This window comes from Kitasatospora sp. NPDC057223, assembly GCF_042669755.1.
Classification (GTDB): domain Bacteria; phylum Actinomycetota; class Actinomycetes; order Streptomycetales; family Streptomycetaceae; genus Kitasatospora.
The window spans coordinates 1-55,189 of sequence record NZ_JBHUWW010000049.1; the positions used below are offsets into that span (position 1 = coordinate 1).

The window sequence follows — 55,189 nt, forward strand, 5'->3', positions numbered from 1 at the left end:
CAGGAGGCCACCCGAGCGATTCGGGTGGCCTCCCCACGGCCGTCGCCGTATCTCCGGCGGCCGGTGGTGACACGGCGGCAGACGCCGGGTCAGGGGCGCAGCCGCAGGCCGCGCGGGGTCGGGTGGAACCCGGCCTCCTCCAGTGCCGCGCCCAGCGGCGAGGTCAGGGCGGGCTCCCCGTTGGCGCGCTCCACCGTCACACTGCCGAGCGCACCGTCGCGGACGGCTCCGGCCAGTGCCCGGGCGGCCAGCTCGCGGGTGGCGGTGTCCTCGGGCCAGGCCAGCAGGGACTTCCCGCCGCGCTCCACGTACAGCGCCAGCTCGCCGTCCACCAGGACGACCAGGGCGCCGGCCTTGCGGCCGGGGCGGTGCGCGCCGGCCGCCCGCCGGCCGTCCTCCGGGGCGGCCGGGGCCTCCGGCCAGGGCAGGGCGGCGCCGTAGGCGTTGGCGGGGTCGGCGGCGGCCAGCACGAGCAGCTGCGGCGGCTCGCCGCCCGGGCTGCCGGGCCACTCGGTCGCGCGGGTGCGCTCCAGGCGGCTGCTGACGGCGCGCAACCGGTCGGCCGCGCCCTCCATGGCGAACTGCGCCCCGCCGAGCCCCTCCACGAAGTACCCGCGGCGGGCCCGGCCGCGCTCCTCCATCGCGGCGAGCACCCGGTACACCCCGGCGAAGCCGCCGGGGACGCGCTCGGCGGCCACCGTGCCGCGGGTCAGCAGGCCGTGCCGGTCGAGCAGGCTCTGCGCGCGGGCGGTCGCCCGGACGGTCGGGTCGGTGGCGAAGCCCGGTAGCAGCGACCACCGCCCGGCCACCGTCGGCGGCCCCGTCCGGACGCCGCCGGGGGCCACCCGGCCCAGCCCCCGCCCCGCGCCGCCGTACCGGCCGCGCGGTGTGCCGCGGGGCGCCCGGTGCGCGGTGGCGCCCGCCGTCCGGCCCGAGCCGAGCAGGGCGCGCAGCGGGGCGAGGGTGTCGTTGGTGACGTACCCGGCCCAGAGGAGGTCCCAGAGGGCCTCGACGATCCCGGCCTCCGGCACGGGGGCGGCGCCCGGCCCGTCCGGCCCCCCGGCCTGGACCCGCTCGGCCAGCTGACGGAAGAACAGGCCGTACCCGCCCGCCAGGGCCTCCAGCAGCGCGCTGTGCACGGGCGTCAGGGAGAGCGGGACGGGCTCGGGGCGCAGCAGGTGCGAGTTCTCGGCGAGATGCAGGCTCACCCAGCCGTCCTTGCCGGGCAGGGCGCCGGCGCCGGACCAGCTGATCTCGCCCGCCGCCGTCAGCTCGTCCAGCATCGCGGGGTGGTAGTCCGTCAGCCGGGCCGGCAGGACGAGCTTCTCCAGCGCGGAGGCGGGCAGCGCCGTGCCCTGCAACTGCTCGACCACCCGGACCAGGCCGTCCGGGCCGCGCAGGCGGTGTCCGGCCAGGTGCTGCCACTGCGGGAGGAAGGCGGCCAGTGCGCGCGGCGGCACCGCCTCGACCTCCTGGCGCAGCGCCGCCAGTGAACGCCGGCGCAGCCGGCGCAGCACCTCGGCGTCGCACCACTCCACGGTGGCGGTGTGGCCCTCCACCGGACGGAACTCGCCCTGGACGAGGCGGCCGGCGGCGGTCAGCCGCTGCAGGCAGCCGGTGACGACCGCCGACCCCAGGCCGAACCGGCCGGCCGCCTCGGGGGCGGTGAACGGCCCGTGGGTGCGGGCGTAGCGGGCCAGCAGGTCGCCCAGCGGGTCCTTCACCGGCTCGGTGAAGGCCTCGGGGACGCCGACCGGCAGCGGGGTGCCCAGCGCGTCCCGCAGGCGTCCGGAGTCCTCGATCGCGGCCCAGCGCGGCTCGCCGCCGATCCGGACCTGGACGGCCCGGCGGGACGCCTCCAGTTCGAGTGCCCAGAGCGGTTCGGCGCCCCTGGCCGCCAGCTCGGCCTCGCCCAGCGGGCCGAGCAGCCGCAGCGCGTCGGCGACTCCCTCGGCGTCCTTGATCCGGCGCTCGGGGGTGAGGCGCTGGAGCTCCGCCTCCAGTTCGGCGAGCACCGCTGGGTCCAGCAGTTCGCGCAGTTCGGCCTGGCCGAGCAGCTCCGACAGCAGCCGGGAGTCGAGTGCGAGGGCGGCCGCGCGGCGCTCGGCGAGCGGTGAGTCGCCCTCGTACAGGAACTGCGCGACGTAGCCGAACAGCAGTGAGCGGGCGAAGGGGGACGGCTCGGGGGTGGTGACCTCGACCAGGCGGACGGCGCGGGACTCCAGATCGCTCATCAGCTCGACCAGCCCGGGCACGTCGAAGACGTCCTGGAGGCACTCGCGGACGGCCTCCAGGACGATCGGGAAGGAACCGTACTCGGAGGCGACCTCCAGCAGCTGTGAGGCGCGCTGGCGCTGCTGCCAGAGCGGTGTGCGCCGGCCCGGGCTGCGCCGGGGGAGCAGCAGGGCGCGGCCGGCGCACTCGCGGAAGCGGGAGGCGAACAGGGCGGAGCCGCCGACCTGGTCGGTGACGAGCTGTTCGATCTCGCCGGAGTCGAACAGCGCGGCGTCGGCGCCCACCGGTGCCTCGTCCGCCCCGCTGCCCGGGTTCCCGGCGGCGGGGGCGGACGGGCCGGCCGGGGCGGCGAAGTCGAAGTCGGCGGAGAGCAGGTCGGCGTCCGGCAGGCGCAGCACGATGCCGTCGTCGGCGTGCATGACCTGTGGGTCCAGCCCGTGCTTCTCGCGCAGCCGGGCGCCGATGGCCAGCGCCCAGGGCGCGTGCACCTGGGCACCGAAGGGCGAGTGGATGACGATCCGCCAGTCGCCCAGCTCGTCGCGGAAGCGCTCGACCACGATGGTCCGGTCGTCGGGCAGGTGGCCGCAGGCGGCGCGCTGCTCGGCGAGGTAGCTGAGCAGGTTGCCGCAGGCCCAGTCGTCCAGGCCGGCCGCCCGGAGGCGCTCGGTGGCCCGCTCCGGGTCGAGCGTGCCCAGCTCCCGTACGAAGGCGCCGAGCGCCCGGCCGAGCTCCAGCGGGCGCCCGAGGGTGTCGCCCTTCCAGAACGGGAGCCGGCCGGGCACCCCGGGGGCGGGGGTGACCAGCACCTTGTCGTGGGTGATCTCCTGGATCCGCCAGGAGGTGGTGCCGAGGGTGAAGACGTCGCCGACCCGGGACTCGTAGACCATCTCCTCGTCCAGCTCGCCGACCCGGCCGCCGCCCTTCTTCCCCGTCTTCGAGTCGGATGCACTGGTGCCCGCGATGAAGACGCCGAACAGGCCGCGGTCGGGGATCGTGCCGCCGGAGGTGACGGCGAGCCGCTGGGCGCCGGGCCGGCCGGTGACCGTGCCGGCGACGCGGTCCCAGACCAGGCGCGGGCGCAGCTCGGCGAAGGCGTCCGAGGGGTAGCGCCCGGCGAGCATGTCGAGCACCGCCTCGAAGGCGGACTGCGGGAGGGCGGCGAACGGCGCGGCGCGGCGGACGAGGGCCAGCAGGTCGTCGACCGCCCAGGTGTCCAGCGCGGTGATCGCGACGAGCTGCTGGGCCAGCACGTCGAGCGGGTTGCGGGGGATCCGCAGCGCCTCGATCCGCCCGGCCCGCATCCGCTCGGTGACCACGGCGGACTGCACGAGGTCGCCCCGGTACTTGGGGAAGAACACGCCCCGGGAGACGGCGCCGACCTGGTGCCCGGCCCGGCCGACCCGTTGCAGGCCGGAGGCGACCGAGGGCGGGGACTCGACCTGCACGACCAGCTCGACGGCGCCCATGTCGATGCCGAGCTCCAGGCTGGAGGTGGCGACCACGGCGGGCAGCCGGCCGGCCTTCAGCTCCTCCTCCACCAGGGCGCGCTGCTCCTTGGACACCGAGCCGTGGTGCGCGCGGGCCAGCACCGCGGGGGCGCCCCGGGCGGCCCCGGAGCCGCCCATCAGCTCGGCCGGCGCATGCGCCTCGGTGAGCGCCGCGCCCTCGGCGCGTTCGAGGGCGATCTCGTTGAGGCGGTTGCAGAGCCGCTCGGCCAGCCGGCGGGAGTTGGCGAACACGATCGTCGAGCGGTGCGCCTGGACGAGGTCGACGATCCGCTCCTCGACGTGCGGCCAGATCGAGTTCTGCCGGGCCGGGTCGGCGCCGGACCCGGCGTCGGAGCCCGGGCCGGCCGGGGCGGCGGGCAGGTCGGCCAGGTCGGCGACGGGGACGACGACGGAGAGGTCGAAGCGTTTGGCCGAGGCGGGCTGGACGATCGCGGCGCCGCGCTGCGGGCTCACGTAGCGCGCGACCTCCTCCACCGGGCGGACGGTGGCGGAGAGGCCGATCCGGCGTGCGGGGCGCTCCAGCAGCTCGTCGAGCCGCTCCAGGCTGAGCGCGAGGTGGGCGCCGCGCTTCGTCCCGGCGACGGCGTGCACCTCGTCCAGGATCACGGTGTCGATGCCCCGCAGGGCGTCCCGGGCGGCCGAGGTGAGCAGCAGGAACAGTGACTCGGGGGTGGTGATCAGGATGTCCGGCGGGTGGGTGGCGAAGCGCCGCCGGTCGGCCGCGGGGGTGTCGCCCGAGCGGATGCCGACCTGGACGTCCGGCTCCGGCAGCCCGAGCCGGACGGAGGCCTGGCGCAGCCCGGCGAGCGGGGCCCGCAGGTTGCGCTCGACGTCGACCGCCAGCGCCTTGAGCGGCGAGATGTAGAGGACCCGGCAGCGGCGCCTGGGGTCGGCCGGGGGCGGGGTGCTGCTCAGGTGGTCGAGGGCGGAGAGGAACGCGGCGAGCGTCTTGCCCGAGCCGGTGGGGGCGACGACCAGGACGTCGGTGCCCTGCCGGATCGCGCGCCAGGCCTCGGTCTGTGCGTCGGTCGGGGCGGTGAAGGCACCGGTGAACCAGGCCCGGGTGGCCGGGGCGAAGCCGGCCATCGGGTCGGGCGCGGCAGCGTCGGTCGGGGCGGCGGGCTGCTGGTCGGGGGTGCGGGGCGCCATGCCCCCATGGTGCCGGGTGTCACTGACAACGGGCTGGTGCGGCGGGGCGGGCGAGGGGCGGCACCGGGCCGGTCCGCCCGGTCCGCCCGGGTGCCGTAGCCGAAAAGGACAAAAGTGATAATCGGCTTCTATCGTGATAAATCAGACCCATGACCCGGGCGGGGCCGAGGAGCGGAGACCGGCGAGATGGAGCAGGTCAGGCAGACCGGCGGCGGTTCGAGGTCGCGCAGGGGCCCGCTGCGGGTCCTGCTGGGCATGCTGCTGACCGCCCTCGTCCTCGGCGGCGCCGTCCCGTACGTCGCCGGCCCCGGCCGCTCCTATCTCAGCTACCTGGTGCTCGCCGACCGCACCGACGGCCAGGGCACGACCCTGGCCGCCGCCGAGTCCCGCGCGGCCGGCGGGGAGGTCGTGCAGGACTACCCGCAGATCGGCGCCGTCCTGGTGTACGCCACGGACGGCTTCGCCGACAGCGTCCGGCTCCGGCCCGGGATCGCCGCCGTCGGCGCCACCAGGACCGCCCCCGTCCCCGGCCCGCCCCGCCCGCTCGGCGGCGCCGGGGACTTCCTGGCCGGCACCGCCGCGGACCGGGTGAGCGCCGCCGACCGGGCCACCGGCGCCGGCCCGGCCCCGGGCACGAGCGCCGCCGAGAGCGGCGACGACTCCACCGCGACGGTGCCCGACCCCGGCGAGCAGGACGGCTGGAACATCGCGATGCTCGGCAGCGCCGCCCGCCCCGGCGCGGACACCTCCACCGCGCTGCTGCGCACCCCGACGGCCGACCGCGGTGTGCCCGACCCCGAGCAGCTGCGCAAGGTGATGGTGGCGGTGCTCGACTCCGGCGTCGACGACACCCACCCCGACCTGCGCAGCGCCGTCGACCCCAAGAGCTCCGCCTCCTGCGCCGACGGCCGCCCCGACGCGCGCTCCGGCGCCTGGCGTCCCGACCCGGGCGTCAACGAGAGCGGTCACGGCACCCATGTGGCCGGGATCGTCGGCGCCGCCCGCGACGGCCACGGCGTCATGGGGGTCGCCCCGGGCGTGCGGATCGGCGCCGTCCGGCTGCTCGGTCCGCTCGGCCAGTACTACGCCGAGAACATTGTCTGCGGGATGCTGTGGGCCGCCGACCACGGCGCCAAGGCGATCAACAACAGCTACTTCGCCGACCCCTGGAAGTACAACTGCCCCGACGAGCCGGACCAGGCCGCCGAGGTCATGGCGGTGGCCAGGGCGGTGGACTACGCCCGCGCGAAGGGCGCCGTGGTGGTCGCCTCGGCCGGCAACGACGGCCAGGACCTGGGCGCGGCCCGCACCGACGAGCGCAGCCCCAACGACCGGACCTCCGGGCCGGCCCTGAGCCGCCACCTGGGCGTCGAGTGCATCCGGCTCCCCGGCGAACTGACCGGCGTGGTGACCGTCACCTCGGTCGACCGCGACGGCCGGCCGTCCGGCTACACCAACTTCGGCCGCGGCCGGGTCTCGCTGGCCGCGCCCGGCGGCGACCCCGACGGCGGCGCCGAGAGCGCGATCGTCTCCGACTGGCCGGACGGGCAGTACACCGCGCTGGCCGGCACCTCGATGGCCGCCGCCCACGTGACCGGCGCCGTCGCCGTCGCGGCCGTCCTGCACCCCGACTGGGGCTCCGACCGGCTGGCCGCGCTGCTGGCCGGCACGGCGGCCGCCGCCTGCCCGCCGGTGGCCAGGGGATGCGGCGACCGGCAGTACTACGGCGCCGGCGTCGTCACCCTGCCGCACTGAGCGCCGGGGGCCGGTCCGGGATAATGGGCGCATGAGGCTGACCGAGTTCTGGCGACGGATGTACGAGCACTTCGGCGAGGTGTATGCGGAGTCCTTCGCGTCCGACCACCTGATGAGCGAGCTCGGCGGGCGGACGGTGCGCCAGGCGCTGGAGGCCGGCTGGGAGGCCAAGGACGTCTGGCGGGTGGTCTGCGAGACCCAGGGCGTGTCCGCGCTGCTGCGCTGACGCACCGGCGGCGGCGCGCTGACCGGCGGCGACCCACCGGGGCCGGGGCCGGGCGTTTGCCACCGGCGGCATGGGCGAGACTGTGCGAGTGGTAAGCAGCCCAGAATCCCAGAAATCGGACACCCCGCCCGAGGCGCCCGCGGCGCCCCCCGGCCCGGACGCCGGGCCGCCGCCACCCTCCCGGCCGGAGGGCCTGCGGGCCCTCGGCGGCCGGAGCGGCGCGATGCCGCGCTGGCTGCCCCGCGCGATGGTGCTCGCTCTGGTACTGCTGGGGCTCTTCAAACTGGCCGACTGGGCCTTCCACCAGCTGATCGACCTGTTCGTGATGCTGCTGGTCGCGTTCTTCCTCTCGCTCGCGCTGGAGCCCGCCGTCGACCGGATGGCGGCCCGCGGGATACGCCGCGGCCTCGGCACCTTCCTGGTGTTCGTCGCGGTGGCGGTGGCCATCGTGGGGTTCCTGACGGCGCTCGGGACGCTGCTGGTGGACCAGGTGGCGAAGATCGCCGGAGACCTGCCGCACCTGGTCGACGACCTGATCCACTGGATCAACCAGACGTTCCACCAGGATCTCTCGCTGGACGAACTGCGCAAGCGGCTCCTGAAGGACTCCGGGAGCATCGAGACGTACGCCCAGCAGGCCGCCGACAACATCTGGGGCGTCTCCAGCACCCTGATCGGCGGGCTCTTCCAGGCCTTCACGGTCGGCCTGTTCACCTTCTACTTCACCGCCGAGGGCCCGCGGGTGCGCCGCACCGTCTGCTCGCTGCTGCCGCCCGCCGTGCAGGGCGAGGTCCTGCGGGCCTGGGAGATCGCGCTCGCCAAGACCGGCGGCTACCTCTACTCCCGGGCCCTGCTCGCGATCGTCTCGGCGGCGGCGCACTGGATCATGTTCGCGGTGCTGGACCTGCCGTACGCGGCCGCGCTGGCGGTCTGGGTCGGGGTGATGTCGCAGTTCGTGCCGACCATCGGCACCTACCTCGCGGGCGCGCTGCCGGTGTTGGTCGCGCTGACGGTGCAGCCGGTGGACGCGCTCTGGGTGCTCGCGTTCGTGGTGGTCTACCAGCAGATCGAGAACTACCTGCTGCACCCGAGGATCACCGCGCGGACGGTGGACGTGCACCCCGCGGTGGCCTTCGGCTCGGTGATCGCCGGCGCCGCGCTGCTCGGCGCCGTGGGCGCGCTGATCGCCATCCCGGCGGCGGCCACCCTGCAGGGCTTCGTCGGGACGTACGTCCGCCGCTACGAGGTGGCGACGGACCCGCGGATCGACCGGGGCGAGCAGCGCCGGGCGGCCCGCTGGGAGCGGCGCCGGCAGACGGCGCGCCGGTTGCGGTCGATGGTGGGCGGCGGCGCCGACCGGGACGATTCCGCAGGCGGGGGGCCTGATGGCGGTGGCGGCAAGGGTTGACGGCGGTGGCGGCAGGGAGTAGGGCCTTGCGTTTCCGCTTGAATCGAACATATGTTCTTTGTACTGTCCGGCGGTGACTTCTCCACAGGTGGAGCCCGGTCGGGGCCGATTGTCAGTGGGACGCGCTAGCGTCGAGGACGATGAAGCGCACAGCACAGAACCCGAGGGTGGAAGCCATGGCAGGCACGGACCGCGAGAAGGCTCTTGAGAACGCCCTCGCCCAAATTGAGCGGCAGTTCGGCAAGGGATCGGTGATGCGCCTCGGCGACCAGTCCCGCGCCCCGATCGACGTGATCCCGACCGGATCCACGGCCCTGGACGTCGCGCTCGGCGTCGGCGGCCTGCCGCGCGGCCGGGTCGTCGAGATCTACGGCCCCGAGTCCTCCGGCAAGACCACGCTGACCCTGCACGTGGCGGCCCAGGCCCAGAAGCTCGGCGGCACGGTCGCCTTCGTGGACGCCGAGCACGCCCTCGACCCGGAGTACGCCAGGAAGCTCGGCGTCGACACCGACGCCCTGCTGGTCAGCCAGCCGGACACCGGCGAGCAGGCGCTGGAGATCACCGACATGCTGATCCGCTCCGGCGCCGTCGACCTGATCATCATCGACTCCGTCGCGGCGCTCGTCCCCCGCGCCGAGATCGAGGGCGAGATGGGTGACTCGCACGTCGGCCTGCAGGCCCGCCTGATGAGCCAGGCGCTGCGGAAGATCGCGGGTGCGCTGAACCAGTCGAACACCACGGCGATCTTCATCAACCAGCTGCGCGAGAAGATCGGCGTCATGTTCGGCTCGCCCGAGACCACCACCGGTGGCCGTGCGCTGAAGTTCTACGCCTCCGTGCGCCTGGACATCCGCCGGATCGAGACGCTGAAGGACGGCACCGACGCGGTCGGCAACCGCACCCGCGTCAAGGTCGTCAAGAACAAGGTGGCCGCGCCGTTCAAGCAGGCCGAGTTCGACATCCTCTACGGCCACGGCATCAGCTGGGAGGGCGGCCTGATCGACATGGGTGTCGAGAACGGCTTCATCCGCAAGGCCGGCGCCTGGTACACCTACGAGGGCGACCAGCTCGGCCAGGGCAAGGAGAACGCCCGCAACTTCCTGCGTGACAACCCGCAGCTCGCCGAGGAGATCGAGAAGAAGATCAAGGAGAAGCTCGGCATCGGCCCGAAGACCGAGACTCCGGCGGAGGGCGCCCCGGCCCCGGCTGCCGACGCCGCCGAGGGCACTGCCAAGCCGATCACCGCGACCGCCGCCAAGACGACCGCGGCCAAGAAGACGGCGGCGGCCGCCAAGGCCTGATCCGTCGATGCAAGGCAGCGAGGAGTACGAGCCCCGTCCCGGGGCCGGCGGCAGAGCGCCGGCCCCGGGGGAGGCGGGCCCGGCCGACGGCCGGGGCCCGGCCCACCGGTGCGCGAACGGCATCGGCGGCGCCGCGGCGCAGAGCCCGGAAGCCTTCCTCACCCCCGCCTCCGAGCTGCCCGGCGGGCGCCGCCGGCGCCGCTCGGCGCTGTGGGAGGAGAGCGGCGACCCGGCCTTCGCGGGCGGCGCGAGCGGTCCGGCGGCAGCGGAAGCCGCCGACGGGCCCGGCCGGCGCCGCGGCGGCCGGGAGCGCGGCCGCCGGCAGGCGGGCACCGAACGGCCCGGGCGCGGCAACCCGCCCCCGGAGGAGAGTGACCCGGCGGCGCGGGCCCGCGACATCTGCCTGCGGCTGCTCACCGGCACGGCCAAGACCCGCAAGCAGCTCGCCGACGCCCTGCGCAAGCGCGAGATCCCGGACGACGTGGCCGAACAGGTGCTGACCCGGCTGGAGGAGGTCGGGCTGATCGACGACGCGGCCTTCGCGGACGCCTGGGTCGAATCCCGGCACGCGGGCCGGGGGCTGGCCCGCCGCGCCCTGGCCCAGGAACTGCGGACCAGAGGCGTGGCCGGCGAGCTGGTCGAACAGGCGGTGGCCCAGGTCGACGCCGAGGACGAGAGCGTCTCGGCCCGCGCCCTGGTCGACCGCAAGCTGCGCGCGACCCGTGGGCTGGAGCGCCAGGCGAGGACGCGTCGGCTGGTCGGCATGCTGGCCCGCCGCGGCTACTCGGAGGGGCTGGCCTACCGGGTCGTCCGGGAGGCGCTGGCCGAGGAGTCCGGCGAGGGCGGCGAGCACGACGAGCCCGGTGGGTGGTGATGCCGCGTCAGGCGGATTCGAAGTCAACTCTCGATCGCATCTTGACCCTTTCGTAACCTGCGCCTAGCCTCGCAAGAGTGAGGGAGCACTTCGATCACGTCTCGGGCAGGCATGCACAGAATCGGTCGGAGTCGGCCGGGTGCGGTCTGCTCCACTTGCCGAATGCCCCGTAGTCGAGGCTGAGCGGGCCTCACCGGCCTGCGTCCCGGGCCCCGGCAGGCCCCTCACCACCGTGACAGCAGAGCGCGCCCTGCCAGCAGGGCGCGCAGGGACGGGGAGTGGGCCGGATGAAGATCGCGGTGGGTGCCGGATCGATCGCTTCCCTGGTGATGGCCGGTGTCCTGGTCGTCGTGCTGGCCCTGACCTGGCTGATGATCCGCCGGCTGCAGGCCGCCCAGCGCCGGGCGGCCCGGGAGAGCGCACAGGTCCGTGAGTGGGCCGAGCAGCAGACCTCGCACCTGCGCGGGGAGCTGGACCGGCGGGAGGAGCGGCTCGCCGAGGAACTCCGCAGGCTGCGCGAGCAGGAGAGCGAACTGAGCGGCCGGGCCGTCGAACTGGACCGGGCCCGTGGCGAGGTACGGGAGCTGGAGGCCGGGCGCCGGGCCGCGCTGGAGCGGGTCGCGGGGCTCAGCGTCGAGCACGCCCGGGCCGAGCTGGTGCGCGAGGCCGAGGCGGAGGCCAGGCACGAGGCCGCGCTGTCCGTCCGGGAGATCGAGCGGACGGCGAAGGCCGAGGCGGACGGGCGTGCCCGGGAGATCATCGCCGGGGCCGTCCAGCGCCTCGCCAGCGAGCAGACCGCGGAGACGGTGGTCTCGGTGTTCCGGCTGCCCGGCGAGGACATGAAGGGCCGGATCATCGGTCGTGAGGGCCGCAACATCCGGGCCTTCGAGGCCGTCACCGGCGTCAACCTGATCGTCGACGACACCCCCGAGTCGGTGCAGCTGTCCTGCTTCGACCCCGTCCGCCGGGAGACCGCCCGGCTGACCCTGGAGACACTCGTCGCGGACGGGCGGATCCACCCGGTGCGGATCGAGGAGGTCCACGAGCGCAGCCGGGCCGAGGTCGAGCGGCTCTGCGTACGGGCCGGGGAGGACGCCGTGCTGGCCGCCAAGGTCGGCGAGCTGGACCCGCAGCTCGTCCGGCTGCTCGGAACCCTGCGCTACCGGACGTCGTACGGCCAGAACGTGCTCGGGCACCTGGTGGAGTCCGCGCACATCGGCGGGATGATGGCGGCGGAACTGGGAGTGGACGCCACCCTGGTGCGCCGGGCCACCCTGCTGCACGACATCGGCAAGGCCCTCACCCACGAGGTCGAGGGCAGTCATGCGGCGATCGGCGCGGAGCTGGCCCGCCGGCACGGGGAGTCGGCGGAGGTCGTCCACGCGATCGAGGCGCACCACGGCGAGGTGGACCCGAAGACGGTGGAGGCCGTGCTGACCCAGGCCGCCGACGCCTGCTCGGGCGGGCGGCCCGGCGCGCGGCGCGAGTCGGTGGAGACCTACGTACGGCGGCTGGAGCGGCTGGAGGAGATCGCGGGGGCCCACGACGGGGTGTCGAAGGTCTACGCGATGCAGGCCGGGCGGGAGGTGCGGGTGATGGTGCAGCCGGACGTGGTGGACGACCTGCGGGCGCAGGTCATCGCCCGGGAGGTCGCGAAGCGGGTGGCGCAGGAGCTGACCTACCCGGGCCAGATACGGATCACGGTGGTGCGGGAGAGCCGGGTCACGGCGGTCGCGCGGTAGGGGTCGCCCGGCCGGGCCGTCAGGCGGCCGGCTCGGGGGCGCCGGCCAGTGGGGCGGGGCCGCCGCGCGCGTCGTTGGCCAGGGCCTGGAGGCCTTCGGCGTGGCAGCCCTGGGTCGTCCCGACGAGGTGGCCGTCCGGCCGGATCAGCAGGACGGTGTGCGGGGCGGCACCCGGGTAGTCCTCGGTGACCAGCACTTCGGCGGGCACCGGGAGGGCGGCGGCCACCTCGGCCAGCCGCGGCATCAGGCCGGCGCCGAGCCAGTGCTGGGCGGACCAGACGGCGGTGCCGGGGGCGACCAGCAGCAGCAGGAAGGTCGCGCCCAGGCGGGCGTGCAGCTGGTCGGCGGCGCCGTCCATGGCGAGGACGGGCAGATCGGGGACGAGGACGCCCGGCGCGGTCGCGGGCAGCAGTTCGGTCAGGGAGGTGCCGCGCCCGCCGCCGCGCTGGACGGGTACCCGGCCGGGCACACCGGAGGGCGCCGCCGGGTAGGCGGGGGCGCCGCCGAACCGGCCGGTGCCGAGCTGGCCGTCGGCGAGCAGCGGGGCGTGCTTGCGGAAGGAGCCGGTGAGCAGCGAGCGGCGGGTCTGCTGCCAGCCGCGCAGCGGGCGCAGCAGCGGCATGGTCTGGTCGACGGCGCGCAGCCGGGCGCCGACGGCGCCGCGGCGCTCCGCCTCGTACCCGTCGAGCAGGGAGCCGCCGGGCTGCCCGCTGCCCGCGGCGGGCGGCAGGTGCCAGGCGAGGGCGAGGCGCCAGGCCAGGTTGTCGGCGTCGCGCAGCCCGTCGGCGAGGTTCTGCATGCCGAGGGCGCCGTGCAGGTGGGCGGCGTCGCCGGCCAGGAAGCAGCGGCCGCTGCGGAAGCGGGCGGCGAGCCGCTGCTGGGCGGTGTGGTCGGCGGCGGCGAGCAGGTCGTAGCGGGGGAGTTCGCCGCACCAGCCGGTCAGGGTGGCCTGGACCCGGGAGAGCAGGGTGTCGCCGGTGACGATGCCGGGCCAGGTGGCGTGCGGGTCGACCGGTTCGGTGGGGGCGGGCCGGCCCGGGGGCAGCCGCCAGTCGAGCCGCCAGAGGCCGTCCGGCAGTGGTCGGGCGGAGGCTTCGCGGTCGCCGCGCCACGGCGGCTCGCGGTGCAGTCTGGCCTCGCCGGGGAAGGGCAGGTCGACCCGGACGGTGGCGACGGCGTGCCGGTCGACGGCCGGGCGGCCGGGAAAGCGGATCTTGAGCAGTTTGCGGACGGCGGAGCGGGCGCCGTCGCAGCCGACCAGGTGGCTGCCGCGCCACCAGGTCTCGGTGCCGTCCTGCGGGTTGCGGGTGCGGACGCTGACCCCGTCGTGGTCCTGTTCGAGTTCGACCACCCGGCTGAGCGGGGTGAGCCGGACGAGGGGCGTGCCGGTGAGGGCGTCCCGCAGGCCGCGCTGGAGGCGGTGCTGGGGCAGGTGCAGGGCGGGCGAGGCGGCGAGGCCGACCCGCAGCACCTCCTGGCGGCGGCGCCAGATGGCGAAGCTGTCCCACTGGGCGGCGTCGGAGGCGGCCCTGGTGTACCCGAGGCGGGCCAGGAAGGCGGCGGTGTCGCTGCCGAGGACGACGCTGCGGGGCCCTTCCGGGCACAGGCCGGTGCCCTCGTCCAGGACGATGGTGGGCACGTCGTGCCGGGCGAGCGCGAGGGCCAGGGCCAGGCCGACCGGCCCGGCCCCGACCACGATCACCGGGTCCACGGGGGTACCTCCGGCCCGGCCGGGCGGCGGCAGGCCGACGCTCGGGTCGAGGGGGCGTCATATGCCGCGAGGATGGTCCCGGGTGGTGTCACGAAGAGCAATGCAACAGATCACCTGCGTGTCCGTCAAGCAGCGGTCGGTGTGCGCCGGTTCGCGCCGCGTCGGCCGCGCGCCTCGATGCGCTGGGCCAGCGCGGTCAGCAGCAGGCACAGGGCGATGTAGATGGGGCTGATCACCAGGACCACGGGGATGTACGGGAAGCCCTCGGAGGTGGGGGACTGGGTGGCGATCGCCTTGCCGATGTACAGCAGCTCGCCGTAGGTGATGACGTAGCCGAGCGAGGTGTCCTTGAGGGTCACCACCATCTGCCCGATGATCGCCGGCAGCATCGACCGGACGGCCTGCGGCACCAGGATGAGCGTCATGACCTGGCTCTTGCGCAGCCCGATGGCGTAGGCGGCCTCGGCCTGCCCGCGCGGTACGGCGTTGACACCCGTACGGATGATCTCGGCCTGGACCGAGCCGTTGTACAGGGTGAGGCCGAGGACGACCGCCCACAGCGGGGTCTTCGTGAAGAAGGCGTAGTACAGCGCCACCATCAGGATCAGCAGCGGCATCGCGCGGAAGAACTGCACGAACGCGGTGGCCGCCCAGCGCAGCGGCCGGTGGTCGGAGAGCCGGCCGGCCGCCAGCAGGGCGCCGAGCACCAGGGAGAACAGCGCGGCCAGCGCGAACGCCTTGAGGGTGTTCAGGATGCCGTCGACGATCCGCTGCTGGACGTTGGTGTACTGGAACGGCTCCCACAGGGCCGAGGCGAACTGGTTGTTGCTCGCCAGGCTGTCGTACGCGTACCAGAGCAGTGCGGCGATGGCGAGCACGGACAGCACACCGAAGAGCCGGTAGCGGGCCTTCGCGCGCGGGCCGGGTGCGTCGTACAGGACGCCGGCCGATTCGGAACGGGTGAAGAGGGCGCTCATCGGGCCACCGCCAGTACGTTCTCCAGGGTGCGGAACAGCAGGTTCACGGCGGCGCTGATCGCCAGGTAGGCGAGAGCCACCCAGAAGAAGATCGCGAAGATCGAGTACCCGAGTTCCGACAGGGTCTGCTGGACGTGGAACAGTTCGTTGACGCTGAACGCACCCGCGATCGCCGAGTTCCTCGGCAGCGCGATGAACACACTGCTCAGCGGCGGCAGCACGGTACGGCCCGCCTGCGGCAGCACCACCAGCCGCAGGGTCTGGCCGAACGTCATGCCCAGACTGCGGGCCGCCTCGGCCTGCCCCAGCGGGACGGTGTTGATGCCGGAGCGCAGCACCTCGCAGACGAAGCTGCTGGTGTAGGTGGAGAGCGCGAGCACCGCGAAGGTGAGGTGGCCGAGGTGCACGCCGAGCGCCGGCAGACCGAACTCGACGGCGAAGAACAGCAGGGTGAGCGGGGTGTTCCGGAAGATCGTCACCCAGGTCGTGCCGAACGCGCGCAGCGCCGGAACGGGGGAGACCCGGAAGGCCGCCAGCAGGGTGCCCAGCAGCATGGCGAACACGGCGCTCAGCACGCTCAGTTCCACCGTCTGCAGGAAACCGTCGCGGAACAGCGCGAAGTTGCCGTCCTCGAACAGTATGCCCATCCGGCGGCCCTCCTCTCGGTCTAAGTGCCTGGCCCCGTAGGAGGGGTCAGGTGCGGATCAGTAGCGGACCAGCGCCGGGATCTCGGGCGCCGGGGAGCCGGACAGGCCGAGGGTGGCGTCGTACGCCTTCTTCCAGTCGCCGTTGTCCTGGTGCGCCTTGATGGCGTCGCTGATCGCGTCGCGCAGCACCTTGTCGTCCTTGTTCAGGCCGACGCCGTAGTTCTCCTTGGTGAACGGCTTGCCGACCACCTTGAGCTTGCCGGCGAACTTGGAGGCGAAGCCCTTGAGGATGGCGTCGTCGGTGGTGACCGCGTCGACCTCGCCGGAGAGCAGCTTCTCCACGCAGGCCGAGTACCCGTCGTACTGGGTGATCTTCGGGCCGTACTTCTCGATGTTCTTGATCGAGGTGGAGCCCGTCGCGGTGCAGACGTTCTTGTCCTTGGTGGTCTCCGGACCGGTGATCGCCGTGTTGTCCTTGCCCACCAGGAGGTCCTGGCCCGCGATGTAGTACGGGCCCGCGAAGGAGACCGACTTCTTGCGCTCGTCGTTGATGCTGTACGTGCCGACGTAGTAGTCGATCTTGCCGCTGGAGATGGCCGGCTCGCGCTGCGAGGAGACCAGCGTCTGCCACGTGATCTGGTCCGGCGAGAAGCCGAGGTCGGCGGCGACCATCTTGGCGATCTCGATGTCGAAGCCGTTGCGGGTGTTGGTCGAGAGGTCCTCGAAGCCGAGGAACGGCTGGTCGGCCTTGGCGCCGATGATCAGCTTGCCGCGGCTCTTGGCGTCCGCGAAGGTCTTCGAGCCGTCGAGCTTGACGTCCGTCTTGACCGGGTAGGTCGGCAGCTGCGGTGCGCCGGAGGCACCGGCGGCCTTGTCGCCGGGCGAACCGTCCTTGCCGCACGCGGCGGTGGTGGCGGTGAGCGCGACGGCACAGAGCGCGGCGGCGATGATGCGACGAGTCCTCATGAGGGTTGCTCTCCTCGGGGCAGGGCCACGGGTCAACCGGGCGCTGGTAGCTGGAAGTTCCGTGCGGGGGCGGGCGGGCACGCCCTCGGGCCGTCGGCCCCCGGCACACTGATACTGGATCAACTCCGCGGTCAGTGGTGCAGGATCTTCGAAAGGAAGTCCTTGGCGCGGTCGCTGCGCGGGGCGGTGAAGAAGGCCTCGGGGGTGTTCTCCTCGACGATCCGGCCGTCCGCCATGAACAGCACGCGGTTGGCCGCGGAGCGGGCGAAGCCCATCTCGTGGGTGACGACGACCATCGTCATGCCGTCGGCGGCGAGCTGGCGCATCACCTCCAGCACCTCGTTGATCATCTCGGGGTCGAGGGCCGAGGTCGGCTCGTCGAAGAGCATGACCTTGGGGTTCATCGCCAGGGCGCGGGCGATCGCCACCCGCTGTTGCTGCCCGCCGGAGAGCTGCGCCGGGTACTTGTCGGCCTGGGCGCCGACGCCCACCCGGTCGAGCAGTTCACGGGCGGTCGCCTCGGCCTGCGCGCGGGGCACCTTGCGCACCTTGACCTGGCCGAGAACCACGTTCTCCAGCACGGTCTTGTGCGCGAACAGGTTGAAGCTCTGGAACACCATGCCGACGTCGGCCCGGAGCCTGGCCAGTTCCTTGCCCTCGGCGGGCAGCGGGCGGCCGTCGATGCTGATGCTGCCGGAGTCGATGGTCTCCAGGCGGTTGATGGTGCGGCAGAGGGTGGACTTGCCCGACCCCGACGGGCCGATCAGGACCACGACCTCGCCCTGCGCGATCCGCAGGTTGACGTCCTGAAGGACGTGCAGCGCACCGAAGTGCTTGTTCACCTTGTCCAGCACCACCAGTGGGCTGCCGGGGGCGGTGATCGAGTCGGTGGCGGTGCTCTCGGTCATCGCGCCTTGCTCCCTCGTGTCGGCCCCGGGTGAACTCCCGTGGGCGGCAGTGCCGGTGGTGCGGCGTCCGGACCGGGTGTCGTCCCGGGACGCTTCGTCCGGTGATGCTACGTCCGCTGACGCCGCGTCGGTGCCGGAATGCCGTGCTGGTACGGGACGGTGGTGCCGGACGTCGGTTCGGGACCGGGGGCCGGAGCCGGCGGAGCCCGCAGCCCCCGGTGGGGCGACCCTAGGATCCGTGACGATGCCACGTCAGCCGATCTGAGCGGAACTTGAGGATCACGATCCGGCCACGTCCGACACCCCGCCGCGGCCGCCCGCCGGACCCGGGGCGCGCGGGCGGTGGCCGGGGGTGACCGAGCCTGGCGTCCGGCGGGCCACCTGGCCCATACTGCCCAGGACCGGGGTCCGCCCGGCGGGACCTGCGGGAAGGAGGAAGGATGCGACTGCTCCTCGTCGAGGACGACGAGCGCGTCGCCGCGGCACTCGTCGCGGTGCTGGGCCGGCACGGCTTCCAGGTCAGGCACGCCCGCAGCGGCCACGAGGCACTGGACGCGCTGGTGCCCGACGGCAACGAGCCGTACCGGGTGGTGCTGCTCGACCTCGGACTGCCCGACCGCGACGGCTTCGAGGTCTGCAGCCGGATCAGGGCCGGCAGCGGCGTGCCCGTGATCATGGTGACCGCCCGCGCCGACATCCGCTCCCGGATCCACGGCCTCAACCTGGGCGCCGACGACTACGTCACCAAGCCCTACGACATGGGCGAGCTGCTCGCCCGCATCCACGCGGTGGCGCGCCGCGGCGCGACCCCGGCCGCCGCGCCCGCCCCCGCGGCGGACGACAGCGTGCCCGCACCCAGGGGCCCGCTGGAGTCGCGCGGCATCCTGATCGACCGCGAGCGGCGCCGGGTCAGCGTGGACGGCCGCGACGTACCGCTCACCCGCAAGGAGTTCGACCTGCTGGCGCTGCTCGCGCAGAGCCCCGGCGTGGTCTACCGGCGGGAGCAGATCTTCAGCGAGGTCTGGCGCAGCGGCTGGGAGGGCAACGGCCGCACCCTGGAGGTGCACATCGGTTCGCTGCGCACCAAGCTCGCGCTGCCCGGCCTGGTGGAGGCCGTCCGGGGCGTGGGGTACCGGCTGATCCCCGAGTCGCCGCTGCCGCCGCCCCAGCCCCAGGAGCCCGCGGCGCCGGCCGCCGGGGCCCCGCCGGCCGGTCCGGAGCACTGACGGCCCGTGCGCACCCGCCTGCTGGGCATCCTGCTCTCCCTGATGGCCTGCGTGCTGGCCGCCCTCGGGCTGCCGCTGGCCGCCGCCGTCGCCGCGGCCGAGCAGAGCAGGGTGGTCGTCGACCGGCTCGACGACGCCGCCCGGTTCGCCCAGGACCTGCCCGACCCGGCCCCGGCCGCCGCCGAGACGGCGGCGCCCGCCGACAACAGCCGGCGCAAGGCACTGCGCGCGGAGGTCACCCGCTACCAGGAGCTCTACGGCGCCCGGATCGGCCTGTTCGCCCGCGACGGCAGCCCGATCGCGGTCGCGCCGGCCGACTGGACCGTGCCCACCGGCGGCTGGGGCGCGCAGGCGTTCCAGGAGGCACTGGACGGGCGGCGCAGCCACAACCCGCCGCAGGTCTGGCCGTGGACCCCGGACCGCACGCTCGCCATCGCGGCGCCGGTGGTCCGTGACGGCGACGTGGTCGCGGTGGTCCTCACCGAGTCCCCGACCGGCCCGCTGCGCTCCCGGGTGCTGCACCGCTGGCTGTTCATCGCGGCGGGCGAGGCGGTCGCGATGATCGTCGCCGTGCTGCTGGCGATGCGGCTCACCGAGTGGGTGCTGCGCCCGGTGCGCACCCTGGACCGGGCCACCCACGACATCGCCACCGGCCGGATGAACGCCCGGGTCGCCCCCGGCGGCGGCCCGCCCGAACTCCAGCGCCTGGCCGGCTCGTTCAACGAGATGGCCGACCACGTGGTGCTCGCCCTGGACCAGCAGAAGGCGTTCGTAGCGGACGCCTCGCACCAGCTGCGCAACCCGCTGGCGGCGCTGCTGCTGCGGGTCGAGCTGCTCGGCTTCGAACTGCCCGACGGGCACGAGGCGGAGCTCGGCGGGGTCCGTGAGGAGGGCGTCCGGCTGGCCCGGGTGCTGGACGACCTGCTGGGGCTGGCCACCGCCGAGCACGCCCGGCCCGAACCCGAACCGACCGACCTCGCGCCGCTGGTGCTGGCCCGGATGGACGCCTGGCGCCCGGTCGCCGACCAGCGCGGCATCGAGCTGGTCTGGGACGGCCCGCCGGCGGCTCCCGGGATGGCCGATCCGATCGGGTTCGGCAGCGCACTGGACGCGGTGCTGGACAACGCGCTGAAGTTCTCCCCGCCCGGCGGCCGGGTGCGGCTGCTGGTCGCCGTGCGCCGCGACGAGGTGGCGGTCACCGTCTTCGACGCGGGCCCGGGCCTGGACGAGGAGGAGCTCGACCGGGTCGGCGACCGGTTCTGGCGCAGCCCCCGCCACCAGAACGTGGACGGGTCGGGCCTCGGCCTGTCGATCGCCCGCACGCTGCTGCTGGCCGGCGGCGGCGAGCTCAGCTTCACGCCCGTCCGGCCGACCGGCCTGGCCGTGACGCTGGCCGTCCCGCGGCGGGCCGCGAAGTGACGGCGCGGGTCGGGAAACCTAGGGCGCGCCCTAGGGCTTGACCGAGCGGTAGTACCGCTTGGCGCCCTCGTGCAGCGGCAGCGGGTCGGTGTAGACGGCGGTGCGCAGGTCCACCAGCTGGGCGGCGTGCACCTTGGAGCCGATCCGGTCGCGGCTGTCTATCACCGCCGCGGTCATCCCCTGGACCAGGTCGATGTCCACGTCGTCCCGGGTGACCAGCAGGTTCGGCACGGCCACCGTCGCCACCGGTTCGTTCGGCGAGTTCGGGTAGGCGTTGGCCGGAATCGTCGCGGCCCGGTAGGCGTCGGTGCCGCCGCCCTCCGCCCGGTGCACGCCGTCCGCGAGGTCGCCGAGCGGCACGATCTTGATCGGGAACTGGGCGGACAGCTCGGCCAGTGCGCTCGTGGGCAGCCCGCCCGACCAGAAGAACGCGTCCAGCCCGCCCGTCCGCAGCTGGGTGGCGGCGTCGACGACCCCCAGCATCGCGGGCCGGATGTCGTGGTCCGGGTCCAGCCCGGCGGAGGACAGCAGCCGCCTGGTCACCAGGTTCACCCCGGACAGCGACTGGCCGACCCCGACCCGCAGGCCCTTGAGGTCGGCCGTCCGCTGCACCGTGGAGCCCGCCGGGACGACCAGCTGCAGGTAGTCGTCGTAGAGCCGGGCGATGGCCCGCAGCCGGTCCTTGCCCGGTCCGGTGTAGTCGGCGACGGAGTCCGCGGTGGCGATCGCGAAGTCGTCGCGCCCGGAGGTGACCCGCTCCAGGTTGTCGATCGAGCCCTGCGAGTTGTCCAGGTGCAGGCGCACCCCGGGCATCGCCCGGGCCACCTCCTCCTGCAGCAGCTGGCCGTACCGGTCGTACACGCCGCGCTGGACGCCGGTCGCGAAGCCCGTCGCCCCCGGCGGGTAGTCCGGGGTCCGCATCGAGGAGCCCCACCACCCGCCCAGCACGCCCGCCACCAGCACCGATGCCAGGACGGCCCGCCAGAGCCTGCTGCGGGCCGCCCTGCGGACGGCGGCGCCCAGACAGGCGGCGGGGGAGGCGGTCATGGGGGGATACTGCCAGCCCGGACCTGAGAAGGGGAGGGGAAGGCCGGTTGAAGGGACCGAGTTGTGACACCCGGCGCCGGCCCGTGCGGGGGCTGCCGTCGGGGCCGGCGCCGGGGCCCGGACGAGGCCGCCCGCCGTGCCCTTACCCTGGTCTGTGTGAGCGGTGACAGCGGATTGAAGAGCTACAAGGTCGTCACGTACGGCTGCCAGATGAACGTCCACGACTCCGAGCGCCTGTCCGGGCTGCTGGAGGACGCGGGCTACGTGAAGGCCGACCCGGCGGCCGGCGACCCCGACCTGGTGGTCTTCAACACCTGCGCGGTGCGCGAGAACGCCGACAACAAGCTGTACGGCAACCTCGGCCAGCTGGCCCCCGCGAAGACCCGCAACGAGGGCATGCAGATCGCCGTCGGCGGCTGCCTCGCCCAGAAGGACCGCGACACCATCGTGCGCAGGGCGCCCTGGGTCGACGTGGTCTTCGGCACCCACAACATCGGGCACCTGCCCGCGCTGCTGGAGCGCGCCCGCATCGAGCAGCAGGCCCAGGTGGAGATCCTGGAGTCGCTGGAGACCTTCCCCTCCACGCTGCCCACCCGCCGGGAGTCCGCGTACGCCGCGTGGGTCGCGATCTCGGTCGGCTGCAACAACACCTGCACCTTCTGCATCGTCCCCGCGCTGCGTGGCAAGGAGGAGGACCGCCGCCCCGGCGACGTCCTCGCCGAGATCGAGGCGCTGGTCGGCGAGGGCGTCATCGAGGTCACCCTGCTCGGCCAGAACGTCAACGCCTACGGGTCCGACCTGGGCGACCGCGAGGCGTTCTCCAAGCTGCTGCGCGCCGCCGGGCAGATCGAGGGCCTGGAGCGGATCCGCTTCACCTCGCCGCACCCGCGCGACTTCACCGACGACGTGATCGCGGCGATGGCCGAGACCCCGAACGTGATGCACCAGCTGCACATGCCGATGCAGTCCGGCTCCGACCGGGTGCTGAAGGCGATGCGCCGCTCGTACCGGCAGGACCGCTTCCTCGGCATCATCGACAAGGTGCGCGCCGCGATGCCGGACGCCGCCATCTCCACCGACATCATCGTGGGCTTCCCCGGCGAGACCGAGGAGGACTTCGAGCAGACCCTGCACGCCGTCCGCGAGGCCCGCTTCGCGAACGCCTTCACCTTCCAGTACTCCAAGCGCCCCGGCACGCCGGCGGCCGACATGGCCGACCAGGTGCCGAAGGCCGTCGTGCAGGACCGCTACAACCGGCTGATCGCCCTGCAGGAGGAGATCTCCTGGGAGGAGAACAAGAAGCAGGTCGGGCGGACGCTGGAGATCCTGGTCGCCGAGGGCGAGGGCAAGAAGGACGACCGCACCGCCCGGATCTCCGGCCGCGCGCCCGACAACCGGCTGGTGCACTTCGAGAAGCCCGCCGAGCCGGTACGGCCGGGCGACGTCGTCACCGTCCGGATCACCTACGCCGCCCCGCACCACCTGCTCGCCGAAGGGCCCACCCTGGCCGTGCGGCGCACCCGGGCCGGCGACGCCTGGGAGAAGCGCCAGGCCACCCCGGCCGCCAAGCCCGCCGGGGTGATGCTCGGCCTGCCCACCGTCGGCGCGCCCGCCCCCGCCCCGCTCGCGGCCCCGGCCGGCGCCTGCTGCGGCGACTGACCCACGGCTCCGCACGGCCCGGCGGGGGCTTCCCGGCCGGGCCGTGCGCCGTTCGTGGCCGCGCCGGGCCGCCCGCGGCGCCGGGCCCCGCCCGGCTAGAGTGACCGGCATGCTCGTAGCCGCCGCCGTGTGCCCCTGCCCGCCCCTGCTCGTGCCGGAGGTCGCCGCCGGAGCCGCGGCCGAACTGGAGCCGCTGCGCGCCGCCTGCGCGGAGGCCGTCGCCGAGCTGGTGGCGGCCGGGCCCGAGCTGATCGTCGTGGTCGGCACCGGGGCGGAGCCCGAGGTGTGGACGGACGGCGGGGCCGGCTCGTTCCGCCGCTACGGGGTCGACCTGGCCGTACGGCTGCCCTCCGGCGGGGTCGACGGGCCGGAGCTGGCCCCCTCCCTCACGGTCGGAGCCTGGCTGCTCGCCCGCGCCGGGGTGGCGCTGCCGACCCACGCCTGCGCGGTGCCGGCGGACTCGCCGGCCGAGCGGATGGCCGGGCTGGGCAAGGGCCTGGCCGCTCTCGCCGACCGGGTCGGCCTGCTCGTGATGGGCGACGGCAGCGCCTGCCGCTCGGTCAAGGCCCCGGGGTACCTGGACGACCGTGCCGAGGGATACGACGAGGCCGTGGCCCGGGCGCTCGGATCGGCCGACCTGGCGGCGCTGGGCGCGCTGGACGCCGGGCTCTCCGCCGAACTGCAGGCCGAGGGCCGCGCGCCCTGGCAGGTGCTGGCGGGCGCCGCCGAGGGCACCGGGCTGAGCGCCCGCCTCACCTACCAGGACGCGCCGTACGGCGTCGGCTACTTCGTCGCCTCCTGGAGCTGAGCACGGCTCACGGCTGAGCCGGGCCGGCCGGGCCCGGACCGGTCGGGCCCGGGCCGAACGGGCCAGTGGGATCAACGGGGCCGGCGGGGCCGGCAGGACGGGTGGGACCGGCGGGGTCCGCGGGCTTGTGCGCGAACTCGTCCACCGCGCCCTTGGCCTTGGTGGCCCCGTGCTCGATCCTGTCGCTGTACTTGCCCTTGGTGGCCTTGTCGATCGCCCCGCCGGCCTTGTCGACCACGTGGTCGATCTGCTCGCTGTGCTTGCCGGCCAGCTCGCTGGCCTTCTCCTTGAGCTCCTCGGCCTTGCTCTTGAAGTTGTCCATCATGCCCATGGCGCTGCCTCCCGTGTCGTGGCCGCCCGCCCGGGGCGGTTCGTCGTCCGTCTTCTTCAACGCCGTCCGGCACCGAGTCGTTCTCCGCTGCCCGGCGACCGGCCGACTACCCCTTCGGGGTGGAAGAAAACAGGTGATAGCGGTCGTATCCTCCCGCAGGAGGCCGGCTCCGGCGGGGACCGGACCGGCGCGGCGGCGGTTTTGCGAGACTTGGCCCGTGAGCAGCTCTCTTCCCACCCCTCCCCGCGTCGTCTCGGTGGTCGGCGCGACCGCCGCCGGCAAGTCCGACCTGGCCGTCGCCCTCGCCCGCAGCCTCGGCGGCGAGGTGATCAACACCGACTCGATGCAGCTCTACCGGGGCATGGACATCGGCACCGCCAAACTCACGATCGAGGAGCGGGCCGGCATCCCGCACCACCTCCTCGACGTCTGGCCGGTCACCGAGGCCGCCAGCGTCGCCGAGTACCAGCGCCTCGCCCGCGCCGAGATCGACCGGCTGCTCGCCGCCGGCCGGACGCCCGTCCTGGTCGGCGGCTCCGGCCTGTACGTCCGGGCGGCCATCGACGAGATGGAGTTCCCGGGGACCGACCCGGCGGTCCGGGCCCGGATCGAGGCCGAACTGGCCGAATCCGGCTCCGGGGCCCTGCACCTGCGGCTGGCCCGGCTGGACCCGGCCGCGGCCGAGGCCATCCTGCCGAGCAACGGCCGGCGGATCGTCCGCGCGCTGGAGGTCATCGAGATCACCGGCCTGCCGTTCACCGCCAACCTGCCCGGCAACACCGCCGTCTACGACGCCGTGCAGATCGGCGTCGCGGTGCCCCGCCCCGAGCTGGACGAGCGGATCACCCTGCGGGTCGACCGGATGTGGCAGGCCGGCCTGCTGGACGAGGTCCGCACCCTGGAGAAGGCCGGCCTGCGCGAGGGGCGGACGGCCTCCCGCGCGCTCGGCTACCAGCAGGTACTGGACCACTTCGCCGGTGACTGCACCGAGGACGAGGCGCGGGCCGAGACCGTCCGCGCGACCAAGCGCTTCGCCCGCCGCCAGGAGTCGTGGTTCCGCCGGGACGCCCGCATCCACTGGCTCGACCGCCCGGCCGGGGCGGACCCGTCGGAGCTGCTCCAGCGGTCGCTGGAACTGATCCGTGGTCAGATCTGAGCCGCGTACCGGCGGTATCCGGCCAATGCGGTGGTGCAGTTGCCCGGGCAGCTTCCCGTGCAGGACGAACCGGCGGTTACAGGCGGATCACGTCATGGCCACGGATCACCCGAAGACCCCTCGGGGCATGCTGTCCGCCACCCTGGACATGCCATCATCGACGCTAGAGACCGGCCGCACGGGCCGGCCGCACCGGCCGTTGGCCCGGACGCGTGTCGAACTGTCAGGGGAGGCCGCGTGTCGACGGGTACCGGCCCCGAAACCGAGCAGCGGATGAGTGCCACCACCGAAACCGCCGAAACCGGCAGACCGGCCCTGGCCGAGCTCCCCGACCTGCCGCCCCTCGACGGGCCCTCCGCCTTCGCACTGGCGCTGCCCACCCTCGACGACCTCGGCCCGACCGGCGTGGTGCACGAGCGTGAGATCCGCCCGCTGCGCAGACTCCGCTGGTGGCAGAGCCTCCCGATCGCGCTGCTCGCCGCCCTCGGCTCGCTGATGTTCGGCTTCCCGCTCGCCTTCGGCTCCGGCGGGGCGATGGTCGGGATGCTCGGCCTGCTGCTCACCGCCGCCTCGGTCGGCTGGGGCGCGATGGCCGCCCGGCACGCGGGCTACAAGTGGCCCGGCCTGCCGCGCCGCGGTTCGGGCCTGCGGGCGGACTGGCGGGCCATCGTGGTCTACACCCTGATCGCCCTGCTCTCCTTCGCGCTCGCCGTCTGGCGGGTCGTCCACCTGCACGGTTGAGCCCGGCACGCCCGGCCGCTCGTGGCAGGGCCGCCGCGGCTCTCGGTACCATCGTCCGTGTGAGCGAATCCCCGTTGCAGCTGGCCGGCCTCCCGTTTCTCAAGGGGCACGGCACCCAGAACGACTTCGTCATCCTGCCCGACCCCGACGGGCGGCTGACGGTCGGCCCGGAGGCCGTCGCCGCGCTCTGCGACCGGCGGGCGGGCATCGGCGGTGACGGGCTGCTGCGCGTGGTGCGCTCCGCCGCCGACCCGGCCGCCGCACACCTGGCCGGCGAGGCCGAGTGGTTCATGGACTACCGCAACGCCGACGGCAGCATCGCCGAGATGTGCGGCAACGGCGTCCGGGTCTTCGCCCGCTACCTGGTGCACGCCGGCCTGGCCGAGCCCGGACCGCTGGCCGTCGCCACCCGGGCCGGCGTCCGGCAGGCCCGCATCGCGGCCGACGCCGCCGACGGCACTCCGGGCGAGGTCACCGTGGACATGGGCAGCGCACTGCTCCCCGGGCCGGCCGCCGTCGAGGTCACGGTGGGCGGGCGGAGCTGGCCCGCCCGCAACGTGAACATGGGCAACCCGCACGCGGTCGCCTTCGTCGAGGACCTCGACCAGGCGGGCGACCTGCTCACCGCGCCCCGGACCGCTCCGGACGGCGCCTACCCCGACGGCGTGAACGTGGAGTTCGTCGTCGACCGCGGCCCCCGGCACGTGGCCATGCGGGTGCACGAGCGCGGCTCCGGCGAGACCCGGTCCTGCGGCACCGGCGCCTGCGCGGTCGCCGTCGCCGCGGCCCGCCGCGACGGCGCCGACCCGGCGGTCACCGGCGAGAGCGTCGCCTACACCGTCGACCTCCCCGGCGGGCGCCTGGTGATCACCGAGCACCCGGACGGCCGGGTGGAGATGACCGGCCCCGCCGTCATCGTCGGCAGCGGCGTGCTCGACGCCGACTGGGTCGCCACCGCCATGCGCTGACAGCGGTCCGGACCGCCGCCGCGAGCCCGGGCGGCGGGCGGTTTGCCCATTTCGTTCCGCCCCGAATCCCCCCGATCGGGTGATCCCGATGACGGAAGGGAAGCGGGGCATCGCGGAACGTGCTGTGCTCGGTAGCATGGACCACCGGGTCGGCAGTCGCTCCGGTGATCGCTGCCGGAGGTGCCGATGACCATCGAAGCCGGGCAGCCCGAGACCGGGCAGCTCAGTGCCGCACAGCCGCTCGGTGCCGCACTGTCGGGCGCCCTGACGTCCGGTGCGCTGACGCCTGGTGCGCTGACGCCGAGTGCGCCCCGAGCCGCCGCGCCGAGACCCGCCGCCGCGCGGCCCGCCGAGCCCAGACGACCGCTCGGCGGCCGCGGCCGGGCCGCCCTCGGCCGCGCGGGCCGGGCGGCGCTGCTCGCCACCGGCCGCCAGCCGGTACCGGACGCCATCGAGCCGCTCGTGCAGGCCCACCGCCTGCACCACCCGCAGGCCGACCTCGGACTGCTCGGCCGGGCCTACCGGACGGCGGAGGCCAGCCACCGCGGCCAGATGCGCAAGAGCGGCGAGCCGTTCATCACGCACCCGCTCGCCGTCACCATGATCCTGGCCCAACTCGGCGCCGGGACGACCACCCTGGTCGCCTCGCTGCTCCACGACACCGTGGAGGACACCGAGGTGACGCTCGATCAGGTCAGCGCCGACTTCGGTCCCGAAGTCGCCTACCTGGTCGACGGCGTGACGAAACTGGAGAAGGTCGACTTCGGCGCCGCCGCCGAGGCCGAGACCTTCCGCAAGATGCTGGTCGCCACCGGGGACGACGTCCGGGTGATGGTGATCAAGCTCGCCGACCGCCTGCACAACATGCGGACGATCCGTCACATGAAGCCCGCCAGCCAGGTCCGGATCGCCAAGGTCACCCGGGACGTGCTGATCCCGCTGGCCGAGCGGCTCGGCATCCAGGTGGTCAAGGCCGAGCTGGAGGACATCGTCTTCGCGACCCTCCACCCCGAGGAGCACGCGCGGACCCGGGCCCTGGTCACCGCGCACGAGGCCGACCCCGACGTGCTGCTCCAGCCGTTCGCCGCGGCGCTGGCCCGCCAGCTCGCCGAGGCCGGGGTGGCGGCCGAGGTCACCGTCCGGCCCCGGCACGGCGTCTCCGTCCACCGGCTGATGGTGAAGCGCACCGGCGCGGCCGGCCCGGACGGGCTGCCGCAGGGCCTGCACCCCGCCGACTTCGGCCGGCTGCTGGTGGTCGTCGAGGAGAACGCGGACTGCTACGCCGTGCTCGGCGAGCTGCACACCTGCTGGACACCGCTGCCCGGCGAGTTCAAGGACTTCGTGGCGGCGCCCAAGTTCAACCTGTACCAGTCCCTGCACACCGCGGTCGCGGTGGACGGCGAGGTGGTCGAGGTGCTGGTGCGCACCCGGCAGATGCACCGGGTCGCCGAGACCGGCGTGGTCGCCCTGGGGGACCCGCACCAGCCCGGCGGCCAGCCGGCCGGCCAGGCGGCGGGCCAGCAGCCTTCCGGCCAGCCCGCACGCGACGAGCTGGACCGGACGGACCCGGCCCGGCCCGGCTGGCTCAGCCGGCTGCTGGAGTGGCAGCAGGAGACCCCGGACCCGGACGCCTTCTGGTCCACCCTGACCGCCGAACTGGCCGGCGACCGCGAGATCACGGTCGTCACCGAGGCAGGCGAAACGCTTCAGCTACGCGCCGGGGCCAGCTGTGTGGACGCCGCGTACCTGCTCGGCGAGGAGACCGGCCACCGATGTATCGGGGCCCGGGTCAACGGCCGGCTGACGGCGCTCTCCACCCTGCTGGAGGACGGCGACGTGCTCGGCGTCCTCACCGACGGTGCGGCCGGCCCGGGCGGGGCCGCCGAGCCCTCCGGCCCGGCCCCCGAGTGGCTGTCGTACGCCCGCACCCCCGGCGCGCGGCTCGCCATCGAGCGCTGGCTCGCCGACCATCCCGCCGGCGCGCCGGTGGTGCACACCGGTCCGTCGGCGGGGCAGCCCGCCCCGCAGGCACCGCCCGCGGCCGGCCGGGGGGCGTCCCCGGTGGCGGTCGCCGGGCTGCCGGGGGCGCCCGTCCGGCTGGCCCGCTGCTGCACACCCGTCCCGCCGGACGAGGTCACCGGCTTCGCGATCCGCGGCGGCGCCGTCACCGTGCACCGGACCGGCTGTCCGGTGGGGGAGCGGATGAGCGACGGCGGCCGCGAGGCGCTCGCGGTCACCTGGGTGGCGGACGCCGTGCCGCCGTCCGGCTACCGCGTCACCCTGCAGGCCGAGGCGCTCAACCGCCCCCGCCTGCTGGCCGACCTCACCGCGGTGATGTCCGCCGAGGGCATCGGCATCGTCTCGGCGGCCGTCGAGCCGCCGCAGGAGCTCAGGGTCCGCCACACCTACACGATCGAACTGCCCACCGCGGGGACGCTTCCGCTGGTGATGCGCGCGATGCTGCGGGTCTCCGGGGTGTACGACGTCTGCCGGCCGCAGCCGGCCGGTGCCGGAAATACGGATGACCCCTTCCCGCAGGCCGTGCGACCATCATGGGGAATTCACGGCCCGGCCGCGGCGTTCTCAGGACGTAGAAGCGTTACTGGCACCCGCGGGACCGAGGGGTAGCTCATATCCCGCCCGGAAGGTAGACGGGGCGGCAGCTGGGCAGACTCCACGTGCGACCGTCCGGTACGGTCGCGCGACGGCCATCCGCACCAGCAAGCCAAAGGACAGAATGACCTCCACGTTCGAAACCCGCGACCAATCCAGTGACTCCTCCCGTCGCCTCGGCGACCTCCGGGCCGAGGCCCTGATGGACGAGGACCTCGCGGCCATCGACGAGGATCTCGACCGCCACTACGACGGCGACCAGTACGACCGCAGCGACCGCGCCGCCCTGCGCCGCGTCGCCGGACTCTCCACCGAGCTCGAAGACGTCACCGAGGTCGAGTACCGCCAGCTCCGCCTGGAGCGGGTGGTGCTCGTCGGCGTGTGGACGGACGGCACCATCGAGGAGGCGGAGAACTCGCTCGCCGAGCTCGCCGCCCTCGCCGAGACGGCCGGTTCCGAGGTCCTGGACGGCGTGATCCAGCGCCGCGACAAGCCCGACCCGGCCACCTACATCGGCTCCGGCAAGGCCCGGGAGCTGCGCGACATCGTCGCGGCCACCGGTGCCGACACCGTGGTGTGCGACGGTGAGCTCACCCCCGGCCAGCTGATCCAGCTGGAGGACGTCGTCAAGGTCAAGGTCGTCGACCGCACGGCCCTGATCCTCGACATCTTCGCCCAGCACGCCAAGTCCCGTGAGGGCAAGGCGCAGGTCTCGCTCGCGCAGATGCAGTACATGCTGCCGCGGCTGCGAGGCTGGGGCCAGTCGCTCTCCCGGCAGATGGGTGGTGGCGGCGCCGGCTCCTCCGGTGGCGGCATGGCGACCCGTGGTCCCGGTGAGACCAAGATCGAGACCGACCGTCGCCGGATCCGCGAGAAGATGGCGAAGCTCCGCAAGGAGATCGCCGACATGAAGAAGGGCCGCGACACCAAGCGCCAGGAGCGCAAGCGCCACCAGGTGCCGTCCGTGGCCATCGCCGGCTACACCAACGCCGGCAAGTCGTCCCTGCTCAACCGGCTCACCGGCGCGGGCGTCCTGGTGGAGAACTCGCTGTTCGCCACCCTGGACCCGACCGTCCGCCGGGCGCAGACCCCCAGCGGCCGGGTGTACACGCTGGCCGACACCGTCGGCTTCGTCCGGCACCTGCCGCACCACCTGGTCGAGGCCTTCCGCTCCACCATGGAGGAGGTCGCCGACGCCGACCTCATCCTGCACGTGGTCGACGGCTCGCACCCGGAGCCGGAGACGCAGCTGGCCGCCGTCCGCGAGGTGATCGTCTCGGTCGACGCACAGAACGTGCCGGAGGTCGTCGTGATCAACAAGGCGGACGCCGCCGACCCCGAGGTCCTGCAGCGCCTGCTGCGCCGCGAGCCGCACGCCATCGTGGTGTCGGCCCGCAGCGGTCTGGGCATCGAGGAGCTGCTGCGCCTGATCGACGACGAGCTGCCGCGCCCGGCCATCCAGATCGAGGCGCTCGTCCCGTACACCCGGGGCGACCTGGTCTCCCGGGTGCACGCCGAGGGCGAGCTGCTCTCCACCGAGCACACCGGCGAGGGCACGCTGATCAAGGCGAAGGTGGCGGCCGAGCTGGCCTCGGAGCTGGAGCGCTTCGCCGTGGTGACGCAGGGCTGAGCAGCCCTGCGAATGACGCGACCGCGGGCCCCGATCTCCACCGAGACCGGGGCCCGCGGTCCGTTCCCGCGCTGCCGTGTTGCCGCAGGCCGGGCTACTTCGCGGTCCTGCTGAAGTACTCGAAGGCCTGCTTCGCGTTGTCCTGCAGCGACGGGCCGGCCATCCAGGTCGGCTCGTCCACCGGGCCGATCGAGTTGACGCTGATCAGCGCGGGCCTGCCGTCCCTGGTGACGAACCAGCCGCCGCCGCTGGAGCCGCCGGTCATCGTGCAGCCGATCACGTACATCTCGGGCCGGGCCCGGTCGAAGGACAGCGCGGCCGGCCGGACGGCGGAGTCGCAGTGGTTGAGCTCCATGCCGTCGAACGGCTGATCGGCCGGGTAGCCGTAGGAGAAGGCCGAGGTGATCTGCTCCCGCGGGGCGTTGAACCAGATCGGCACCGAGCTGCCGACGGTCTCCTCCAGGGACGTGTCGCCGCCGTTCTCGTTCCTGACCTTGATGATCCCGTAGTCGAACTGGTTGTTGGCGCCGACGCCGCTCTCCTTCACCCAGGTCGGCGAGACCAGCGCACCGGTGGCCACCCAGCGGCCGTACGGCGACACCTGGGCCTCGGTGTACTTCCGGCCCCGGCCGGCCAGGCCGTCCCGGTTGTACAGCGGCACGAAGGTGATGTCCTTCAGCCAGCCACCGCCGGTGCCGTCGTGCAGGCAGTGCGCCGCCGTGTACACCAGGTTGCTGCGCCCCGGGTTCGCCGGGTCGGTGACCACGGTGCCCGAGCACATCGACGCGCCCTCGGGGGTGGTCATGAAGATCTTGCCGAGGACGGCCGCGTTCCTGCCGTACGGGTGCGTGGCCGCCTTCGCCGGGATGGCGGCCGGCGGACGGAAGTCGGAGCCCGCCGAGTGGGTGGACAGCTTCGGGGTCTCCCGTCCCTTCGCCTCCTCCATCCTGGCCGCGTCCCAGAAGCCCTTGACGACCTCGTTCCTGAAGACGTTGTCGTCGACGAACCGGCGCCAGTCGTCGGGCTTCCAGTTCGCGATCTCCCGCAGGCCGGTCGGCAGCACCAGGCCGGGCTTCGCCCCGGCGGTGGCCGTCGAGGCCGTGGCGGCCGGCGCTCCCGTGGTGGAGGGCGCGGCGTCGGCGCTGTTCACGCTGCCGTCCGGTTCGCACCCGGTGGCGGTGAGGACGACGGCGGCGGCCAGGGCCGCGCAGGCGAGGCCCCTCCGGTGCCGGATCGGCCTTCTGCGGCTGTCGGTGGGCTCGGTAGGCAAGGTTCTTCGGTTCCCCGTGGTCGTCGGATCTCGCGGAGCGGCGGCGGTGCGGGCCGAGCGGCCGGGGCGGCTACTTCTTGGAGATGTAGTCCAGGGCCTGCTTGGCGGTGCTCTCCAGGTAGGGGCCGCTCAGCGAGGTGTGCTCGATGGTGCCGATCGAGGTGTTGCTGACCAGTGCCCTCCGGCCGTCCGGCATCGTGGCGAACCAGCCGCCGCCGCTGGAGCCCTGGGTCATGTCGCAGCCGATGGTGAGCATCGAGGGCCGCCCGGCGTCGAACGAGAGCCGGGACGGCCGCCCGCCGTCGCACCGGTACAACTCCTGCCCGTCGAAGGGCTTGTAGAGCGGGTAGCCCCAGGCCGAGACGGACAGCGCGTCGCGCGGGGCGTCGAACCAGACCGGCACGGCCGAACCGACCGTCTCCTCCAGCGACCTGCCGCCGCCGTTCTGGTTGTGCACCCGCATGATCGCGAAGTCGTACTGGCTCGCGGAGTCGCCCGTCCCGCCGCCCTCGGCCGTCCACTGCGGCGACGGGACGACCTTGTCGGCCCACCAGGTGCCCAGCGGCGCGAGCTTGTCCAGCGGCGCCTTCCGGCCGCTGCTGGAGGCGCCGGAGTCGTTGTACGCGGGGACGAACACGAGGTCCTTGAAGAACGTCCCGCCCTTGCCCTGGTGCACGCAGTGGCCCGCCGTCCACACCAGGTTGCTCTTCCCCGGGTGCGCGGGGTCGGCGATCACCGTGGCCGAGCAGTTGCCCCGGCCGCCGTCGGCGCTGAAGAACACCTTGCCGGACGGCTGCCCGGTGTACGGCCGGGCGACCGGCGCCGCCTTGACCACGGCGGGCTCCGGGTCGTTGGCGCCGCTGTCCGCGGCCGGCGCGGCGGTCGGCGGAGCCGGGTCGGCGGGCTTGGAGTCGCCCATCTTGTCCGGGTTCCAGAAGTCCTTGACGACGGGGTTGTTGAAGACGTGCTGGGAGGCCCAGCTGTCCCAGTCCTCGAACTTCCACTTCTTCAGGTCGTCCCAGCTCTTCGGCAGCCCGTCCAGCAGACCGGTCGGCAGCCCCGTCGGCAGCGTCACCCCGCCGATCACTCCGCTGATCAGAGCGCCGTTCGAGGCGGTCGCCGGCGGTGGCTGGGCGCCGCCGCCGGCCGCGCCCGGCCCGCAGGCGCTCACGGTGAGGAGTGCCGCGGCGGCGAGGGCCGCGGCCGCGCCGCGCCTGCGGCCTGATCGGCGGATCGGTGACATGGCTTCGCTTCCCCCGTAGTTCGACTCCCGGCACCGGCCGGCCCGGCATCGGCCGGCGGCTCGTGGCACCGGACACGGTGGAGTCTTCCACCGGGCATCAGGACGGCGCAGCACGCCCCCCGGGTTGCGGCCATGACGCAAGGTCACCGTTCTGTGATGTGGGCCCGGCGGGCGACCCGCTCGCCAGTACGGCCGTGATCGGCGGGCCGCTGTCTCGTTGGAACAGGGCGGGTTCCCTCCTCAGGGTGAGTAACCCCCGCTCTTCACCCCAACGAGTGAGCCGTCCTTGTGATCACCCTTCGCAGGTAGGTAACCCTTACCTGACGCACGGTGAGAGGTGTCCGCCAGACGCCCCCCGACCTGCCGCGCCCGCAGCCCCACGCGCACCAAGGAGCAGCCTTGAGCACCGCCCTCACCGGAGCCCCGACCGTCGTTCCGCATCTGCCGGAACAGGCTGCCCCGCGCCGACCGGCCCCCGAACGGGAGCAGACCGAGCAGGACCGCGCCGAACGGTCCCGGCCGGAGCACGCGCAACCGGACCGCCTGCTGCACCACGACCCGGCCGTCGCAGCCGAACAGGCCGCGCTGGAGGCCCTGCTGCGCTGCTGGGCGAGGGAGACCGGTGTCGCCCCGGGCCCCGACGGCCGGCTGCGGATCGCCGTGCTCGGCGGTGCGGCCGCGCTCACCGTCCCCGTCCGGCACTGGTCGGCCTGCGGCTGGCACCGCTTCGGCGCCGCCACCCTGACCGCCGGCTACGACGCCGCCACCGCGCCGACCGGGGCGCCGGCCGCACCCGTCGACGCCGTCACGGCCGCCGCACTGCTCGCCGCGGCCGCCGCCGACCGGCCCGACCCGGGCCGGATCGCCGACCTCGCGGCCCGCGTCGCCGACTCGGTGAGCCGCACGGCCGACATCCTGGCCCACCGCAGGCAGGCCCCGCCGCCGGCCGCCGGCGAGCGCCCCGCCACGCCCTTCCTGGCCGCCGAACAGGCCCTGCTGCTCGGCCACCCGCTGCACCCGACCCCGAAGAGCCGCGACGGCCTGGGGCCGGCCCAGAGCGCGGCCTACTCCCCGGAGCTGCGCGGCTCCTTCCAACTGCACTGGTACGCCGTCGACCGCGACCTGCTGGCCGCCGGATCGGCACTCGCCGAGAGCGCCGAGCAGCTCACCGCAGGCCTGCTGGCCGCCCCGGGCCTGCTGCCGCCCGGCGCCGCCGCCCTGCCGCTGCACCCCTGGCAGGCCCGCGAACTGGCGCTGCGCCCCGCCGTCGCCGCCCTCCTCGCGGACGGCGGCCTGCACGACCTGGGCGCGCACGGCGACCCCTGGTACCCGACCTCCTCCGTCCGGACGGTCTACCGCCCCGGCACTCCCTGGATGCTCAAGCTGTCGCTCGGACTGCGGATCACCAACTCCCGCCGGGAGAACCTCCGCAAGGAGCTTCACCGGGGCCTGGAGGTGCACCGGCTGCTGGAAGCGGGGCTCGGCGGCGAGTGGAGCGCGGCCCACCCCGGCTTCGACATCGTCCGCGACCCGGCCTGGATCGGCGTCGACCTGCCCGGCGGCCCGGCCGACCCGAGCGGCCTGGACACCGTCCTGCGGCAGCAGCCGTTCGGGCCCGCTCAGCGCGCGCTGTGCGTCGCCGGGCTGGTCGCCGAGCAGCCACTCGGCCCGTCCGAGCACGTCCGCTCCCAACTCGGCGACGTCCTGCGGTCGCTGTCGCCGCGCTGCGGCCGGCCGCTGCAGACGGTGGCCACCGAGTGGTTCCTGCGCTACCTGGACGCGGTCGTCCTGCCGGTGCTCTGGCTGGACGGCCGGGCCGGCATCGCCCTGGAGGCGCACCAGCAGAACAGCCTCGTCCTGCTGGACACCGAGGGCTGGCCGGTCGGCGGCCGCTACCGCGACAACCAGGGCTACTACTTCCGCACCTCGCACGCCGAGCGGCTGCACGCCCGGCTGCCCGGTCTCGGCAGCGCCAGCGACACCTTCGTCGCGGACGACGTCGCCGACGAGCGGTTCGCCTACTACCTCGGCATCAACCACGTCCTCGGCCTGATCGGCGCCCTCGGCTCCCAGCGCCTCGCCGACGAGCGGATCCTGCTGGCCGCACTGCGCCGCTTCCTGGCCGGGCCGCGCGCCCGCGCCACCGGGTCCGCGCTGCCCGCCCGGCTGCTGGACTCGCCCACCCTGCGCTGCAAGGCCAACCTGCTCACCCGGCTGAACGGCCTGGACGAACTCGTCGGCCCGGTCGAGACCCAGTCGGTGTACGTGGACATCCCCAACCCGGTGGCCGCCGCGTGACGGCCTCCCCCCGTACGGGGGCGCGGGTGATACTGCCGCGCGCTCCCGCCGACCTGCTCGACGGCATCGCCCGCTGGGGCACCATGCCCACCGACGCCGGTGACTTCCGGCTGCGGCCGGTCCGCCTCACCACGGACCTGCCACTGCTCGCCGAGTGGATGAACGACCCCGAGATCGCCGCCTTCTGGGAGCTCGACGGGCCGCCCGCCACCACCGAGCAGCACCTGCGCGGGCAGATCGAGGGCGACGGCCGCAGTGTGCCCTGCCTCGGCCTGCTGGACGGCAGCCCGGTGAGCTACTGGGAGGTCTACCGGGCCGACCTCGACCCGCTCGCCCGGTACTACCCGGCCAGGCCGCACGACACCGGCGTGCACCTGCTGCTCGGCCCCTCCCGGGCCCGCGGCCGGGGCCTGGGCAGCCTGCTGATCGCCGCCCTGGCCGAGCGCATCCTGCAGGCCCGCCCCCGCTGCAACCGCGTCGTCGCCGAACCGGACGTGCGCAACCTGCCGTCCGTCCGGGTCTTCGAACGCGCCGGCTTCGAGTTCACCGCCGAACTCGACCTGCCCACCAAGCGCGCCGCCCTGATGATCCGCCGCCGGCCGGCGGCCGGCCGGCCGGTCCAGCCGCCGCCGACCATGCCCTGACCGCCCCTCGACTCCCCCCTAGGACACCCCCTCCTTCATGGACACACCCCCCTCCGCCCCCTACGACCTGCTCGGCGTCGGCATCGGTCCGTTCAACCTCTCGCTCGCCGCCCTCGCCGACGGGGCGGCCGGCCTGCGCACCCTGTTCTGCGAGGCCCGGCCGGAGTTCCGCTGGCACCACGGGATGCTGGTCGACGGCGCCCGGATGCAGGTGCCCTTCCTCGCCGACCTGGTCTCGCTGGTGGACCCGACCAGCCCGTGGTCGTTCCTCAACTACCTGCGCGAGCAGGGCCGGCTCTTCCCGTTCTACTTCGCCGAACGGTTCCAGCTGCCGCGCCGCGAGTACGACCACTACTGCCGCTGGGCCGCCGAGCGGCTGCCCGGCTGCCGCTTCTCCACCGAGGTGACCGCCCTGCACTGGTCCGGCGGCCTGTTCCGGGCCGAGCTGACCGACACCGGTACGGGGGAGCGCACCGTGGCGCACGCCCGCAACGTCGTCCTCGGCGTCGGCACCCGGCCCGTCCGCCCGGAGGCCTTCGCCGCCCTCGACGGGCACCCGGCGGTCTGGCACTGCACGGACTACCTGGAGCGCCGGCACACCCTCGACGGCGCCCGGGACATCACCGTCGTCGGCTCCGGCCAGTCCGGCGCGGAGGTCTTCCTCGACCTGCTGCGCCGGCGCGGCGAGGACGGCACCCGGCTGCGCTGGCTCACCCGGACCCGCGCCCTGGCGCCGATGGAGTACTCCAAACTCGGGCTGGAGCACTTCACCCCCGACTACACCCGGTACTTCCACGGGCTGCCGGGCGCCGTCCGCGACGCGCTCGTCCCCGCGCAGTGGCAACTGCACAAGGCCGCCAGCGCCGAGACCCTCGCCGAGATCCACGACCACCTGTACGAGCGCACCATCGGCCGCCCGGTCGGCGACGCCGCCGTCGAGATCACCCCGGGCACCGCCGTCACCGACGCCCGGCCGGGGCCCTGCGGCGGCTTCGAACTGCGCTGCCGGCACGTCGACTCCGGCGCCGAGCACGTCGTGCGCACCGACGCCGTGGTGCTCGCCACCGGCCACCGGGCCGCCCCGCCCGCCGCCCTCGAACCACTGGCCGCCCTGATCGACTGGGACGAGGCCGGCCGCTACCGGGTCGATCTGGACCATCGCGTCGCCACCCTCCCGGAGTTGACCGGCGGCCTGTACGTTCAGAACGCCGAACTGCACACCCACGGGGTCGGCACCCCGGACCTCGGGCTGGGCGCACACCGGGCCGCCGTCATCCTCAACGCGGTCGCGCGGCGCACGGTCCACCGGCTGCCCGGCCGCACCGCCTGGACCACCTTCGCCCCGCCCGCCGGCTCCCCGGCCCCCGCCGCCCCGCCCGCAACAGGCCTCCCGCGACCCCAGGAGTGGATCCGTGCCGCTGCAGCCAGCCGCTGAGCCGCCGCTGTACCTGCCCCCGCAGCTCACCCCGGAGCACTGGGCGCGGGCCCGCCGGGCGATGCTGGCCAAGATGCTCGGCGAGTTCGCGTACGAGGAGCTGATCGCGCCGGTCGCCGAGGACGACGGCCGCCACCGGCTCACCCTGCCCGGCGGCGTCACCTACCGCTTCGCCGCCCGGCGCGGCGCGTACGGCAGCTGGCAGGTCGACCCGGCCACCCTGCACTGCTCGCACGACGCCGACCTCGACCCGCTGCGCTTCCTCCAGTACTCCCGGCACGCGCTCGGCCTCGGCGGCGACACCACCGGGCACCTCGTCCGGGAGCTCACCGCCACCCTGCTCGCCGACGCCCACCAGCTCGCCACCGCACCGACCGCCGCCGAGCTGGCCGACCTCGGCCACACCGAGCTGGAGGGGCGCCAGGGCGGCCACCCCTGGATCGTCCCCAACAAGGGCCGGCTGGGCTTCTCCGCGGTCGACGCCGCCCGCTGGGCACCGGAGGCCAGGACGCCCCGGCCACTGCCCTGGATCGCCGTGCACAAGCGGCTCGCCACCTACCGGGGCGTCCCCGGCCTGGAGCACCCGGAGCTGCTGTACCGGACGGAACTGGACGACCCCGGCGCCCTGCGCGCGCTGCTCGGCGAGGCGGCCGACGACTACCTGCTGCTGCCCGTCCACCCCTGGCAGTGGGACGAGACCGTCGTGCCGCTGTTCGCCCCCTGGATCGCCTCCGGGGAGATCGTCCCGCTGCCCTCGGACGGCGACCTGCGGCTGCCGCAGCAGTCCATCCGGTCGTTCTTCAACGTGAGCCGCCCCGAACGCTGCACGGTCAAACTGCCGCTGGCGATCCTCAACACCCTGGTCTGGCGCGGCCTGCCCACCGAGCGCACGCTGGTCGCGCCCGCCGTGACCAGCTGGATCCACGGCCTGCGGGAAGGCGACGCGTTCCTGCGCGACGAGTGCCGGGTGATCCTGCTCGGCGAGATCGCCTCCGTCACCGTCGACCACCCGGTCTACCGCGAGCTGCCCGAGACGCCCTACCAGTACAAGGAACTCCTCGGCGCGATCTGGCGCCAGCCGCTCGGCCCCTTCCTCGACCCCGGGGAGCGCGGCCGCACGCTGGCCGCCCTGCTCCAGACCGGCTCCGACGGCCGGGCGCTGGCCGCCGAACTGATCGCCCGCTCCGGCCTCACCCCGCAGGAGTGGGTCGGCCGGCTGTTCGGCGCGATGCTGCCCCCGCTGCTGCACTTCCTGTACCGCTACGGCACCGTCTTCTCCCCGCACGGGGAGAACGCCATCGTGGTGTTCGACTCCGCGGACGTCCCCGTCCGGCTCGCCGTCAAGGACTTCGTCGACGACGTCAACCTCAGCGACCAGGACCTGCCCGAACTGCGCGGCCTCCCCGCCGAGATCAGCGGCGTCCTGCTGCGGGACGCGCCGGACTTCCTCTGCCAGTTCCTGCACTCCGGCCTCTTCATCGGCGTCTACCGCTTCCTCGCACCACTGCTCGACCAGCAGACCGAGCCCGGGCTGCAGCTGCCGGAGCCCGAGTTCTGGGCCCTGCTGCGGGCCGAGATCCTGCGCTACCAGGCGCGGTTCCCCGAGCTGCGGGAGCGTTTCGACCTCTTCGAGCTGTTCAGCCCCGCCATCGACCGGCTCTGCCTCAACCGCAACCGCCTGCTGCTCGACGGCTACCGGGACCGCCCGCAGCGCCCGCACGCCGCCGTGCACGGCCAGGTCGCCAACGCACTCCACCCCGGTGTGCTCGCGGCGATGCCCGGGCAGCGGAGCCGGATTGTCACCCCCGCGCCGTAGGGTGGGAGCGCGATGACGAACGACTCCCCACCCCAGCCCCCGCCCGGCGACGAAGACGCCGCCGAGGCCGCGCCCGCCTCCTCCCGCGCCCGGCTCCCCGAACTGCTGCACGCGGCGGTCGCCGCGGTCGGCGGCGTCGAGCGCCCCGGCCAGGTCCGGATGGCCGAGGCCGTCGCCGACGCCGTCGGCCACGGCGAGCACCTGCTCGTCCAGGCCGGCACCGGCACCGGAAAGTCCCTCGCGTACCTGGTGCCGGCGCTCGCGCACGGTGACCGGGTGGTGGTCGCCACGGCCACCCTCGCGCTCCAGCGCCAGCTGGTGGAGCGGGACCTGCCGCGGACGGTCGACGCCCTGCACCCCGTGCTGCGCCGCCGCCCGCTGTTCGCCATGCTCAAGGGCCGCTCCAACTACCTCTGCCTGCACCGCGCGCACGAGGGCACCCCGAGCGAGGAGGGCGAGGGCCTGTTCGACCCGGTCGACGCCCTGGGCGGCCCCGCCGGCAAGCTCGGCCAGGACGTCCTGCGGCTGCGCGACTGGGCGGACGAGACGGAGACCGGCGACCGCGACGACCTCACGCCGGGCGTCTCCGACAAGGCCTGGGCGCAGCTCTCCGTCACCTCCAGGGAGTGCCTGGGCGCGAGCAAGTGCGCGTACGGGCAGGAGTGCTTCGCCGAGAAGGCCCGGGAGCGCGCCAAGCTGGCGGACGTCGTCGTCACCAACCACGCGATGCTGGCGATCGACGCCATCGAGGGCGCACCGGTGCTGCCCGAGCACGAGCTGCTGATCGTCGACGAGGCGCACGAGCTGGTCAACCGGGTGACCGGTGCGGCCACCGCCGAGCTGACCGTGGGCGCCGTCAACCGGGCCGTGAAGCGGGCCGCGAGGCTCGCCAACGAGAAGGCCGTGGACGCCCTGCAGGCCGCCGCCGAGAGCTACCACGGGCTGATGGAGACGGCCCAGCCGGGCCGGGTCGAGGAGCTGCCCGAGTACCTCTCCTACGCGGTCTCGGCGATCCGGGACGCCGCCCGCCAGGTGATCACCTCGCTGGGGGAGACCCGCGACAAGTCGCTCACCGACGAGGACGTCGTGCGCAAGCAGGCGATGGCCTCCGCCGAGACGCTGCACGAGACGACGGAGCGGCTGCTGGCGGAGTCCGCCTGGGACGTGGTGTGGATCGAGCGCCCCGACCGGTTCGGGCTGGGCGCGGCCTCGCTGCGGGTCGCGCCGCTGAGCGTCTCCGGGCTGCTGCGGGAGAACCTCTACAAGGAGCGCTCGGTCGTCCTCACCTCGGCGACGCTGAAGCTCGGCGGGGACTTCAACGGCGTGGCCGCCTCGGTGGGCCTGCCGGGCGAGGGCCGGCTGGCGGACGACCGCTCCCCGCAGGAGCCGGAGCGCGAGCGCGGCGAGGACACCCCGCCGTACTGGCGCGGGATCGACGTCGGCTCCCCGTTCGCGTACCCGAAGCAGGGCATCCTGTACGTCGCGAAGCACCTGCCGCCGCCGGGCCGGGAGCCCGACCGGCCGGAGATGCTGGCGGAGCTGGAGGAGCTGATCGGTGCGGCCGGCGGCCGCACCCTCGGCCTGTTCTCCTCGATGCGGGCCGCTCAGGCGGCGGCCGAGGCGATGCGCGAGCGACTGGACAACAAGATCCTGCTGCAGGGCGAGGACACCCTCGGCGAGCTGATCCGGGACTTCGCCTCCGAGGCCACGGCCTGTCTGTTCGGCACGCTCTCGCTGTGGCAGGGCGTGGACGTGCCGGGCTCCGCCTGCCAGCTGGTGGTGATGGACCGGATTCCCTTCCCCCGGCCGGACGACCCGCTGATGAGTGCCCGGCAGAAGGCCGTCGAGGAGGCCGGCGGGAACGGCTTCATGGCGGTCGCGGCCACCCACGCGGCGCTGCTGATGGCCCAGGGCGCCGGCCGGCTGGTCCGCGCGGCGGACGACCGCGGCGTGGTGGCGGTGCTCGACCCGCGGTTGGCGACGGCCCGGTACGGCAGCTTCTTCCGCTCCTCGATGCCGGAGTTCTGGTACACCACCGACCGCAACCAGGTGCGCCGCTCGCTGGCGGCGATCGACGCCTCGGCGCCGGAGCCCAGGCCGGTCGCCAAGCGCGGCTGACCGCTCCTGCCCGGCCGGGCCGCACGACCCCCCGGCCGCACGACAGAGGGGGCTCCGGCCGTCGCCGGAGCCCCCCTCATCTGTCCTGCGGGGCGGTGCTGGTGGTGCTGCCGGGTCAGAGCCGGCGGAGCACCGCGACGACCTTGCCCAGGATGGTCGCGTTGTCGCCGGGGATCGGGTCGTACGCCGCGTTGTGCGGCATCAGCCAGATCCGGCCGTCCTCGCGCTTCAGGCGCTTGACGGTGGCCTCGCCGTCGATCATCGCGGCCACGATGTCGCCGTTCTCGGCCACGGGCTGGCGGCGGACGGTGACCCAGTCCCCGTCACAGATGGCCGCCTCGATCATCGAGTCGCCGCGCACGGTGAGTGCGAACAGCTCGCCCTCGCCGACCAGCTGACGCGGGAGCGGGAAGACGTCCTCGACGGTCTGCTCGGCGAGGATCGGGCCGCCGGCGGCGATCCGGCCGACCAGCGGCACGTAGGAGGTGGACGGGCGGCCGGCCGTCTCCGCGGTGTTGGGGCGGGCGACCTCGACCCCGCGGACCTCGTACGCCCGGGGGCGGTGCGGGTCGCGGCGCAGGAATCCCTTGCGCTCCAGGGCCATCAGCTGGTGGGCGACCGAGGAGGTGCTGGACAGGCCGACGGCCTGGCCGATCTCACGCATGCTCGGCGGGTAGCCCCGGCGCTGGACCGAGTCCCTGATGACCTCGATGACGCGGCGCTGGCGCTCGGTCAGGCCGGCTTCGTCGGTGCGGATGCCGGGGGGGCGGCCCGGCGCGGAACGGGTGGGGGCGGGGTGGCCGAGAGCGCCGTCCTGGGTGGCGGAGTGCTCGATCGACTGGTCGGGGACGCGGCCGACGCTGGTGACGGCCTGGCCGATGTGGCGGTGGTCTTCGCTACGGTCCATGCTGTGGTCCACACTCTGCTGGTTCGTGGTGCGCTGACCCACCTTGAGCTGGGAGTGCTCCTGCACCGGGATGGTGTTGCTTTCGATCGTGTTCACAGCGGCCCCTCTCGACGGATGTCCTCCCGTTTTCCAGCCCAACGGCACCACCTATCGAAAGGTTGCGCCAAACACACGTTCGAGTGAATTATTCGAGAGTTGGCGCACTCGATCAAGGCTTTGTTGTACATCGATTAAATGTTCGACTTCACAAGTCTAATCGGCATCGACACGCCTGGGGTCTCAGGTCCCCCCGAGAGCTAGATGTAGTGGCTACAGTCCTCCTCGTGGCCCACCAGTTGTGGTTGGGCCCCTCGGATCGCGTAGACTCGTCGGAGTCCACACGTCATGCCAGGGAGGGATTCCTCAGGTGCACTGCCCCTTCTGCCGGCACTCCGACAGCCGTGTCGTCGACAGTCGCACGACGGACGACGGCAGCTCGATCCGCCGCCGCCGCCAGTGCCCCGACTGCAGCCGTCGTTTCACCACGGTGGAGACGGCCGCGCTGATGGTCATCAAGCGCAGCGGCGTCACCGAGCCGTTCAGCCGGGAAAAGGTCATCTCCGGAGTCCGCAAGGCCTGCCAGGGCCGGCCGGTCACCGAGGACGCCCTGGCGCAGCTCGGCCAGCGGGTCGAGGAGTGCCTGCGGGCCAGCGGCAGCGCCGAACTCTCGACACACGACGTGGGGCTGGCCATACTCGGTCCGCTCAAGGACCTCGACGTCGTCGCCTACCTGCGCTTCGCCAGCGTGTACCGGGCGTACGACGGTCTCGAGGACTTCGAGGCCGCCATCGCGGAACTCCGCGCCGAGCGGCCCTTCGCCCTGGAGGACGGCACCCCCGTGCCGGCCCCCGCAGGTGCCGCCTGACCGCACCGGTCGCAACCGGCGGCACCGGAAGAACGACCGACCGCACCGACACGACGTACCGACCGGCCCCCCGGGGCCGAAGCGTGCCCGGAATCCGGGCACAGAACATCACAAACCGTGCACGAGCAGCCGGCACCCCCGGCGGCCGCACACCAGGAGAAGCGAACCAGCGGCACCCCGGAAGCAATGGGGTGCTCAGGGCGTTTGCCCAGGAGGAGGAGCGAGAAGTGACAGACACGACGAGCGGTTCCGCACGCGGGTCCAAGTCCGACAAGACGGCGAAGGGTGCCGGGAAGGCGCCCAAGGGCGGTCTGCGGATCGATCGCATCTACACCACTCCTGGAGTGCACCCCTACGACGAGGTGACCTGGGCGCGGCGCGACGTCGTCATGACCAACTGGCGCGACGGCTCGATCAACTTCGAGCAGCGCGGCGTCGAGTTCCCCGACTCCTGGTCGGTGAACGCGGTGAACATCGTCACCTCCAAGTACTTCCGCGGCGCCGTCGGCAGCCCGCAGCGCGAGTGGAGCCTCAAGCAGATCATCGACCGCGTGGTGCTCACCTACCGCGCCGCCGGTGAGAAGAACGGCTACTTCGCCGGCCCGGACGACGCCGAGATCTTCGAGCACGAGCTGACCCACGCCCTCCTCCACCAGGTCTTCAGCTTCAACTCGCCGGTCTGGTTCAACGTCGGCACCAAGCAGCCCCAGCAGGTCAGCGCGTGCTTCATCCTGGCCGTCGACGACTCCATGGAGTCGATCCTCGACTGGTACAAGGAAGAGGGCATGATCTTCAAGGGCGGCTCCGGCGCCGGCCTGAACCTCTCCCGCATCCGCTCCAGCAAGGAGCTGCTGAGCTCCGGCGGCAACGCCTCCGGCCCGGTCTCCTTCATGCGCGGCGCCGACGCCTCGGCCGGCACCATCAAGTCGGGCGGCGCCACCCGCCGCGCGGCCAAGATGGTCGTCCTGGACGTCGACCACCCGGACGTCGAGGCCTTCATCGAGACCAAGGTGAAGGAGGAGGAGAAGATCCGCGCCCTGCGCGACGCGGGCTTCGACATGGACCTCGGCGGGGACGACATCGCCTCCGTCCAGTACCAGAACGCCAACAACTCCGTCCGCGTCTCCGACGAGTTCATGACCGCGGTCGAGAACGGCACCGAGTTCGGCCTGCGCGCCCGGATGACCGGCGAGGTCATCGAGACCGTCGACGCGAAGAAGCTGTTCCGCAAGATGGCCGAGGCCGCCTGGGCCTGCGCCGACCCGGGCATCCAGTACGACTCGACGATCAACCACTGGCACACCTGCCCGGAGTCCGGCCGCATCAACGCGTCCAACCCCTGCTCCGAGTACATGCACCTGGACAACTCCAGCTGCAACCTCGCCTCGCTCAACCTGATGAAGTTCCTGCGCGACGACGACAGCTTCGACGCCGAGCGCTTCGCCAAGGTCGTCGAGCTGGTCATCACCGCGATGGACATCTCCATCTGCTTCGCCGACTTCCCGACCGAGAAGATCGGCGAGACCACCCGCGCCTACCGCCAGCTCGGCATCGGCTACGCCAACCTCGGCGCGCTGCTGATGGCCACCGGCCACGCGTACGACTCCGAGGGCGGCCGCGCGCTGGCCGGCGCCATCACCTCGCTGATGACCGGCACCGCCTACCGCCGCGGCGCCGAGCTCGCCGGCGTCGTCGGCCCGTACGACGGCTACGCCCGCAACGCCGCCCCGCACCGGCAGGTCATGAAGCAGCACGCCGACGCCAACAGCGCCGCCGTCGCCGTCGACGAACTGGACGCGCCGGTCTGGGCCGCCGCCACCGAGACCTGGCAGGACGTGCTGCGCCTCGGCGCGGAGAACGGCTTCCGCAACGCCCAGGCCTCGGTGCTCGCCCCCACCGGCACCATCGGCCTGATGATGGACTGCGACACCACCGGCGTTGAGCCCGACCTCGCCCTGGTCAAGTTCAAGAAGCTGGTCGGCGGCGGCTCGATGCAGATCGTCAACGGCACCGTGCCGCGCGCCCTGCGCCGCCTCGGCTACCAGCCGGAGCAGGTCGAGGCGGTCGTCGCCCACATCGCCGAGCACGGCAACGTGGTCGGCGCCCCGGGCCTGAAGCCCGAGCACTACGAGGTGTTCGACTGCGCGATGGGCGAGCGGGTCATCTCGGCGATGGGCCACGTGCGGATGATGGCGGCGATCCAGCCGTGGATCTCCGGCGCGATCTCCAAGACCGTGAACATGCCCTCCGTCGCCACCGTCGAAGAGGTCGAGGAGATCTACTTCGAGGCGTGGAAGCTCGGCGTCAAGGCGCTCGCCATCTACCGCGAGAACTCCAAGGTCGGCCAGCCGCTCTCGGCGAAGAAGACCAAGGCCGAGGAGGCCGCCGAGGCCGCCCCCGTCGTCCAGCAGATCGTCGAGTACCGCCCCGTCCGCAAGCGCCTCCCCAAGGGCCGCCCCGGCATCACCACCTCCTTCACGGTGGGCGGCGCCGAGGGCTACATGACCGCCAACTCGTACCCGGACGACGGCCTCGGCGAGGTCTTCCTCAAGATGTCCAAGCAGGGCTCGACCCTCGCGGGCATGATGGACGCCTTCTCCATCGCCGTCTCGGTCGGCCTGCAGTACGGCGTGCCGCTGGAGACGTACGTCTCGAAGTTCACCAACATGCGCTTCGAGCCGGCCGGCCTCACCGACGACCCGGACGTGCGGATGGCGCAGTCGATCGTCGACTACATCTTCCGCCGCCTGGCGCTGGACTTCCTCCCGTTCGAGACCCGCTCGGCGCTCGGCATCCACTCCGTCGAGGAGCGTCAGCGGCACCTGGACACCGGCTCCTACGAGCCGCTGGAGAACGACGAGGAGCTGGACACCGAGAGCCTCGCCCAGTCCGCGCCGCGCTCCGCCGGCCGGGCCGCCGAGCCGGTCTCGGCCCCGTGGCCGGCCACCGTCGAGCCGCCGAAGGCCGCCCCGGCCCAGGCCCACAACTCGACGGAGCTGATGGAGATCCAGCTCGGCCTGAACGCCGACGCGCCGCTCTGCTTCTCCTGCGGCACCAAGATGCGCCGCGCGGGCAGCTGCTACCTCTGCGAGGGCTGCGGCTCGACCAGCGGCTGCAGCTGACCGGCAGCCGCGCCGGCCGGGTGAGTCCGCGCCGGTGAACTGACGCTCCGCGCGTCCGAGAGGGAGTCCGCCCCATGGGGCGGACTCCCTCTTCGCGTGCCGGGTCCGAGCTTGTCAACCTAGATTGACAGCCTTCGACTGTCAATCTAGGTTGACACCATGAGCGATACCAAGGAGCTCGCGGCAGCCGCGAGCAGTCGTGACCCCGCCGTGGGGCTGCGGGCGGTCCGCGCCCTGCGCGACCTGGCGGACCGCCTGGAGGACCTCCAGGTCGGCAGCGCCCGGGGCCAGGGGTGGTCCTGGCAGGACATCGCGGTCTGCCTGGGGGTCAGCCGGCAGGCGGTCCACAAGAAGTACGCCAAGCGCGGTTTCGACGGGTTCGACAAGGACGGAGGCTGAGATGTTCGAGCGATTCACCGGGGCCGCGCGCCAGGCGGTCGTCGGGGCGCGGGAGGAGTCGGCCGCCCTGAGGCACGGGCACATCGGCACCGAGCACCTGCTGCTCGGCGTGCTGCGACAGGCGGACGACCCCGCCGCCGCCGTACTCGTCGACGCCGGGCTCGACCTGGCCACCGCGCGGGCCGCGGTGGCCCGGCTGCTCGGCGGCGGCGACGACGCCGAGGCACTGGCCACGATCGGAGTGGACCTGGACGCCGTCCGGGAGGCGGTCGAGGCGGCCTTCGGCGAGGGGGCGCTGGACGGGCCGCAGGCGCCGCCCGAGTCGCGCAGGCGGAGCTGGTTCAAGGGGGAGGGCGCCGGTCGCATGCCGTTCACCGGCCGGGCGAAGAAGACCCTGGAGCTGTCGCTGCGCGAGTCGCTCCGGCTGGGCTCCGGCGAGATCGCGGTGGGTCACCTCGTCCTCGGGCTGCTCCGCGAGGGCCGCGGGCTCGGTGCCCGGGTGATCGTCGACCACGGGCTCGATCCCGCCGCGGTGGGCCGCGCGGTCGAGGCCGCGCTCGTCCGTCCGGCCGGGTAGCAGGCGCCCGGTATCCGCGCCGCCCGGCATCGCCCGGCATCGATCGGCATCGACGGGCACGGGCCGCCAGGATCGGACGGTTCGTCAATTCATCGGTTGAGTAAGCCGAATGAACAGATATGATCGGCTGACCGCGCGAATTCAGCAGCCGCCCGGAGGCTCCGTCATCGGAACCTCCGGGCGGCTGCGCGCCGTCGCCCGCCGTACCGTCGACGCCTGCTGCCGAGGACCGGATTGATGAGAGCACGCACGAAACCCGCCGGTGGTCCGCCCCGGCGGCAGGCTCCGCGCGCCGTGGCCCTGACCGCAGCGGCCCTCCTGCCGGCCGCCGTGGCCGGGCCGGCGGCGGCCGCCCGGGCAGCCGCCGCGCACCAGACGCTCGCGCTCGCCGCGGTCTGCGCCGCCGTGCTCCTGTGGTGCGCGGCCGTCGGCTTCGCCGTCGCCGGCACCACGCGCACCCGCCGGCTGGCCGCCCGGCTGGCCGGCCACCAGGACGAACTGGCCGCCGCCCGCGAGGCGGAGGCGGCATCCCGGGCACAGGCGGACGAGGCCCGTGCGGCCGCCGCGGCCGCACGCACCGAGCGCGACGCCGCCCTCGCCGAGACCGCCGGCGCCCGCGCGGAACTCCGCCGGGCCCGCGCCACCGCCGAGGACGAACGCACCGGGCGCCTCGAACTCGTCCGGCTCGCCGACGAGATCCTCCCCGCACTGATCGGACGGCTGCACGCCGGAGCGTCCGTCGACACCGTGCTCGCCGGCCACCTCGGCCACCCGCACCTCGGCCTGCTGCGCACCGTCGCCCAGCAGGTCGGCCACGGGGAGCGGGTGCGGGCCGCCGCGCTCGCCGTCTGCGCCACCGCCGCGGGCCGGGTCCAGGCACTGGCCACCAGCATGCACGCCGACCTGCGGGAGATGCAGCACCGGCACGACGAGGACGTCCTCGGCGACCTGCTGAAGCTCGACCACGCCACCGCGCAGGCGGGCAGGATGGCCGACAGCATCGCCGTCCTCACCGGCGCCCGCTCCGGCCGCCGCTGGGCCAAGCCGATCGGGGTGGAGTCCGTGCTGCGCGGCGCGCTCGGCCGGATCGGCGCCTACCAGCGGGTGCGGCTGCACAACGCCAGTACCGCCGCCGTCGCCGGCTACGCGGCCGAGGGCGTGATGCACGCGCTCGCCGAACTGCTCGACAACGCGGCCAACTTCTCCGCCCCGCCGGCCGAGGTGCACGTCTATGTCGAGGAGGTGCACGCCGGCCTGGTGATCACCGTCGAGGACGGCGGGCTGGGCCTCGGCGAGAGCTGGCTGCGCCGCGCGGAGCGGGCCGTCTCCGCCGAGCCGCTCGACCTGAGCACGCTCTCGGCCGGCACCCGGCTCGGGCTCGCGGTGGTCGGCTCGCTGGCCCGCAAGCACGGACTGCAGATCTCCTTCCGGCCGTCCGCGCGCGGAGGCACGGGCGTGGTGATGCTCATCCCCGAGCAGCTCGTCAGCCACCCGCTGCCCGTCCCGGTGCCGCTGCGCGCGCAGCCGGTGCGGGAGCTCCCCGGGCCGGGCGACGACCGTCCGGCCGGCCGCGAAACCTTGCTCTCCACCGACGACGGCCTGCCCCAGCGGCGCCGCGGGCAGACACTCGCCGCTGCCGCCGCCCGGCCGGGCACCTCCGGCGGCGGGGCACCCGTCCTGACCGCCGCCCCGGCCGCCCCGGCCGCCGGCGGCGACGCGGCCCGGGCCGCCGCGCGCTTCGGAGCCTTCCGCAAGGCCGTGCAGGCACAGCCGCACTCCGACGATTCCCCCGTTTCCCCGAAGGACGACTCCTGATGAGCAGCGTGACCGACCGCGATCTCAACTGGCTGTTGGAGAACCTGCTGACTGCCACGCCGGGCGCGAGACACGCCCTGGTGCTCTCGGCGGACGGCCTGAAGCTCTGTCACACCGCCGCCCTGGAGACCGACCAGGCGGACCAGCTGGCCGCCATCGCCTCCGGAATGCAGAGCCTCGCGCACGGCGCCTCGATCGAGTTCGGCGACCGGTCGGGCGGGGTGCGGCAGTCGATGACGGAGTTCCACGGCGGCATCCTGTGCATCGTCGCGGCCGGCGAGGGCGCCCACCTGGCCGTGATCACCGACGACGAGGCCGACGTCGGCGTGGTCGGCCACAACATGCACGGCCTGATCGAGCAGATCGGCGTGCACCTGAGCGCGCCGCCGCGCCCGCTCGCGGAGGCCGGCCCGGGCGCCGCCGACGCCGCCGCGCCGGCATGAGCGAGCGGCGGGCGCCGGCGGTCCGCGACGAGGACCCGGACCGCCTCTACACCGTCACCGGGGGTCGCAGCCGCGCGCCGGACAAGGCCTTCGACCTGGTGACGCTCATCGTCGCGCAGTGCGAACCGGTGGCCGGCATGCAGTCCGAGCACGCCCGGATCCTGCGGATGTGCTCGGCCCCGGCCGCGGTGGTGGAGATCGCCGCGGAGCTCGGCCTGCCGGTGTCCGTCGTGAAGATCCTGCTGGGCGACCTGGCGCAGGCCGGGCAGATCACCGCCCGGCACCCGCGCTTCTCCCCGAGTCGGCGCCCCGGTGCGGCCCGGCTGCCCGACCTCGACACGTTGAAGCAGGTGCTCCATGGACTCCAGCAGCTCTGACCGCGCCGGCTCCGCCGCCGGCGGCCTGCCCCTGCGCACTCCGATCCGCACCCCGCTCGGTGCCGCCGCCGACAACGGCATGAAGATCGTGGTGCTCGGCGGGTTCGGTGTCGGCAAGACCACCCTGGTGGGCGCGGTGAGCGAGATCCGGCCGCTGAACACCGAGGAGACCATGACCCGGGCGGGCCTGGGCATCGACGACCCCTCGGCGGCCCCGGGCAAGCGGTCGACCACGGTCGCCTTCGACTTCGGCCGGATCACCCTCTCCGAGCGCAACGTGCTGTACCTGTTCGGCGCCCCGGGGCAGGAGCGGTTCTGGTTCCTCTGGGACCGCCTCTTCCACGGGGCGCTCGGCGCGGTCGTCCTGCTGGACACCCGCCGGCTCGCGGACTCCTGGTACGCCATCGACCGGCTGGAGCACCACGGCACGCCGTTCATCGTGGCCCGCAACATCTTCGAGGAACCCGTCCACACCCTGGACCAGGTCCGCAGGGCGCTCGACCTGCCCGCCCACGTCCCGCTGGTGGACTGCGACGCGCGCGACCGCGGGTCGAGCAAGCAGGTACTGGTCGAACTGGTCCGCCACCTGCACACCCTGGCCGAAGCCGAACAGGAGAGCCACCAGTGACCGAGCCCGCCCCCGTCCCGCCGCCGGGCTGCCCGGCCCACGGCGACGCCGCCCCGCTGTACGGCCCCCGCTTCCAGACCGACCCGGCACAGGTCTTCCAGGAACTTCGGGAGCGGTTCGGCCCGGTCGCCCCGGTCGAGGTCGGCGGCGGCGTGCCGGCCTGGCTGGTGCTCGGGTACCGCGAACTCCAGCTGGTGACCGGCCAGCCCGCCGTGTTCGGCCGCGACTCCAGCCGCTGGAACGCCTGGCCGTCCATCCCCGCGGACTGGCCGCTGACCCCGATGGTGGCGCCGCTGCCGTCGGTGCTCTACACCGAGGGCGAGGAGCACCGGCGGCGGGCCGGGGCCATCTCCGACGCCCTCGCCGAGGTGGACCCGTACGAGGTCCGCAAGCACTGCGAGGAACTCGCCGACCGCCTGGTGGACGGGTTCACCGGCCGCGGCGAGAGCGACCTGGTCGCCGAGTACGCGGACCGGCTGCCGCTGCTGGTGCTCTGCCGCCTCTTCGGGTTCGGCGAGGACCGGGCGCCCGGGATGATCAGCGCCATCCTCGACCTCCTGGACGGCGGACCGGCCGCCCTCGACGGCCAGCAGCGGATGGTCGACGACATGGTCCGGCTGGTCGCGAGCAAGCACGAGGCCCCGGGGGCCGACGTGACCTCGCGGATGCTCGCCCACCCCGCCGGGCTGACCGACGAGGAACTCATGCGGGACCTCACCGTCCTGATGCTGGCCGGGCACCAGCCGACCGCGAACTGGATCTCGAACGCGCTGCGCCTGATGCTGACGGACGACCGGTTCGCCTCCGCGCTCTCGGGTGGGCGGCGCAGTGTCGGCCAGGCCCTCAACGAGGTGCTCTGGGAGGACACGCCGACCCAGGTCTTCGCCGGCCGCTGGACCACCAGGGACACCCAGCTCGGCGGCCGGCGGATCGCGGCCGGCGACATGGTGCTGCTCGGACTGGCCGCGGCGAACCAGGACCCGGCCGTCCGGCAGGCCTCCGGCCGCGCGGCGGAGGGGAACAACGCGCACCTCAGCTTCTCGCACGGCGAGCACCGCTGCCCCTTCCCCGCGCAGGAGATCGCCGAGGTGATCTCCGTGACCGCGATCGAGGTGCTGCTGGACCGCCTGCCGGACATCCGGCTGGCCGTGTCCGAGCAGGCCTTGGTCTGGCGGCCGTCGGCCTGGATGCGCTCCCTGGTGGCGCTGCCCGCCGCCTTCACCCCCGGCGCCGCCGCCGGCTGACCCGCCCCGGCTGCCCGGCTCCGTCGGCGCGCCCCCGTCCGTACCACCGCACCGCCCGCACCACGACACGTCCGAACCACGACAAGAAGGAGCTCTTGATGACCACTCCGATCGTGCTGGACCCGTTCGCCCGGGACAACGCCGCCGAGGGTGCCGCCCTGCGCGCGGCCGGCCCCGCGGCGCGTGTGGAGCTGCCCGGTGGTGTCCGAGCCTGGGCGGTGACCCAGCATGCCGCCGCCCGCGACCTGCTCACCGACCCGCGGCTGGTGAAGGACATCACGCACTGGGACGCGTACCAGCGCGGCGAGATCCCCGAGACGTGGCCGCTGATCGCGCTGGCGGCGCCCGGCCGCAGTCTGGTGACCGTCGACGGGGCCGAGCACCGGCGGCTGCGCAGCGTGGTCGCACAGGCCTTCACCCCGCGCCGGGTCGAGCTGATGCGGCCCCGGGTGGAGGAGGCCACCAACCGGCTGCTGGACGGGCTGGCCGCGGGGGAGCGGGAGACCGACCTCAAGACCGGCTTCGCCTTCCCGCTGCCGATGACCGTGATCGGATCACTCGTCGGGCTGCCGGAGAGCGAGCACGGCCGGCTGCGCGCGCTGTACGAGAGCATGTTCAGCAGCATCGCCGACCCCGAGGAGGTGCCGGCCACCCAGCTCGCGCTGTACGAGTTCGTCGGCGCGCTGGTCGCGAGCCGCAAGGCCGAGCCGGCCGACGACCTCGCCAGCGCCCTGCTGGCCGCGGAGGTCGAGGGCGGCGCGCTGAGCGACGAGGAGGTGATCTCCACCCTGCTGGTGATGATCGCGGCGGGGCACGAGACCACCGTCAACCTGCTCGTCAACGCCGTCCGGGCGCTGCTCACCCATCCGGATCAGCTGGCGCTGGTCCGTTCCGGCGAGGTGGAGTGGTCGGCGGTGATCGAGGAGTCGCTCCGCTGGACGCCGCCGACCAGCAACTTCCTGTTCCGGTTCGCCACCGAGGACGTGAAGGTCGGCGACGCGGTGATCCCCAAGGGGGAGCCCGTGCTGATCTCGTACAACGCCATCGGCCGCGACCCGGCGCAGCACGGCATCACCGCCGAGCTGTTCGACATCACCCGGGACCCGATCCGGCACCTCTCCTTCGGCCACGGCCCGCACGTCTGCCCGGGAACGCCGCTGGCCCGGCTGGAGGCGGGGGTCGCGCTGCCCGCCCTGTTCGAACGGTTCCCCGACCTCGCGCTGGCCGTCCCGGACGGCGAGCTGGAGCCGAGCCCGTCGATGATCGTCAACAGCCTCAAGGAACTGCCCGTCCGGCTGTGACCTCGCTGGGGCCGCTGGGAAACCAGGGGCCCCAGCACGGCACGGTTACAACTGGGGCACTGGCCGATGAAGGTCGAACGCACACCTTGGCGCGAGGATGGCGTTACGTTAACGTCTTCAAGCCAGCTACCGCTGGGTACGGACGATCTCGAGTACAACGCAGTGTTGCTCCGCCTCATTTGCTGCTGTTTTCGAAGCTCTGGCCAGGAGGACGCATTGACCCCCGCCCTTGTTGCGACCGAGGTGTGCCGATGAACGCCCGCCGACGCCTGCTGGTGGCCCCCGCGGTCCTGGCCCTGGCGCTCACCGCCGCGTGCTCCAACAGTTCCGGCAGTTCCGGTGGATCGGGCGGCAGCTCGGGTTCGGCGGCCGCGCTGACCGGGGACTGCGCCAAGTTCCAGCCGTACGCAGGGCACTCGGGCACGAAGGTGACGATGTTCGCGTCGATCCTCAGCCCGGAGTCGGACAACCTGGAGAAGTCCTGGGCCGACTTCAGCAAGTGTACGGGCATCAAGATCAGTTACGAGGGTTCCAACGACTTCGAGTCGCAGCTCCCGGTCCGCGTCAGCGGCGGCAACGCGCCCGACTTCGCGATCATCCCGCAGCCCGGCCTGCTGGCCCAGATGGTGAAGAGCGGCAAGGTCGTCAAGCCGCCGGCAGAGACGGTCGCCAACGAGGACAAGTGGAGCCCGGTCTGGAAGACCTACGGCTCCGTCAACGGCACCTTCTACGCGGCGCCGATGAGCGCCAACATGAAGTCGCTGGTCTGGTACTCGCCGAAGGCCTTCACGGCGGCCGGCTACGAGGTGCCGAAGACCTGGGCCGACATGATGGCGCTCAGCGACAAGATCGCCAAGGCCGGCACGTCCAAGCCGTGGTGCGGTGGCATCGGCTCCGGCACGGCCACCGGCTGGCCGGCCACCGACTGGCTGGAGGAGATCGTCCTCGGCTCGTACGGCGGCGAGGTCTACGACCAGTGGGTCAACCACCAGGTGAAGTTCAGCGACGAGAAGATCACCACGGCCATGCAGACGCTGGCCGGCTGGATGCAGAACCCGGCCTGGGTCAACGGCGGCATCGGTGACGTGAAGTCGATCGCCACCACGACCTTCCAGGACGCCGGGGCGCCGATCCTCGCGGGCAAGTGCGCGATGCTCCAGCAGGCCTCGTTCTACAAGGCGCAGTGGCCGGCCGGCACCAAGGTGGCCGCGGACGGCGACGTCTTCGCCTTCCACCTGCCGGCGGTGAACCCGGCGGTCCCGAACCCGGTCGAGGGCGGTGGCGAGTTCCTCGCCGCGTTCTCCAGCAAGCCGGAGGTGCAGGCGGTGCAGAACTACCTCTCCAGCTCCGACTGGGCCAGCAGCCGGGTGAAGACGGCGACCGGCTGGGTGTCGGCGAACCAGGGCGTGGACAAGAGCCTGTACACCGACCCGATCGACAAGCTGTCCGCCGACGCGCTGACCGACCCCTCCGCGACCTTCCGGTTCGACGGCTCCGACCTGATGCCGGCCGCCGTCGGCTCCGGGCAGGAGTGGAAGTCGCTCACCGCCTGGTTCGCCGAGGGCCAGTCCATCCAGCGGGTCACCGCCGACATCGACGCCGCCTGGCCGCAGTAAGCCGGAGCCCCGTCCGCCGGCCGGTGC

At 73.7% G+C, this 55,189-nt stretch carries 42 protein-coding genes; 31 read left to right on the top strand and 11 right to left on the bottom strand.

Annotated elements, in window-relative coordinates:
* Positions 1-89: 89 nt before the first annotated feature.
* On the bottom strand, positions 90-4,829 hold the full coding sequence (locus tag ACFUK0_RS18825) for a DEAD/DEAH box helicase (protein WP_380251592.1): 4,740 nt from the start codon (positions 4,827-4,829) through the stop codon (positions 90-92).
* A 249-nt stretch (positions 4,830-5,078) separates the two neighbouring features.
* On the opposite strand from ACFUK0_RS18825, the gene ACFUK0_RS18830 reads away from it, so the two are divergent.
* The 6 genes from ACFUK0_RS18830 to rny all read left to right on the top strand — a co-directional run bounded on the left by ACFUK0_RS18830 (position 5,079) and on the right by rny (position 12,198).
* On the top strand, positions 5,079-6,647 hold the full coding sequence (locus ACFUK0_RS18830) for a S8 family serine peptidase (RefSeq protein ID WP_380251516.1): 1,569 nt from the start codon (positions 5,079-5,081) through the stop codon (positions 6,645-6,647).
* 31 nt (positions 6,648-6,678) lie between these two features.
* The gene (locus ACFUK0_RS18835) at positions 6,679-6,873 is read left to right on the top strand and encodes a DUF3046 domain-containing protein (protein ID WP_380251518.1); all 195 of its coding nucleotides are present in this window, start codon (positions 6,679-6,681) and stop codon (positions 6,871-6,873) included.
* An 88-nt stretch (positions 6,874-6,961) separates the two neighbouring features.
* Complete coding sequence (locus tag ACFUK0_RS18840; protein ID WP_380251520.1) at positions 6,962-8,281, top strand: AI-2E family transporter; 1,320 nt, start codon at positions 6,962-6,964, stop codon at positions 8,279-8,281.
* A gap of 176 nt (positions 8,282-8,457) precedes the next feature.
* Positions 8,458-9,582 carry a recombinase RecA gene (gene recA, locus ACFUK0_RS18845; protein WP_380251522.1) on the top strand — a complete coding sequence of 375 codons (1,125 nt, stop codon included), beginning with the start codon at positions 8,458-8,460 and terminating at the stop codon, positions 9,580-9,582.
* Positions 9,583-9,589: 7 nt separating this feature from the next.
* Positions 9,590-10,456, top strand: coding sequence for a recombination regulator RecX (gene recX / locus ACFUK0_RS18850; protein WP_380251524.1), 867 nt, complete (start codon positions 9,590-9,592; stop codon positions 10,454-10,456).
* A 287-nt stretch (positions 10,457-10,743) separates the two neighbouring features.
* Complete coding sequence (gene rny / locus ACFUK0_RS18855) at positions 10,744-12,198, top strand: ribonuclease Y (RefSeq protein ID WP_380251526.1); 1,455 nt, start codon at positions 10,744-10,746, stop codon at positions 12,196-12,198.
* Positions 12,199-12,217: 19 nt separating this feature from the next.
* On the opposite strand, the gene ACFUK0_RS18860 is transcribed toward rny, so the two are convergent.
* The 5 genes from ACFUK0_RS18860 to ACFUK0_RS18880 all read right to left on the bottom strand — a co-directional run bounded on the left by ACFUK0_RS18860 (position 12,218) and on the right by ACFUK0_RS18880 (position 17,407).
* Positions 12,218-13,909 carry an FAD-dependent monooxygenase gene (locus ACFUK0_RS18860; protein ID WP_380251528.1) on the bottom strand — a complete coding sequence of 564 codons (1,692 nt, stop codon included), beginning with the start codon at positions 13,907-13,909 and terminating at the stop codon, positions 12,218-12,220.
* Between the two features lie 125 nt (positions 13,910-14,034).
* Positions 14,035-14,886 carry an amino acid ABC transporter permease gene (locus ACFUK0_RS18865; protein ID WP_380251530.1) on the bottom strand — a complete coding sequence of 284 codons (852 nt, stop codon included), beginning with the start codon at positions 14,884-14,886 and terminating at the stop codon, positions 14,035-14,037.
* Positions 14,883-15,533: an amino acid ABC transporter permease gene (locus ACFUK0_RS18870; protein WP_380251532.1), complete on the bottom strand. Its 651-nt coding sequence runs from the start codon at positions 15,531-15,533 to the stop codon at positions 14,883-14,885. The genes ACFUK0_RS18865 and ACFUK0_RS18870 overlap by 4 nt, the downstream gene beginning before the upstream one ends.
* A 57-nt stretch (positions 15,534-15,590) precedes the next feature.
* The gene (locus ACFUK0_RS18875) at positions 15,591-16,499 is read right to left on the bottom strand and encodes a glutamate ABC transporter substrate-binding protein (protein ID WP_380251534.1); all 909 of its coding nucleotides are present in this window, start codon (positions 16,497-16,499) and stop codon (positions 15,591-15,593) included.
* A 131-nt stretch (positions 16,500-16,630) separates the two neighbouring features.
* Positions 16,631-17,407, bottom strand: a complete 777-nt coding sequence (locus ACFUK0_RS18880) for an amino acid ABC transporter ATP-binding protein (RefSeq protein ID WP_380251536.1) — start codon at positions 17,405-17,407, stop codon at positions 16,631-16,633.
* Positions 17,408-17,847: 440 nt separating this feature from the next.
* On the opposite strand from ACFUK0_RS18880, the gene ACFUK0_RS18885 reads away from it, so the two are divergent.
* Positions 17,848-18,633 (top strand): response regulator transcription factor, encoded by a 786-nt coding sequence (locus ACFUK0_RS18885; RefSeq protein WP_380251538.1) that lies wholly within the window; start codon positions 17,848-17,850, stop codon positions 18,631-18,633.
* Between the two features lie 6 nt (positions 18,634-18,639).
* The gene (locus ACFUK0_RS18890) at positions 18,640-20,052 is read left to right on the top strand and encodes a sensor histidine kinase (protein ID WP_380251540.1); all 1,413 of its coding nucleotides are present in this window, start codon (positions 18,640-18,642) and stop codon (positions 20,050-20,052) included.
* Positions 20,053-20,082: 30 nt separating this feature from the next.
* Here ACFUK0_RS18890 and ACFUK0_RS18895 read toward each other — a convergent pair whose 3' ends face one another.
* Entirely contained in the window at positions 20,083-21,099 is a 1,017-nt protein-coding gene (locus ACFUK0_RS18895) for a TAXI family TRAP transporter solute-binding subunit (protein WP_380251542.1), read from the bottom strand.
* A 156-nt stretch (positions 21,100-21,255) separates the two neighbouring features.
* Between ACFUK0_RS18895 and miaB the strand changes: the two genes are divergently transcribed.
* Together miaB and ACFUK0_RS18905 are read left to right on the top strand one after the other, a co-directional pair.
* Positions 21,256-22,758: a tRNA (N6-isopentenyl adenosine(37)-C2)-methylthiotransferase MiaB gene (gene miaB / locus ACFUK0_RS18900; RefSeq protein ID WP_380251544.1), complete on the top strand. Its 1,503-nt coding sequence runs from the start codon at positions 21,256-21,258 to the stop codon at positions 22,756-22,758.
* Positions 22,759-22,867: 109 nt separating this feature from the next.
* Positions 22,868-23,566 carry a class III extradiol dioxygenase subunit B-like domain-containing protein gene (locus tag ACFUK0_RS18905; protein ID WP_380251546.1) on the top strand — a complete coding sequence of 233 codons (699 nt, stop codon included), beginning with the start codon at positions 22,868-22,870 and terminating at the stop codon, positions 23,564-23,566.
* Positions 23,567-23,573: 7 nt separating this feature from the next.
* Here the strand turns inward: ACFUK0_RS18905 and ACFUK0_RS18910 are convergent, their stop codons facing one another.
* A complete protein-coding gene (locus ACFUK0_RS18910) occupies positions 23,574-23,957 on the bottom strand; it encodes an antitoxin (RefSeq protein WP_380251548.1) in 384 nt (127 codons plus the stop codon).
* Between the two features lie 157 nt (positions 23,958-24,114).
* Here ACFUK0_RS18910 and miaA point away from each other — a divergent pair, with 157 nt between their 5' ends.
* From miaA to hflX, 5 genes are all read left to right on the top strand, one after another.
* Positions 24,115-25,053, top strand: coding sequence for a tRNA (adenosine(37)-N6)-dimethylallyltransferase MiaA (gene miaA, locus ACFUK0_RS18915; protein WP_380251550.1), 939 nt, complete (start codon positions 24,115-24,117; stop codon positions 25,051-25,053).
* Between the two features lie 237 nt (positions 25,054-25,290).
* Positions 25,291-25,794 (top strand): hypothetical protein, encoded by a 504-nt coding sequence (locus ACFUK0_RS18920; RefSeq protein ID WP_380251552.1) that lies wholly within the window; start codon positions 25,291-25,293, stop codon positions 25,792-25,794.
* A gap of 59 nt (positions 25,795-25,853) precedes the next feature.
* Positions 25,854-26,762 (top strand): diaminopimelate epimerase, encoded by a 909-nt coding sequence (gene dapF / locus ACFUK0_RS18925; RefSeq protein WP_380251554.1) that lies wholly within the window; start codon positions 25,854-25,856, stop codon positions 26,760-26,762.
* A gap of 252 nt (positions 26,763-27,014) precedes the next feature.
* The gene (locus tag ACFUK0_RS18930; protein ID WP_380251594.1) at positions 27,015-29,390 is read left to right on the top strand and encodes a RelA/SpoT family protein; all 2,376 of its coding nucleotides are present in this window, start codon (positions 27,015-27,017) and stop codon (positions 29,388-29,390) included.
* A 109-nt stretch (positions 29,391-29,499) separates the two neighbouring features.
* Positions 29,500-31,005 (top strand): GTPase HflX, encoded by a 1,506-nt coding sequence (gene hflX, locus ACFUK0_RS18935; RefSeq protein WP_380251556.1) that lies wholly within the window; start codon positions 29,500-29,502, stop codon positions 31,003-31,005.
* Positions 31,006-31,099: 94 nt separating this feature from the next.
* On the opposite strand, the gene ACFUK0_RS18940 is transcribed toward hflX, so the two are convergent.
* Positions 31,100-32,275 (bottom strand): trypsin-like serine peptidase, encoded by a 1,176-nt coding sequence (locus ACFUK0_RS18940; RefSeq protein ID WP_380251558.1) that lies wholly within the window; start codon positions 32,273-32,275, stop codon positions 31,100-31,102.
* Positions 32,276-32,345: 70 nt separating this feature from the next.
* Positions 32,346-33,518 carry a trypsin-like serine peptidase gene (locus tag ACFUK0_RS18945; protein WP_380251560.1) on the bottom strand — a complete coding sequence of 391 codons (1,173 nt, stop codon included), beginning with the start codon at positions 33,516-33,518 and terminating at the stop codon, positions 32,346-32,348.
* 399 nt (positions 33,519-33,917) lie between these two features.
* On the opposite strand from ACFUK0_RS18945, the gene ACFUK0_RS18950 reads away from it, so the two are divergent.
* Genes ACFUK0_RS18950 through ACFUK0_RS18970 form a run of 5 tightly spaced genes read left to right on the top strand, consistent with a single transcriptional unit; the run spans position 33,918 to position 41,829 of the window.
* Positions 33,918-35,816 (top strand): IucA/IucC family protein, encoded by a 1,899-nt coding sequence (locus ACFUK0_RS18950; protein WP_380251562.1) that lies wholly within the window; start codon positions 33,918-33,920, stop codon positions 35,814-35,816.
* The gene (locus tag ACFUK0_RS18955) at positions 35,708-36,460 is read left to right on the top strand and encodes a GNAT family N-acetyltransferase (RefSeq protein ID WP_380251596.1); all 753 of its coding nucleotides are present in this window, start codon (positions 35,708-35,710) and stop codon (positions 36,458-36,460) included. The genes ACFUK0_RS18950 and ACFUK0_RS18955 overlap by 109 nt, the downstream gene beginning before the upstream one ends.
* A 37-nt stretch (positions 36,461-36,497) precedes the next feature.
* Positions 36,498-37,895 carry a lysine N(6)-hydroxylase/L-ornithine N(5)-oxygenase family protein gene (locus ACFUK0_RS18960; RefSeq protein WP_380251564.1) on the top strand — a complete coding sequence of 466 codons (1,398 nt, stop codon included), beginning with the start codon at positions 36,498-36,500 and terminating at the stop codon, positions 37,893-37,895.
* On the top strand, positions 37,873-39,711 hold the full coding sequence (locus tag ACFUK0_RS18965) for an IucA/IucC family protein (protein ID WP_380251566.1): 1,839 nt from the start codon (positions 37,873-37,875) through the stop codon (positions 39,709-39,711). The genes ACFUK0_RS18960 and ACFUK0_RS18965 overlap by 23 nt, the downstream gene beginning before the upstream one ends.
* A gap of 12 nt (positions 39,712-39,723) precedes the next feature.
* On the top strand, positions 39,724-41,829 hold the full coding sequence (locus ACFUK0_RS18970) for an ATP-dependent DNA helicase (RefSeq protein WP_380251568.1): 2,106 nt from the start codon (positions 39,724-39,726) through the stop codon (positions 41,827-41,829).
* 115 nt (positions 41,830-41,944) lie between these two features.
* On the opposite strand, the gene lexA is transcribed toward ACFUK0_RS18970, so the two are convergent.
* Complete coding sequence (gene lexA, locus ACFUK0_RS18975; RefSeq protein WP_380251597.1) at positions 41,945-42,736, bottom strand: transcriptional repressor LexA; 792 nt, start codon at positions 42,734-42,736, stop codon at positions 41,945-41,947.
* 406 nt (positions 42,737-43,142) lie between these two features.
* On the opposite strand from lexA, the gene nrdR reads away from it, so the two are divergent.
* From nrdR to ACFUK0_RS19030, 11 genes are all read left to right on the top strand, one after another.
* Positions 43,143-43,640 carry a transcriptional regulator NrdR gene (gene nrdR, locus ACFUK0_RS18980; RefSeq protein WP_380251570.1) on the top strand — a complete coding sequence of 166 codons (498 nt, stop codon included), beginning with the start codon at positions 43,143-43,145 and terminating at the stop codon, positions 43,638-43,640.
* A 227-nt stretch (positions 43,641-43,867) separates the two neighbouring features.
* Positions 43,868-46,762, top strand: coding sequence for a vitamin B12-dependent ribonucleotide reductase (locus tag ACFUK0_RS18985; protein ID WP_380251572.1), 2,895 nt, complete (start codon positions 43,868-43,870; stop codon positions 46,760-46,762).
* A 159-nt stretch (positions 46,763-46,921) separates the two neighbouring features.
* Complete coding sequence (locus ACFUK0_RS18990) at positions 46,922-47,161, top strand: RNA polymerase subunit sigma-70 (protein ID WP_380251574.1); 240 nt, start codon at positions 46,922-46,924, stop codon at positions 47,159-47,161.
* Between the two features lies 1 nt (position 47,162).
* Positions 47,163-47,738: a Clp protease N-terminal domain-containing protein gene (locus tag ACFUK0_RS18995; RefSeq protein WP_380251576.1), complete on the top strand. Its 576-nt coding sequence runs from the start codon at positions 47,163-47,165 to the stop codon at positions 47,736-47,738.
* 294 nt (positions 47,739-48,032) lie between these two features.
* Positions 48,033-49,553, top strand: coding sequence for a sensor histidine kinase (locus ACFUK0_RS19000; protein ID WP_380251578.1), 1,521 nt, complete (start codon positions 48,033-48,035; stop codon positions 49,551-49,553).
* Positions 49,553-49,996 (top strand): roadblock/LC7 domain-containing protein, encoded by a 444-nt coding sequence (locus ACFUK0_RS19005; RefSeq protein WP_380251580.1) that lies wholly within the window; start codon positions 49,553-49,555, stop codon positions 49,994-49,996. Before ACFUK0_RS19000 ends, ACFUK0_RS19005 begins: the two co-directional genes overlap by 1 nt.
* On the top strand, positions 49,993-50,373 hold the full coding sequence (locus ACFUK0_RS19010) for a DUF742 domain-containing protein (protein WP_380251582.1): 381 nt from the start codon (positions 49,993-49,995) through the stop codon (positions 50,371-50,373). The genes ACFUK0_RS19005 and ACFUK0_RS19010 overlap by 4 nt, the downstream gene beginning before the upstream one ends.
* Positions 50,354-51,001 (top strand): ATP/GTP-binding protein, encoded by a 648-nt coding sequence (locus ACFUK0_RS19015; protein ID WP_380251584.1) that lies wholly within the window; start codon positions 50,354-50,356, stop codon positions 50,999-51,001. The genes ACFUK0_RS19010 and ACFUK0_RS19015 overlap by 20 nt, the downstream gene beginning before the upstream one ends.
* Positions 50,998-52,245, top strand: a complete 1,248-nt coding sequence (locus ACFUK0_RS19020) for a cytochrome P450 (RefSeq protein ID WP_380251586.1) — start codon at positions 50,998-51,000, stop codon at positions 52,243-52,245. Before ACFUK0_RS19015 ends, ACFUK0_RS19020 begins: the two co-directional genes overlap by 4 nt.
* Positions 52,246-52,343: 98 nt before the next feature.
* The gene (locus ACFUK0_RS19025; protein ID WP_380251588.1) at positions 52,344-53,546 is read left to right on the top strand and encodes a cytochrome P450; all 1,203 of its coding nucleotides are present in this window, start codon (positions 52,344-52,346) and stop codon (positions 53,544-53,546) included.
* Positions 53,547-53,797: 251 nt separating this feature from the next.
* Positions 53,798-55,162 carry an ABC transporter substrate-binding protein gene (locus tag ACFUK0_RS19030; RefSeq protein ID WP_380251590.1) on the top strand — a complete coding sequence of 455 codons (1,365 nt, stop codon included), beginning with the start codon at positions 53,798-53,800 and terminating at the stop codon, positions 55,160-55,162.
* Positions 55,163-55,189 lie beyond the last annotated feature (27 nt).

Bases quoted from the DNA above. Each gene is read 5' to 3' on its own strand.
- ACFUK0_RS18825 (WP_380251592.1), bottom strand. From the start codon at position 4,829: ATGGCCGGCTTCGCCCCGGCCACCCGGGCCTGGTTCACCGGTGCCTTC.
- ACFUK0_RS18830 (WP_380251516.1), top strand. From the start codon at position 5,079: ATGGAGCAGGTCAGGCAGACCGGCGGCGGTTCGAGGTCGCGCAGGGGC.
- ACFUK0_RS18835 (WP_380251518.1), top strand. From the start codon at position 6,679: ATGAGGCTGACCGAGTTCTGGCGACGGATGTACGAGCACTTCGGCGAG.
- recA (WP_380251522.1), top strand. From the start codon at position 8,458: ATGGCAGGCACGGACCGCGAGAAGGCTCTTGAGAACGCCCTCGCCCAA.
- recX (WP_380251524.1), top strand. From the start codon at position 9,590: ATGCAAGGCAGCGAGGAGTACGAGCCCCGTCCCGGGGCCGGCGGCAGA.
- rny (WP_380251526.1), top strand. From the start codon at position 10,744: ATGAAGATCGCGGTGGGTGCCGGATCGATCGCTTCCCTGGTGATGGCC.
- ACFUK0_RS18865 (WP_380251530.1), bottom strand. From the start codon at position 14,886: ATGAGCGCCCTCTTCACCCGTTCCGAATCGGCCGGCGTCCTGTACGAC.
- ACFUK0_RS18870 (WP_380251532.1), bottom strand. From the start codon at position 15,533: ATGGGCATACTGTTCGAGGACGGCAACTTCGCGCTGTTCCGCGACGGT.
- ACFUK0_RS18875 (WP_380251534.1), bottom strand. From the start codon at position 16,499: ATGAGGACTCGTCGCATCATCGCCGCCGCGCTCTGTGCCGTCGCGCTC.
- ACFUK0_RS18880 (WP_380251536.1), bottom strand. From the start codon at position 17,407: ATGACCGAGAGCACCGCCACCGACTCGATCACCGCCCCCGGCAGCCCA.
- ACFUK0_RS18885 (WP_380251538.1), top strand. From the start codon at position 17,848: ATGCGACTGCTCCTCGTCGAGGACGACGAGCGCGTCGCCGCGGCACTC.
- ACFUK0_RS18895 (WP_380251542.1), bottom strand. From the start codon at position 21,099: ATGACCGCCTCCCCCGCCGCCTGTCTGGGCGCCGCCGTCCGCAGGGCG.
- ACFUK0_RS18905 (WP_380251546.1), top strand. From the start codon at position 22,868: ATGCTCGTAGCCGCCGCCGTGTGCCCCTGCCCGCCCCTGCTCGTGCCG.
- hflX (WP_380251556.1), top strand. From the start codon at position 29,500: ATGACCTCCACGTTCGAAACCCGCGACCAATCCAGTGACTCCTCCCGT.
- ACFUK0_RS18945 (WP_380251560.1), bottom strand. From the start codon at position 33,518: ATGTCACCGATCCGCCGATCAGGCCGCAGGCGCGGCGCGGCCGCGGCC.
- ACFUK0_RS18960 (WP_380251564.1), top strand. From the start codon at position 36,498: ATGGACACACCCCCCTCCGCCCCCTACGACCTGCTCGGCGTCGGCATC.
- ACFUK0_RS18970 (WP_380251568.1), top strand. From the start codon at position 39,724: ATGACGAACGACTCCCCACCCCAGCCCCCGCCCGGCGACGAAGACGCC.
- lexA (WP_380251597.1), bottom strand. From the start codon at position 42,736: ATGGACCGTAGCGAAGACCACCGCCACATCGGCCAGGCCGTCACCAGC.
- ACFUK0_RS18990 (WP_380251574.1), top strand. From the start codon at position 46,922: ATGAGCGATACCAAGGAGCTCGCGGCAGCCGCGAGCAGTCGTGACCCC.
- ACFUK0_RS18995 (WP_380251576.1), top strand. From the start codon at position 47,163: ATGTTCGAGCGATTCACCGGGGCCGCGCGCCAGGCGGTCGTCGGGGCG.
- ACFUK0_RS19005 (WP_380251580.1), top strand. From the start codon at position 49,553: ATGAGCAGCGTGACCGACCGCGATCTCAACTGGCTGTTGGAGAACCTG.
- ACFUK0_RS19010 (WP_380251582.1), top strand. From the start codon at position 49,993: ATGAGCGAGCGGCGGGCGCCGGCGGTCCGCGACGAGGACCCGGACCGC.
- ACFUK0_RS19015 (WP_380251584.1), top strand. From the start codon at position 50,354: ATGGACTCCAGCAGCTCTGACCGCGCCGGCTCCGCCGCCGGCGGCCTG.
- ACFUK0_RS19025 (WP_380251588.1), top strand. From the start codon at position 52,344: ATGACCACTCCGATCGTGCTGGACCCGTTCGCCCGGGACAACGCCGCC.
- ACFUK0_RS19030 (WP_380251590.1), top strand. From the start codon at position 53,798: ATGAACGCCCGCCGACGCCTGCTGGTGGCCCCCGCGGTCCTGGCCCTG.